The sequence below is a fragment of the Pseudoclavibacter sp. RFBJ3 genome, assembly GCF_002931375.1.
Lineage (GTDB): Bacteria > Actinomycetota > Actinomycetes > Actinomycetales > Microbacteriaceae > Pseudoclavibacter.
The window spans coordinates 225,043-282,713 of sequence record NZ_PSXZ01000009.1 but is presented as its reverse complement, the minus strand read 5'-3'; the positions used below and the strand labels follow the sequence as shown (position 1 = coordinate 282,713).

Genomic DNA, 57,671 nt, shown 5'->3' with positions numbered 1-57,671 from the left:
AGGTCATCGAGCGGCCGCCCTTGGTGACGGATGCGCTCGCCGACAGTGCGTCGAAAGTCCAGCCCGCTCGAACCGACGTCGATGAACCCCAGCCGAACTCGGTGGCGCTCGCCTTCGAGGGCGTGACGTTCGCGTACCCGGTCACGGGCGGCTCGACCTCCGCTGCACCGAGGACGGTGCTCGATCGGGTCTCCTTCGAGCTGCGCGCGGGCGAGCACCTCACCGTGGTGGGGCCGTCCGGCAGCGGCAAGTCCACGATCGCGTCGCTCGCCCTCCGCTTCTGGGACCCGGATCTCGGGTCGGTGTCGCTGGCCGGCAGTCGTTACGGTGCTCCGCGACCCCTGCAGCGCATCCCGCTCGACGAGCTGCGCACCCGGATCGCACTCGTGCCACAGCGTCCGTACCTGAGCGACGGCACGGTAGGGGAGAACGTGGCGCTCGCCCGACCTGACGCGAGTGACGACGAGATACTCAAGGCTCTGCGCGTCGCGGCCCTCGACGAGTGGGTGCGCGAGCAGCCGAAGGGGCTCGACACCCCGGTGCGGGAGCGCGGCGGCGGACTGTCTGGCGGGCAGCGGCAGCGCGTCGCGATCGCACGCGCCGTGCTGGCGAACCCGGAAGTGCTTGTGCTCGACGAGGCGACGAGCGCGCTCGACGGTGCCACCGAGCGCACCGTCCGCGCGCGCCTCGCTGAGTGGGCAGGGCAGCGCAGCATCCTCGAGATCAGCCACCGGCTCGACACGCTCGACGACACCGACCGGGTCATCGTGCTCGACGCAGGTCGGGTCGTGGAGGAGGGGGCGCCCGACGGTCTCCGTGCCGCGGGAGGCCCGTTCCAGCAGCTCCTCGAGCGCTGACCTCCGCGCCGCCGAAGCGCGCGGCAGGAAGCACCTGATTGCTGTCAGCGCGAGGATGCGGGCCGTCTGATCTCGGAGGTCAGTCGGACCGGCCCGTGTCCGTTCGACCCGTGTCGTTGTCGCCGTGCTGCCGCAGCTCGAGCTCGATGAACGCCCCGATCATGGCGCGATAGCTCGCTTCGACGACCGCAGGGGAGCTCCCACCCTGTTCCGCCAGCGCCCGCACCTTCGCGATGACCTGCTCGACGCGCGCTGGAGCGCGCACCGCGCCAGTGTCCTGACCGCGCTTGGCGACCGCCGCGCGCTCCACCCAGCGCTGCCGCTCGCCGATGAGCTCCACGATTCGGGCATCGAGCGCATCGATGGCGCTTCGGATGTCCGTCATCTCGTGCGGGCCTGTTGATTCAGTCATTCCGGCAGGTTAGCGGCTATCGTCGGGGTGCTATGCCTCGCCCGATCACGTACCTGTACTCGGCCGTCGACGCGCTCGTCGCGGCTGCGGTCGGCCTCGGCGTCCCGCTGATCGCGGTCGTCGCGGTGCAGCTGGCGACGACGGGCTTCGGCAGCGACTTCGCCGCTGGCTTCGAGTATGCGGCGGCCATCTGGGCTCTCTCGCTCGGGGGTTCCGTGGGGGCGGTGCTCGACCCGAGCTCGGGTCTCCTGCCTGCCGGGAGCGAGGCGGTGAGCTTCACGCTGCGGGTCATGCCGCTGGGCCTCACGCTCATCACGGTGTGGCTGGCACACGTGACCGGGGTCCGCGTGCGTGCGGCCTCCGATCTCATCTGGCCCGGCCTCCTCCTCACCGCAGCGGTGTTCGCCGCCGCCGCCGCCGGGGTCTCGCTCGCGGCGAGCGCCCGTGGCCTGGACGTCGGCGTCTGGCAGACCGCCATCGTGGGTGCGGTCGTCTTCCTTGGCGCCGCGTTCGTCGGGGCGCGCGGATGGCAGGTCGCACCGTTCGGCTCGATCCTCTCGAACCTCGAGGAGCGCACACGGGCGTCCGTGTCTCAGGGACTGCGGGCGGCCGGGCTCATGGTCACCGGCATCCTCGGTGCTGGGGCGGTGCTGCTGCTCATCGCGGTCCTTCTGGGGCTCGCGAGCATCCTGGCGCTCTTCCAGTCGCTCCCGCTCGATGTGACGAGCGCGATCGTGGTGGGTCTCAGCCAGCTCGTGATCGCCGTGAACGGCATCGCCTGGTCTGCGGCGTGGATGCTCGGCTCGGGATTCGCGATCGGCACCGGTTCGCAGGTCACGCCCGTGGAGACGCTGGTCGGTCCCATGCCGGTTCTCCCGCTTCTCGGCGCCATCCCGGCCTCGCCGCCGGTGCTCGCGGTCTCGATCATCGCCGTTCCTGTCCTGGTCGGGCTTGCCGCGATGGTGGGGGTGCGGATGCACGCCCCGGCTGGTGCAGCCCGTGGCGTGTGGGCTCGCGTCTCCGTCGCGGTGATGGCGGCGGCGCTCGCAGCCATCGCGATCGGGATCCTCGCCCTTGCAGCTGGCGGCTCGGCCGGCCCTGGTCGCCTCGCGGAGATCGGCCCCTTCCCCCTGCTCACCGGCGCGAGCGCGTTCGGCACGCTTGCCCTCGGCGCCCTTGTCGGGGCGCTGGTGCCGCTCTCTGCCGAGCAGCTCGAGAACGACGACGAGGTCGACGAAGACGACGCCGAGGAAGTCGGCAGGGGCGACCGTGACGGACGAAAGAAGCACAGCCGCGCATCCGCCGGCACGCCGACTTCGACGCCGACGGGACGTGACCAGGCGAGCAGACCGCAGCCACGCGAGAAGGAGAGCACGTCACCGGCACGCGCAAGTGCTGCTTCCTCCAAGCGACGCTCACGACGGGATGGCACCGACGAACGCACCTGGGTCGCCGACGCCGTCTCGAAGCGCTTCGAGGACCCGGGTGAGGTCGAGAAGAAGCCCGGCACCGCACTCGAGGTGCGCACCGACGATCAGCCGGCCGAGCGGCAGACGTCCGAGATCCGCCGGGCGAAGCGGCTCAAGGTCGAGAACCCGCGCTACGACGACGAGCCGGACATCTACGCCGACATCGACCTCGACGACTGAGCGGGTCTGACCCGGGAGCCCCGACCGTGCGCAGCGATTAGACTGACCCGGTGCTCAAGGTAGTCGTCCTCATCTCCGGCGCGGGTTCGAACCTGCAGGCGCTGCTCGAGACACTCCGGACCTCCGCCGACTCCGCGTCGCCCATGGGCGCCGAGATCGTGGCGATCGGCGCCGATCGGCCTGCCGCAGGCCTCGCCCTCGCGCAGGAATTCGGCATCCCGTCGTTCGTGGTGCGGCCGAAGGACTTCGCCGACCGTGAGGCCTGGGGAGCGGAGCTGCTCGCGCAGATCCAGAGCTTCGAGCCAGACCTCACGCTGCTCTCCGGATTCATGCGGCTCGTGCCACCCGCCATGGTGGATGCGCTGGCCCCGCGTCTCCTGAACACCCACCCCGCGTACCTGCCCGAGTTCCCAGGCGCCCACGCCGTGCGCGACGCGCTCGAAGCCGGCGTGGCAGAGACGGGCGCCTCCATCATCATCGTCGACAACGGCGTCGACACCGGTCCGATCGTCGATCGCGTCCGCATCCCCGTACTCCCCGGTGACACCGAGGAGCTGCTCCACGGCCGCATCAAGGTCGCGGAGCGCCGTCTGCTGGAAGACACCGTCAGAGGCGTGGCCTCCGGCGAAATCGCACTCGAGGAAAGAGCCAACGCATGAGCAGCCCCGCTTCACACGAATCGCTGACCACCCTCGAGCGGATCGAGCCCAAGCGCGCGCTCGTGTCCGTGAGCGACAAGAGCGGCCTGCTCGAGCTGGCCTCAGGACTGCAGGCAGCCGGGGTCGAGATCGTCTCCACCGGCTCGACCGCGAAGACCATCCGCGAGGCGGGCTTCGACGTCACCGACGTGCAGCAGGTGACCGGGTTCCCCGAGTCGCTTGACGGTCGCGTCAAGACGCTGCACCCCGGCGTGCACGCCGGCATCCTCGCCGACCGGCGGATCGCCGACCACCTCCGCCAGCTCGAGGAGCTCGGCATCGAGCCGTTCGAGCTCATCGTCGTGAACCTCTACCCCTTCGTCGAGACGGTCGCCTCCGGGGCGGATGCTCCGGCGATCATCGAGCAGATCGACATCGGCGGCCCCGCCCTCGTGCGCGCCTCCGCAAAGAACTTCGCGAACGCCACGATCGTCACGTCGCCGAGCGACTACACCAGGGTTCTCGACGAGATCTCTGGCGGAGGTGTGACGCTGTCGACGCGTCGCGCGCTCGCCGCGGCCGCGTTCCAGCACACGTCGAGCTACGACCAGGCCGTCGGCGCGTGGTTCGCGTCGCACATCCTGGAGGTCGAGGCCGCTGGAGCCGCGGAGCCCGCCGCCGGCCCGGCGTCCGACGCGCTCCCGAGCTCCTTCACGATCGAGGGCGACCAGCTCGCCGTCCTCCGCTACGGCGAGAACTCGCACCAGGTCGCGGCCGTGTACGGGCGCGCCGACGGCCGGGGCATCGCCCAGGCCGAGCAGCTCCACGGCAAGGAGATGTCGTACAACAACTACGTCGACGCCGACGCGGCCCTCCGCGCGGCGTTCGACCACACCTCGCCGGCTGTCGCCATCATCAAGCACGCCAACCCGTGCGGCATCGCGATCGCGCCTGAAGGCCTCGCGCCGGCCGAGGCCATCGCCGAGGCCCACCGTCGTGCGCACGCCTGCGACCCGGTCAGCGCCTACGGCGGCGTCGTCGCTGCCAACCGCGAGGTCTCGCTCGAGATGGCGCAGACGCTCGCCAAGATCTTCACCGAGGTCGTCATCGCGCCGAGCTTTGCGCCAGAGGCGCTCGAGGCGCTGCGCGCGAAGAAGAACATCCGCCTCCTCCAGCTTCCCGCAGACCCGGCTCCAGAGGAGCGAGAGGTGCGTCAGATCTCCGGCGGCTTCCTCGTCCAGAGCGCAGACCGCTTCGAGCCGAGCGTGTCGCTCATCGAGAGCTGGACGCTCGTAGCCGGGGCCCCCGCCGCTGGGCAGACCGTCGAGGACCTCGAGTTCGCGTGGCGAGCCTGCCGCGCCGTGAAGTCCAACGCGATCCTCCTCGCCGCAGGCGGAGCCTCCGTCGGAGTCGGCATGGGGCAGGTCAACCGCGTCGACTCCTGCCACCTCGCCGTCTCGCGGGCGGGGGAGCGGGCCGCAGGGTCCGTCGCCGCGTCCGACGCGTTCTTCCCGTTCGCGGACGGCCTCGAAGTGCTGCTCGAGGCCGGCGTGAGCGCCGTCGTGCAGCCGGGCGGATCCATCCGCGACGAGGAGGTCATCGCGGCCGCCGAGAAGGCGGGCGTGACGATGTACTTCACGGGCGAGCGCCACTTCTTCCACTGATCCGCGCTGATCCGCGCGACTCGCGCGATCTGAGCGTGCCCGCAATCGAGACCCACGAGAGCAGCAATTGAGCACCAAGAACTCCCAACCCGTCACCCGCGTCAGCGAGCTCGACGGCGGAACGCGCTTCAACGCGGCACTCGTCGCGGCGATGGGCGTCGCGTTGGCGACACTCCTCACCTCGCTCGTCGTCATGAACGAGCGAGACCTCACCGGGGTCATCTCGCCGCTCACGACGCTCACCGACACGTTCGACTTCTACTCGCTGCCGGTGCTCCTCCTGCTGATCCTCGTCACGCTCGTCGGCTGGCTCGGGTGGCTCCGCAACTGGTGGATCGCCGCGATCGCCGGACTCGTGCTCGCGCTCATCGCGGGCACGGTCGGCTACGTCGTCCGGCTCGCGACGGGTGGCGCTGAGTTCACCAGCGAGACGTGGTCGGCGATCTTCACGGAGTTCTTCGGGCTCAACTTCGTGTTCCTCGTCTCCGGCACCGTGTTCACGGCGCTCATCGGGCCGACGCTGTTCCGCCGGCAGGTCGCCGAGATGCTCCGGGAGGTGTCCTCTCGCGTCGCGCACGCGGGGGAGCTCCGCCGGTTCGCGGAGTCCAACAGCAAACTGGCGCTCGTGCGCATCCCCGCCGCGAACCCGCAGGATGCCCAGGTCACCTTCCAGGAGCGCGCGGCGGTCGACCGCGATCGCGCCAACGAGCAGTGGGAGTCCTACGTCGCGCTGCTGGACGAGCACGGGTGGGAGACCCGCGAGGTGCCAGCGGCTGAGACCATGCCGGACTCGGTCTTCACCGAGGACCAGGTCATCGTGCTCGGCCAGGTCGCGATCCTGGCTCGCAGCGGGGCGGCGTCCCGTCGCGCCGAGCTGCCTGGCGTTCGGGCGGCGCTCGCCGAGACCGAGTTCGTCACGATGGAGATCGAGGCCCCGGCGACCCTCGACGGGGGCGACGTGCTCCTCGCGGGCGACACCGTCTACGTCGGCGCGTCCACCCGCACGAACGCCGAGGGCATCCGCGCGCTGCGCGAGATCGCGCTCGATCTCGGCTACCGCGTCGTCGCGGTGCCCATCACCGGGGCGCTGCACCTAAAGACGGTCGCGACCGCCCTGCCCGATGGGACCGTCCTCGCCTGGACTCCCGCGCTTGAGCAGCCCTCCCTGTTCGGTGGCTACATCGAGGCACCCGAGCTGCTCGGTGCGAGCATCCTGCCGCTGGATGCGGACACCGTGCTCGTCTCCGCTGCCGCGCCGGCGACCGCGAAGCTCGTGAAGCGCCTCGGCTACAACGTCGTCACCCTCGACATCTCGGAGTTCGAGAAGCTCGAGGGCGGGGTCACCTGCCTGTCGGCTCGCGCCTACTAGACGCGACCGCATCCCCGATCACACCACGATCGCTGCCCGGCGTTTCACCCTCTCGCAGTCCCGCAAGAGGGTGAGACGCCGGGCAGCGATTTCGGTCGAACTGCTTTACAGCGAGCCGGTTCCGTGCTGGCTGAGCTCCCGCTCGCCGATCGTCTCCCCGTACTGGGTCTCGCCGGTGACGACGAACCCGAGGCTTCGGAAGAAGTCGCCCGGCCCGAGGTCGCCCTCTTCCCAGATGGTGGTCACCTTGTCGAAACCGCGGCGTGCAGCCTCATCGAGGATCGCCGTCACTGCGAACGACCCGACACCACGGCGCTGGTAGTCGGCATCGACGTTCATGCGCATGATCGTGGCCCGGAACAGCTCGTCGGGAGCGTCCTCGTCGAAGTTGGCCATGATGAAGCCCACGACTCGACCGTCGAGCACGACGACCCTCGGCCACGACGTCGACTGGCTGACGTAGGCCTCCGAGATGGAGTGCGAGACAGGCGCGACGAACGCCTCCTGGCCTGGTTTCAGTGTGAGCGTGTTGGCGGCGACGATGTTGTCGGCGGACAGCTCTTCGATATACAGCTCGCTCATGGATGCAGAGTAGCGCTCCGTCTGAGTAATCCTCCGAATGCGGCCCCGGTAAGCTGGAGGCAAACCGCGCTCAGAAGGAGAACTCTATGGCGAAGATCAAGGTCGAAGGAACGGTTGTCGAGCTCGACGGCGACGAGATGACCCGCATCATCTGGCAGAAGATCAAGGACACGCTCATCCACCCGTACCTCGACGTGAACCTCGAGTACTACGACCTGGGCATCGAGAAGCGCGACGAGACGGACGACCAGATCACGGTCGACGCGGCGCACGCGATCCAGAAGCACGGCGTCGGCATCAAGTGCGCGACGATCACCCCTGACGAGGCACGCGTCGAGGAGTTCGGCCTCAAGCAGATGTGGCGCTCCCCGAACGGCACCATCCGCAACATCCTGGGCGGCGTCATCTTCCGCGAGCCCATCATCATCTCGAACATCCCGCGCCTCGTGCCGGGCTGGAACAAGCCGATCATCGTCGGCCGCCACGCGTTCGGCGACCAGTACCGTGCCACCGACTTCCGCTTCGCGGGAGAGGGCAAGCTCACGGTCGAGTTCACGCCGGACGACGGCTCGGAGCCGCAGAAGTTCGAGGTCTTCCACTCCCCGGGAGATGGAATCGCGCAGGTGCAGTACAACCTCGACGCATCCATCACCGACTTCGCCCGCGCCTCGCTCAACTACGGCCTCACGCGCGGCTACCCCGTGTACCTGTCGACGAAGAACACCATCCTCAAGAAGTACGACGGTCGCTTCAAGGACATCTTCCAGGAGATCTTCGAGGCCGAGTTCAAGGAGAAGTTCGACGCAGCAGGCATCACCTACGAGCACCGCCTCATCGACGACATGGTCGCGGCGTCGCTCAAGTGGGAGGGCGGCTACGTCTGGGCCTGCAAGAACTACGACGGCGACGTCCAGTCCGACACCGTCGCGCAGGGCTTCGGCTCGCTCGGCCTCATGACGAGCGTCCTCACGACTCCCGACGGCAAGGTCGTCGAGGCCGAGGCGGCGCACGGCACGGTCACGCGCCACTACCGCCAGCACCAGCAGGGCAAGCCCACGTCGACGAACCCGATCGCCTCGATCTACGCCTGGACGCGCGGCCTCGCGCACCGCGGCAAGCTCGACGGCAACCAGGAGCTCATCGACTTCACGCAGGCCCTCGAAGAGGTTGTCATCGAGACCGTCGAGTCGGGCAAGATGACGAAGGACCTCGCCGCGCTCGTCGGCGAGGGCACGCCCTTCCAGACGACCGACGACTTCATGAACTCGATCGCCGAGAACCTCGCAGCACGAGTGTCCGCGTAAGCGACACCCGACCGCACACGAGGCTCTGGCCTCGGAAGCCCCGCATCCCGCCTCGGCAGCATGCGGGGCTTCTGCGTTGGCCGAATAGGGTGGAGGCATGAGCACCACGCCAGTCCGCATCACCGTCACGGGAGCAGCCGGGAACATCGGCTACTCGCTCCTCTTCCGCATCGCATCGGGCGCCATGCTCGGCGATACTCCGGTCGAGCTCCGGCTCCTGGAGATCCCGCAGGCGGTCGAGGCGGCGGAGGGAACGGCTCTTGAGCTCGCCGACGGCGCCTTCCCGCTGCTCCGATCAGTGGATGTCTTCGACGATGCGGACGCGGCCTTCGAAGGGACGAACATCGCCCTCCTCGTCGGGTCGATGCCGAGGCGCGAGGGCATGGACCGCGCCGACCTGCTCGAAGCGAACGGCGGCATCTTCGCGCCCCAGGGCCGCGCGATCGGGAAGCACGCCGCCGATGACGTCCGCGTGCTCGTCGTCGGCAACCCCGCGAACACGAACGCCGCGATTGCGCGAGCCGCAGCGCCGGACGTCCCGGGCGAGCGCTTCACGGCCATGATGCGTCTCGACCACAACCGCGCGATCGCTCAGCTCGCCGCGAAGGCCGGCGTCGGCGCCGGCGAGGTCTCTCGGATCCACGTCTGGGGAAACCACTCGAACACGCAGGTCCCCGACGTCGATCACGGCACGATCGCAGGTGTCCCGATCCGTGAGCGCATCGCCGACGACGCCTGGGTCGATGGCGAGTTCGTCACGACGGTTGCCACGAGGGGAGCCGCGATCATCGCGGCGCGAGGTGCTTCCTCTGCCGCCTCGGCGGCATCCGCCGCGGTCGACCACGTCCGTGACTGGGTGCTCGGGACCCCCGAAGGCGACTGGACGACGGCCGCGCTCCCCTCGAAGGGCGACTACGGCATTCCCGAAGGGCTCGTCGCGGGTGTCCCGGTCACGTCCAGCGGCGGCGACTGGCAGGTCGTCCAGGGGCTCGAGCTCGGCGAGCTGACGCGAACGCGCCTCGCGGCGACGGTCGAAGACCTCGAAGCCGAACGCGATACCGTTGTCAGTCTCGGATTCGTTCCGTCGACGTCCTGAAGTGAGAAGAGCTGCAATGACCAATGCCGAACCGGACATCCTCGCGCTCGAGGTGCTGATCCGCCGCGACGGCGTCGGCGAGATTCGGGAAGGCGACTCGGTCGAGCGCATCATCGCGGCCGACGCGGACGAGCTCCGCTCGGCGATCATGACGCGCGTCGTCGACCGTGCGACGCGCGACGAGATCGTGATCGACTTGCGCACGATCGACATCGACGGTGTCTTCCCGCTCCGCGTCTCCCCAGACGGGGGGCTCGTCGAAACGGGGGACGTCGCAGAGCTGGCGCCCGGCGAGGACGAGCTCACCGACCGACTCGCCCCTGGCGCGACAGCGCCCGAGCCTTCGGGCGACCCCGCCACCCAGGACCGCCACGACGAGACGTCCGCAGCGAACAGCGACGGGTTCCTTCCGCAGGGCAACGTGCACGAGACCGTGCGCATCCCGAGGGTCGAGATGATGCACCACGCCCTCGACCAGGAAGCGGAGGTCGCGCAGCCAGCGCCAGTGCTCGAAGCGGGGCTTCCCGAGACCGGACGCGCGCCCGAGAGCCCCGACCAACATGAGGACGAGGCAGGCTCCCCGACCAACGCGGAGACACCCCCAGTCTGGTTCGAGGACCGGATCGACGAGGACGGCCTCGAGGACACGCAGCCGTGGCAGCCGAGATTCCCGCGGGACGCGCGTCAGATGCGCGAACTCGAGGAGCTCGAACGCGCCGAGTCGGCAGCGCGTGAGCTGGCTCGTCCGAGCACGGCGCCAGAGCCGGCGAACCCGGCCCCGGTCGCAGCATCCGCCACCGCAGGAGCGGTCGCCAGGGCAGCATCCGCGACCGCGCCGGAACGCCGGAAGAGCGACACCTCCGCCCCGACGCTCGCCGACCTGCTCGCCGACAAGCAGGCGGCACCGGAGGCACCGGCGCAGCAGGGATGGCGCAGCGCCCTGCGCCTCGGAACGGGCGGACTCATCAAGCTCGGCCCAGGCGAGGCAGAGCGAGTCAAACGCGACGAGATCCGACGAGTGCAGCGGCAGTTCGACGGCTCGCGCACCGTGGTCGTCATGAACCCGAAGGGCGGCGCGCACAAGACCACCGCGACCCTCATGATCGCCGCCACGTTCGGTGAGATCCGCGGCGGCTACACGCTCGCCTGGGACAACAACGAGACCCGCGGCACCCTCGGGTGGCGCTCGCACGCCGGCAGCCACCGCAACACGGCGGTCGACTTCCTGCGGCAACTGCCGAGGTTCGAGGTGTCGGGAGGCGCGACCATCGCCGATGTCGACCGATTCGTGCGACCGCAGGGTGACGCGCAGTTCGACGTGCTCGCATCCGATGACGACGCGGCCTCCGCGGCGATCATCGACGCAGAGGCCTTCTCGCGCATGCACCGCACCCTGAGCCGCTTCTACCGCGTCCTCGTCGTCGACACCGGCAACAACATGCGCGCCAGCAACTGGGAGGCGGCCCTCGACGTCGCCGACCAGCTCGTCATCGTCTCCACGGCCAGAGAGGACACCGCCGCGTCCGCAGCCTGGCTCGCGGACGGGCTCCGCGAGCGAGGTTTCGGGGAGAAGCTCGAGAACGCCGTCACGATCCTCTCCAGCCCCTCCGCGAAGGAAGACCAGGCGCTCAAGGAGCGCCTGCACCACCACTTCGAGCGCCTCACGCGGGCCGTCGTTGAGGTACCGTACGACCACGCCTTCGTCGGCGGCGGTGAGCTCAGCGTCTCGAGCCTCAAGCCAGCCACGCGAGATGCGTGGCGCACCGCGACCGCCGCCATCGCGGAACGCCTCTGACCGAACTCCAGACCTAGGAACCCAGTGCTCACGATCTCCCACACCTCCCGTGCTGCCAGCCCGGAAGAGATGGATGACATCCAGACCGGTCTCAATGACCGCTACGGCGTCGTCCTCTCGTCCGGCGTCGAGTACCCGGGCAGGTACACGCGATGGGACATCGGCTTCATCGATCCGCCGCTCATGATCGAGGGGCGCGGGTTCGCGCTGCGCATGCGCACGCTGAACGAGCGCGGGAACATCCCGCTGCGCGCATTCACCGACGCCTTCGAGCGCCTCGACGGCGTCAGCGTGCGAGTGCTCGCCGACGGCGACGTCGAGATCGACGTCACCTCGCAGCGTGACGAGATCATCCCTGAGGAGCAGCGCACCCGCAGGCGGTCGAGCTTCAGCGTGCTGCGCGCCATCATCGAGACCATGCCGGACGACATCCCGCACCTCGGGCTCTACGGCTCGTTCGGCTACGACCTCGTCCGGCAGATCGAGGCCCTCGAGGCGCCGAACGGCGGAGACCAGCGCGACCTCGTCGTCTTCCTGCCCGACTCCGTGCTCGCCGTCGACCGACAGCGCGGCGACGCCACCAGGCACGACTTCGAGTTCTCCGACGACACGACCTCGACCGAAGGGATGCCCCGCACCGAGGTGCTCAGTCCCTTCGTCTCGCCCGCAGCATCCGCCCAATCGTCCCGCGATCACGAGCCGGGGGAGTACGCGGCCCTCGTCGAATCTGCCAAGGCCTCGTTCGCACGCGGCGACCTCTTCGAGGTCGTGCCAGGCCAGGCCTTCCGCCGTCCCGTGCGCACAAGCCCCGCCGATGTCTTCGCCTACCTGAAGCGCAACAACCCGGCCCCCTACGGAGCCCTCATGAACCTCGGCGGCCAGGAGTTCCTCGTGAGCGCCAGCCCAGAGATGTTCGTCCGGGTCGCCGGCAGCCGCGTCGAGACCGTGCCGATCTCGGGCACCATCGCCCGCGGGGCCGACGCGATCGAAGACGCCGACCGCATCCTCGAACTGCTCAACAGCGACAAGGACCGCTCCGAGCTCACGATGTGCACCGACGTCGACCGCAACGACAAGTCGCGCGTCTGCGAGCCAGGATCGATCAAGATCATCGGCAGGCGGCAGGTCGAGCTGTACTCGAAGGTCATCCACACGGTCGACCACGTCGAGGGCAGGCTGCGGCCCGAGTTCGACGGACTGGACGCGTTCGCCACGCACATGTGGGCGGTCACCGTCACCGGGGCCCCGAAGATCTGGGCCATGCGCTTCATCGACGAGCACGAACGCAGCCCCCGCACCTGGTACGGCGGCGCCATCGGCGTGCTCCTCGCCAACGGCGACGTCAACACGGGCCTCACGATCCGCACCGCGATGATCCGCGACGGCATCGCCGAGGTTCGCGCGGGAGGCACCCTCCTCATGGACTCCACCCCGGCAGCCGAAGAGCTCGAGACGGAGATGAAGGCGTCCGCGCTCCTCGAGGCGCTCGACGCCTCCGCCGAGAGCGCCGCCCCCGAGCCCGTCGCAGAGGTCGAGCCAGTGCGCTCCGGAGTCGGGCACCGCATCCTCTTCCTCGACCACGAGGACTCGTTCGTGCAGATGCTCGCCGGGTACATGCGCGAGACGGGCGCGGAGGTGCGCACGGTCCGCATCCCGAAGGGGGGCATCGAGCGCGCGGAGATGGCGCGCATCCTCGACGAGCAGCAGCCGTCGCTGGTCGTCATGTCGCCAGGGCCCGGCGCTCCGAGCGACTTCAGGTCCGCGGAGCTGCTCGACGAGATCGTCGACCGCTCGCTGCCGGTCTTCGGCGTGTGCCTCGGGCAGCAGGCCATCGGGGAGTACTTCGGCGCGTCCCTCGGGCAGCTCGGGTACCCGCTGCACGGCCAGGAACGCGAGGTCGTCGTCACCAACCCGGGCTTCCTGGACGCACTCCCCGAACGGTTCGTCACGGGCCGGTACCACTCGCTGCACATCGACCCCGCGACGATGCCCGAGAGCCTCGTGCTCGTCGCCTCCGACGACGACGGCATCCCGATGGCCATCCAGCACCGTGAGCTGCCGATCTTCGCCGTGCAGTTCCACCCGGAATCGCTCATGACCCTGCGCGATTCTGCCGGGAAGCGCATCATCGAAGCCGTCATGGAGCGCATCCCGGCCCGAGTCCCCGCCGCCTGAGGCGGATTCGGGGGCGGTGGCGACCTCCCGTCTCGCCGCCGCCGCCGTCTCGCCGCCGCCGTCTCGCGCTCGCCCCTGCCGCCGACGTGTTTTCTGGGACCCAGAGGCTCCGGTCTGTCCAACATCAGTGCAGATCTCGGTGTTCTCGGTGTCTCACGCGCTCTGGCACCGGATATCGCACTCAAGATGGTCACGCGCGACGCCGCCGGGAACCGGAAGCCAGGTGCGCACCACTCGCGAGGAGCGCGAGCAGTGCTCCCTCGACCTCTGGCCATCGGTGCATGATCTGCTCGTAGGTGAGTCGCAGCACCCGATAGCCGAGGGCCTTCAGGACCAGGTCGCGTTCCCGGTCTGCCCGATACCGGTCTTCATCGGCGTGGAACGCGCGGGAATCGCACTCGATGACCAGGCGCTCCCCGACGACGAGGTCGACGAACCCGACCCCAGAGATCCACATCTGCGGTCTCGGTGTGAAGCCCCGGAGCTGACACCAGAGACGCACGATGCTCTCGGTGCCGGACTGGCTGCTCCCGTCCACGAAATCGAGCTTCTTCCTGGCGTGCGCTGGCTGGCCATCCGCGAGGGCCATCAGTGAACTGTGGTCGACCTTGCCGAGTTGGATCGCCGAGTCCGCGACGATGACGAGGTCTCGGGTCGGCAGGCACGTGAGCGCGCAGCTCAGGGAGACGCTGACGTCGTCGACAGCACGCAGGGCGAGGGCTTCGCCGCGCCCGCGGACGCTTCGGTGCCAGAGGACCGTCGGTTCGCCATCTCCGTTGCGTGAGCTCGTCACACCGCGGGCTCCCGTGGCGATTCTGGCGTGGAGGTTCTCATCTGGCGGTGTCCAGACTCCGGAGACGCTGAGTGCACTCAGGCAGGTGAGGCGAGCGCGGAGTCGCACAGCTTGGATCGCCCGCTGAGAGGCTCCGGTGATCGCGTACCAGCCGGGTGCCGGGCGCTGCACGGAGCCGTCTCGGACAAGTGACTCGAGGGAACGACGCGTATTGCCGCTCTCATGCCACTCCCGCCTCGAGAAGACGCCTCCGGGTGGCGGAGTGAACGGCTGGGGTGGCAGCTTCTTCGGCATGGCCCCACTGAACGACACCGGGCGCATCGTTGTGGTGAGGGATGCAGTGCTTGTGAAGAGCGCCCTCTCCACAGACCAGCAGTGCAGAAGTCGATTGACCAACATCAGTGCGATTTCGACGCCATCTGGCACTCAGGGCAGCGAATGCGGCCACAGTGCACTGATGTTGGACAGCGGCAGCGGCAGCGGCAGTGTCGGCGGCAGTGGCGGAGGTGGAGGCGCGGGCTGCCCGCCGCGCGCGATTCGGCGTGACCGGAGCGTTCCGCTCCGATCAGTGGAAGATGATCGTGCGCTGCCCGTCGAGGAGAACGCGGTGCTCCGAGAACCACTTCACGGCCTGCGTGAGGGTGCGAGATTCCTCGTCCTGGCCGATGGCCATGAGCTCCTGGGGCGCCCGCGTGTGGTCGACGCGCACGACGTTCTGCTCGATGATCGGGCCCTCGTCGAGGTCGCTGGTCACGAAGTGGGCGGTGGCTCCGATGAGCTTCACGCCGCGCGCGTGCGCCTGCCGGTAGGGGTTCGCGCCCTTGAAGCCGGGGAGGAACGAGTGGTGGATGTTGATGGCTCGGCCGGCGAGCTCCGCGCACAGCTCGGGGGAGAGGATCTGCATGTAGCGAGCGAGCACGACCAGCTCGATCTGCTGCTCCTCCACGACCTGCAGGATGCGCGCTTCGAATGCCGCCTTCTCGTCGGGTCCGGTGACGGGCAGGTACTCGAACGGCACCTCGTAGAACTCGGCGAGGCCCTTGAGGGCTTCGTTGTTGGCGAGCACAAGCGGCACGTCGATCTGCAGGTGGCCGGAGCGCTGGCGGAAGAGGAGGTCGTTGACGCAGTGTCCGGCCTTGGTCGCGAGGACCAGGGTGCGGACGGGGCGGCCGGCGTTGTCGAGGGAGACCTCCGCGCTGAACCGCTCGGCGACGGGCTCGAGTCGCGCGAGGAGCTCTTCGCGGCTGGCGTCGGTGCGCACGTCCACGCGCATGAAGAAGCGACCAGTGTCGATCGACGAGAACTGCTGGAGCTCCTCGATGTTGCCGGCGGAGTCGACGATGGCTCCCGTGACGGCGTGGACGATGCCTGGCTGGTCTGGGCAGTTGAGGGTGAGCACCCATCGAGTCGCTTCTGGAATCACGAGTTCAGGGTAGCCGTCTTGACGCCACCGTATAGAATCGGACGTGGTCGGGCGGATCGCTCGGCCCCCGGCGTGCCGGTATGCACGCAGTCGACTCCCTGACGAGGTTTCCCGCTCGTCCGGAGTGCGCCGTTCGGATCCTGCGAATGACTTCTCTCACTTCTTCTCCGCTGACGTCTGCCCCCAAGCTGCCGCTCGTCCCTCTCATCGCGCTCGCGTTCTCGACGTTCATCAGCGTCACGATCGAGATGCTCCCGACCGGGCTGCTCGAGCAAATGACGGTCGATCTGGGCGCGACTCGCGCGGAGATCGGCTGGCTGATGACGATCTTCGCGTTCACGGTCGTGTTGACGAGCACGCCGCTGACGGCACTCACGAAGCGTGTTCCGCGTCATGCCCTGCTGGTCGTCGTGCTCGCGGTGTTCGCGATCGGCTCGATCGCGTCGGCGTTCGCGCCCACCTATGCGTGGCTCGTCGTGACGCGTGTCATCACGGGCCTCGCGCACGGCGTTTTCTGGGCGGTCGTCGCCTCGTACATCTCGCTCATCGCCCCGAGGGAGCTGCTCACGCGCGCCGTCTCGATCACGCTGGGTGGCGGGGCGATCGCCTACGTCCTCGGCGTTCCGATCGGCACGGCGCTCGGTCAGGCGTTCGGCTGGCGCTTCGCGTTCGGCTCGCTTGCGGTCATCACGCTGCTCGTCGCGGTGCTCCTCTGGTTCCTGCTGCCTCGGGTGAATCACCTCGACGAGTCGTTCTCCACGCGGCCCATCGCGCTTCCGGATGACTCCGACGGGCCTGCGGTGCCGGTGAAGCGCATCCGCTTCGCGCAGCGTTCCCTGCTGACGGTGATCCTGCTGTGCGTCATCACGCTGATCACGATGACCGCCCAGTACGCGTTCTACTCGTACATCTCGCCGTACTCGCTCGACGTGATCGGCTTCCCGGTTGCGACGCTGAGCCTCGTGCTCTTCGCGTACGGCATCGCGTCGGCGGGTGGCACTGCGCTGGCCGGTGTGGTGTTCACGGCGCGGCCGCGGGTGGGGCTGGCGACGGGCTACCTCTTGATGCTCGTCGCGGTGACCCTGCTGCTCTTCGCGCACGACACGACGGTCGCGCTCATCGCGCTGGTCATCTGGGGTCTCGGGATGGGCGTGCTGCCGCCGCTGCTGCAGTCCCGCATCCTGAACGCAGCCCCGTCTCGCCACCGCGACCTGTCGAGCGCCCTGTACACGTCTGGCTTCAACTTCGGCATCGGCTCGGGCGCGCTGGTCGGCGGTCTGCTGCTGGATGCCGCGGGGCTCGTGGCGCTGCCCGTGTTCTTCATCGCGATGGTCGGCTTGGGGCTCGTGAGTGCCCTGGTGCTCGACGCGGTGCTGGCTCGGCGCCCGCTCCAGCAGTCGAGCTGAGCCCGCTCGAACTGAGGTCGTCGGCGACCCGCTGCAGTCCGTCGCGGACGGCGGCGATCGTCGGCGATGCGGCGCTCGCGGTGCGGATGGACGTGAAGATCTCGCGTCGTGGGACGCCCGTCAGCGGCAGGAAGCGCACGTTGGGGGCGGCGTGCGCCCAGGTGAGGTCGTTGAGGATGCCGACTGCGTGCCCGGTCTCGATGAAGCGCATCTGCGCCTGCAGGTCGGCGGTCTCGTAGCGGACGTCCGGCTCGAAGCCGGCGACGCGGCACTGCTGCTCGCCCCAGTGGCGCGACGCGGAGCCCTGCGGTTCCATGACCCAGGCGAGGTCTCTGGTGTCCGCGAGCGTGGTCACGGGGGAGTCGACGGGCACGGCGAGACGGAGGGCGTCGTCGGTGAGGAGGCGCTTGTCGAGGCCGGGGTGGTGCGGGGCGGCGTGGCCCGGGTACTGCTCCGCGACGACGACGTCGAAGTCGCCGGCGAAGGTGTCGAACAGCGCCGACTCCGGTTCGTGCTGCACCATCTCGATGCGGAGTCCTGGGTGCTCTTCGGCGAGCACGTGAAGCAGCGGCGGGATGAGGGTGAGTGCCGCGGATTGGAACACGGCGAGGCGGACGGTGCCGACGGCGCTGGTGAAGGAGGCGAGCACTTCCTGCTCGGCGATCTCGAGGCGTTCGAGGATCTCCGCGGTGTGTCCGGCGAGGATCTCGGCCTGCTGGGTGAGCTGCACACGCCGTCCGTGCTTGCGGAGGAGTTCGACGCCGAGCTCCGCTTCGAGGGCTGAGAGCTGCTGCGAGACGGCCGACGGCGAGAAGTTGAGGGCCTTGGCGACTTCGGCCAGGGTGCCGCGAAGCTGCACTTCGCGGAGGAGTCGGAGCTTGCGTACGTCGAGCATGATCAATCATCACACGTGCTGATGGAAACGCGTCAATTTCCTTCACTTTACCTAACGGAAGTCCGGTGCTGATACTGGGTCACATGACCGCCACCGTGACGCCTGTCTTCCCCGCAGATTCCCTCACCGACCTCGCGCCGGAGGCAGTCGCACTCGTGCGTCGCTGGCTCACGGAGGCCGCCGAGATCCCGGTGGATGCATCCGCCGCTCAGCTCGCCGGCGTGCTCAAGGACCCGCGGGGGCTCGACTTCACGGTCGGCTTCGTCGACGGCGTCGTGCGCCCCGAGGATCTCAAGGTCGCCGCGCGCAAGCTCGGCTCGATCGCCGACGAGGTGCCCGGCTTCCTGCCCTGGTACATGAAGAGCGCCGTGCGCGTCGGAGGCACCGTAGCCCCGATCCTCCCCGGGGTCGTCGTGCCGGTGGCCCGCAAGGTGCTCCGCGACATGGTCGGCCACCTCATCATCGACGCGACGGACGCGAAGCTGGGGCCGGCCATCGAGCAGATCCGGGGCAAGGGCGTGCGGCTCAACCTGAACCTGCTCGGCGAGGCCGTGCTGGGCAAGAAGGAGGCGGCCCGCCGCCTCGAGGGCACCACGAAGCTCCTCGCGCGCGACGACGTCGACTACGTCTCGATCAAGGTCTCCTCGACGACGGCACCGCACCAGCCGTGGGCGTTCGAGGAAGCCGTCACCGACGTCGTCGAGGAGCTCACGCCCCTGTACCGCCTCGCGGTCGAGAGCCCGAACCGCAAGTTCATCAACCTCGACATGGAGGAGTACAAGGATCTCGAGATGACCATGGCGGTCTTCACACGCATCCTGGACGCCCCCGAGTTCCTGAGCCTCGAGGCCGGCATCGTGCTGCAGGCCTACCTGCCAGACGCGCTGTCGGCGATGATGCGCCTGCAGGAATGGTCGGCGGAGCGCGTCGCCCGCGGCGGCGCCCCCATCAAGGTGCGCCTCGTGAAGGGCGCGAACCTGCCGATGGAGCGTGTCGAGGCGTCCCTGCATGGCTGGCCCCTCGCGACCTGGGGGACGAAGCAGGACTCCGACACGAGCTACAAGCGCGTGATCGACTACGCCCTCACCCCGGAGCGGGTGAAGAACGTGCGCGTCGGCGTCGCGGGCCACAACCTCTTCGACGTCGCCTTCTCCTGGTTGCTCGCGAAGCGCCGGGGAGCGACGGACGGCATCGAGTACGAGATGCTCCTCGGCATGGCGCAGAGCCAGGCTGAGGTCGTCAAGCGCGAGGTCGGCGGGCTCCTCCTCTACGTGCCGGTCGTGCACCCGCAGGAGTTCGACGTGGCCATCGCGTATCTCATCCGTCGTCTCGAGGAGGGGGCGAGCCAGGACAACTTCATGTCGGCGGTATTCGAGCTGGCCGACAACGAGGAGCTGTTCGAGCGCGAGTCGCAGCGGTTCGTCGCCTCCCTCGATGCGCTCGACCGCGTCGTCCCTCCCAGCAACCGAGTGCAGGACCGCACTGCCGAGCCCGTGGCGCTGCCGGCCGACCGCTTCGAGGAGACGCCGGACACGGATCCGTCGCTCCCCGTGAACCAGGCCTGGGCGCGCGGCATCCGCGAGCGTGCGCAGGCTTCGACCCTTGGCGCGGAGACGATCGACGCCAACACGGTCGGCACGCTCGGCGAGCTGGATGCACGGGTCACGCGTGCCGTCGCGGGCAGCCAGTCGTGGGGTGCGCTGTCCGGCGCGGAACGCGCGGAGGTGCTGCACCGGGCTGGTGACGCGCTGGAGCGTCGACGCGCGGACCTCATGGAGGTGGCTGCGTCGGAGGCCGGGAAGACGCTCGACCAGTCGGACCCCGAGATCTCGGAGGCGATCGACTTCGCCCATTACTACGCGGAACTCGCGCGCGGTCTCGACGCCGTCGACGGTGCGTCGTTCGTGCCGTCGAAGGTCATCGTCGTGACGCCGCCCTGGAACTTCCCCATCGCGATTCCCGCGGGGTCGACGCTCGCCGCGCTCGCGGCCGGCGCGTCCGTCATCATCAAGCCCGCGCGGCCAGCTGCGCGCTGCGGCGCCGTCATGGTCGAGGCGCTCTGGGAGGCGGGGGTGCCGCGTGAGGTGCTGCAGTACGTGCAGTTCTCGGACCGTGAGCTCGGAAGTGAGCTCATCAAGAACCCCTCGGTCGATCGCGTCATCCTGACGGGCGGCATCGAGACCGCTGAGCTGTTCCGCTCGTTCCGCCCCGAGCTGCCGCTGCTCGCGGAGACGAGCGGCAAGAACGCCATCATCGTCACGCCGAGCGCCGATTACGACCTGGCTGCGAAGGACGTCGTCGCCTCGGCCTTCGGTCACGCCGGCCAGAAGTGCTCCGCATCGTCGCTCGTGGTGCTCGTCGGGCAGGCGCAGCGTTCGCGCCGCTTCCGCGAGCAGCTCCTCGACGCGGTGCGCTCCCTCACGGTCGGCTATCCGTGGGATGCCGCATCGCAGATGGGGCCGATCATCACCCCAGCCTCCGGGAAGCTGCTCGACGGACTCACGAATCTCGGGGCGGGGGAGCGGTGGGCGGTGGAGCCGAAGCAGCTCGACGACAGCGGCAAGCTCTGGAGTCCTGGAGTGCGGGTGGGCGTGGAGCGCGGTTCCGAGTTCCACCTCGTCGAGTACTTCGGCCCGATCCTCGGCATCATGACGGCCGACACGCTCGAGGAGGCCATCGAGATCGTCAACGAGGTCGACTACGGACTGACCTCGGGCATCCACTCGCTCGACCGCGGCGAGGTCTCGCAGTGGCTCGACACCATCCAGGCGGGCAACCTCTACGTCAACCGCGGCATCACGGGCGCCATCGTGCAGCGTCAGCCGTTCGGCGGCTGGAAGAAGTCGGTCGTGGGATGCACGACCAAGGCGGGCGGGCCGAACTACCTCGTCGGTCTCGGCACGTGGCAGCGGTCGGCCTCCGCCCTCTCGGCTCCCATCGTCGACGCCGGCGCGCAGTCGCTGCTCGACGCGGCGAAGGCGGTCGCGAAGGCGAACCCTTCTGCGCTCTCCGACGCCGACACGGTGAAGCTCGAGCGTGCGCTCGGCAGCGACGCCCGCGCCTGGGCTGAGGAGTTCGGACGTGACCGCGACGTGCAGGCGCTGTATGCGGAGCGAAACGTGTTCCGCTACCTGACGTTCCCCGGCGAGATCGTCGTCCGGCTCTCCGAGGATGCCCGGGTCGCGGATCTCCTTCGGGTGATCTCGGCGGGTCTCGTCGCGAGTGCTCGTCTGCGCGTGTCGACGGGTGTTGCCCTGCCGTCCTCGGCGAAGGCTGCCCTTGCCGGCGCCGGCGTGCCGATGCGAACCGAGAGCGATGCAGAGTTCCTCGGCTCGGCTGGCTCGCTGCATGCCGGGCGCATGCGCATGATCGGCGGCGATCCCGTGGCGCTTGCGCGAGCCGTGGATGGCCGTGTCGACCTCGCCATCTATTCGGGAGAGGTGACCGAGGCCGGCCGCGTGGAGCTGCTGCCGTTCCTGCGAGAGCAGGCTGTCTCGATTACCGCGCACCGTTTCGGAACGCCGAATGGGCTCACGGAGGGGCTTCTCTCGCGCTGAACTGACGTCGCTGAATTCGCCTCCAGTTCGACCGTCGGGTAATTCTCGGTATCCTGGCGTGAAGTTCGGGCGGTTGTTTTCGGGGGTATTCGGTGCTTGAGAGTTCGAGGCAGGATCTCAGTGCTTGGATCGCGAGGATCGCGCACACGGGGGAGCCGTTCGCGCATTTTTCGACGGAAGATCTCGTTTCCGGCGCATTCCGTGAATTCCACGGGGAATCCGGGATTGCCGAATTCTTCGGCCTCTCCAAGCCGGTGAATTCGTCCGCTGCCGCGGCGTTCCACGCATACACTCTCGAAGCCTTCGTCGGTTCGGTGCATCTCTACGGAACGCTGCGCACGAGCTCCGGCGTCGAGCGCGGCGGGGAGGACTTCACTCGGGATGCGCACGAGAAGCTCATCGCGATCGGCATGCTGCGGGGTTCGCTGAAATACCGGAATGGGAAGCACACGGGCGTGCTGGGGCCGGGGGACGTGCTTGTCGTGAACTCGACGCATCCGCTCGTCACCGCGAGCATCGGCGTGGTCGAGACGCTCGGCATGGCAGTCCCCATCGACGACATCTCGAAGGACTCGCGGGTCACGGGCGGCCAGTGGCCGGTGCGTCTGCCCGAGAGCGCGCTCACGTCCGCCTTCGTGGCGTTCGTCGGTCGCTACCTCGTCGAGGACGCCACCGCGGAGGGCGGCGGGCAGGTGTCGTCGGGGCTCGCCGAGCCGGTGCTCTACGACCTGCTCCGTTCCGCCCTCTTGCAGGTCGTGCCGGCGACGATGACTCCGGCCCAGCAGTCGCTGCGCCTGCAGGTCGCCGTGCACGACCTCATCGAGAAGTACCACGTGCTGCAGGGCTTCGATGCGGACAGCATCGCACGAGCGCTACACATCAGCCGCCGCAAGCTGTACCGCGACCTCGCGGAGCACGGCGAGGGTGTCGCCGGGCTCATCGCCGCGCGCAGAGTGAGATCTGCCGCCGCGATCCTCCTCGAGCAGCCGGCCATGCCGCTCAGCGAGGTGTCGGCTGCGGCGGGATTCGGGGACGCGACAACCATGCGGCGGCATTTTCTCTCCAAACTCGGCGTGACACCCGCCGACTACCGCAGAGAGAACGTCTGACCGCGTAGCCTCATCCCTGCGACTCCCGCACGCACGGCGGCTCTCCGTCGAATGCGGAGAACCGCGATCAAGGATTCCCCGCCGCCGATCAAAGGACGCCTCGTGGCTTCGTCGATTCACCGCCCCGCGCTGGTCACCGCCAAGATCGGGCTCGGTCTGCTCGCCTTCTCCTCCATCGTGTCGGAGATAGCGACGATCGTGGAACGCGGAACCTGGGTGCCGGATCAGTTCTTCGCGTACTTCACGATCGAGACGAACATCCTCGTTGTCCTCTCGCTGCTGATCAGCGGAGTCGCGACCGCCGCGAATGCGCAGGGCGCGCGGATCAACGCCTTCCGTGCGGCAGTGGCGGTCTACATCCTCATCGTCGGCATCGGGTTCTCCCTGCTGCTCTCCGGCCTGAGCGACGTCGACTTCACGGCCGTGCCGTGGAACAACACCGTGCTGCATTACGTCATGCCCGTCGTCATGCTGATCGATCTCCTCATCGACCGGCCGACCAAGCGCATCCGCTTCGCGCCCGCGCTCATCTGGCTCATCTTCCCCGCCGGATACGCGGCGTTCTCCCTCATCCGCGGCAACCTCACCGGCTGGTACCCCTACCCGTTCCTGAACCCGACGAACCAGGGCTACGCGCCCGTCGTGCTGACCATCATCGGCCTCGTCGCACTCGGCCTGGCGTTGACCTGGCTCGTGACACTGCTCTCGCGGAGGCCAGCCAAGTCGCGGTAGACTTATCACGGCCGCGACTGGCGTTCAGGTGGGTCACCACCAGGGAGCGGCTCTTCGGGTTCTCGAGCCGTTCGCCTGGGCTCGCCGGTTCACGACCACATGTTCGCCGTGCCATCCGGTTTCCTGAAGGAGTCTTCGTGACCGATACGTTCAACGCCCCTCTTGATGCATTCAACGCGCCGCTGAGTGAAGTAGACCCTGAGATCGCTGCGGTTCTCGAGCAGGAGCTCGACCGCCAGCGCTCCACGCTCGAGATGATCGCCAGCGAGAACTTCGTTCCGCGCGCCGTCCTCGAGTCAACGGGCAGCGTTCTCACCAACAAGTACGCCGAGGGCTACCCCGGACGTCGCTACTACGGCGGCTGCGAAGTCGTCGACGTGGCTGAGAACCTCGCCATCGAGCGCGCGAAGTCGCTGTTCGGCGCGGCTTTCGCGAACGTGCAGCCGCACTCCGGCGCGACGGCCAACGCCGCCGTCATGCACGCCCTCGCCCGTCCCGGCGACACGCTGCTCGGCCTGTCGCTCGACCACGGCGGACACCTCACGCACGGCATGAAGATCAACTTCTCCGGCCGCCTCTACAACATCGTCGCGTACGGCGTCGACGCCGAGACCTCGCAGATCGACATGGAGCAGGTGCGCGAGCTCGCACTCGAGCACAAGCCCAAGGTCATCGTCGCCGGCTGGTCGGCGTACCCCCGTCAGCTCGACTTCGCGAAGTTCCGCGCGATCGCCGACGAGGTCGGCGCCTACCTGTGGGTCGACATGGCGCACTTCGCCGGACTCGTCGCCGCTGGCCTGCACCCGAACCCGGTGCCCCACGCGCACGTCACGTCCAGCACGGTGCACAAGACCATCGGCGGGCCGCGCTCCGGCTTCATCCTGACGAACGACGCCGACCTGGCCAAGAAGATCAACACCGCCGTCTTCCCCGGCCAGCAGGGTGGCCCGCTCATGCACGTCATCGCCGGCAAGGCGACCGCGTTCAAGCTCGCCGCGAGCGACGACTTCAAGGACCGCCAGGAGCGCACGCTGCGCGGCGCGAAGATCGTCGCCGACCGCCTCCAGCAGGCAGACGTGGCCGAGGCCGGCATCTCGGTCCGCTCGGGTGGAACCGACGTGCACCTCATCCTCGTCGACCTCCGCAACGCTGAGATCGATGGCAAGCAGGCCGAGGACCTCCTGCACGAGGTCGGCGTCACCGTCAACCGCAACGCGGTCCCCAACGACCCGCGCCCGCCGCTGGTCACCTCGGGTCTGCGGATCGGCACGCCCGCTCTCGCGACGCGCGGCTTCGGCGACGCCGAGTTCACCGAGGTTGCCGACGTCATCGCCCTGGCGCTCCTCCCCGACGCCGACGTGCCGGCTCTCCGCGCCCGCACCAAGGCGCTCGCCGACGCGTTCCCGCTCTACCCGGGCCTCGGCGAAGCATGACGGCTGCCTCCCTCGACGGCAAGAAGGCCGCGGCCGAGATCAAGGCCGAGCTCCGGGAGCGCGTAGCCGCGCTCGCGGGGCGAGGCGTCGTCCCCGGACTCGGCACGATCCTCGTCGGAGAAGACCCCGGGTCGAAGTGGTACGTCGCGGGCAAGCACCGCGACTGCGCTGAGGTCGGCATCGAGTCGATTCGCGTCGACCTCCCGACCGAGACCACGCAGGAGGAGCTCGAAGCGGAGATCGACCGCCTCAACGCCGATCCCGCGTGCACGGGCTACATCGTGCAGCTGCCGCTGCCGAAGCACATCGACCAGGACCGCGTCATCGAGCGCATCGACCCGTCGAAGGACGCGGACGGGCTGCATCCCACCAACCTGGGACGTCTGGTGCTGAACGCCAACGACCCGATCACGACGCCGCTGCCCTGCACGCCTCGCGGCGTGATCGAGCTGCTCCGCCGCAACGACATCTCGCTCAACGGCAAGCACGTGCTCGTCATCGGCCGTGGCGTGACGGTCGGCCGCTCGATCGGTCCGCTCCTCACACGACGCGAGAACAACGCGACGGTCACGCTCACCCACACGGGCACGCCCGACATCGGCGTGCTGGCACGTGAGGCTGACGTCATCGTGTCGGCTGCCGGTGTCGCCGGCATCGTGCGCCCCGAGTGGGTCAAGCCGGGCGCCGCTGTCCTCGACGTCGGCGTCAGCCGCATCGAAGACCCGGAGACGGGCAAGTCCAGAGTCGCGGGCGACGTCGACCCGGGAGTCTGGGACGTGGCCGCCTGGGTATCGCCGAACCCCGGCGGTGTCGGCCCCATGACGCGGGCGCTGCTCCTCGAGAATGTCGTCGAGCAGGCCGAGCGCCTGAACCCGGCGGTCTAACAACCGGGTTCGTGCCAAGGGTGCGGGCAGTTCATCGAACTGCCCGCACCCTTTTGCGTATCAGCTTCTCCGCAACCCGCAGTCCGCCGCCACGAGCCACCAGCAGGCGAGCGTGTGCGCCAACTGGACCAAGTCAGTCGCGACCTGAGGCTCAGCCGTGCGGCTGAGACTGGCGCTGCGCAGCGAACGAGGCGACCAGCTGCTCGACGCGATCCGCAATGATGTCGCCACCGAACTCGGGGGGCGATGCGATGGTGCCGTCGGCCGCGAGCAGGATCGCCGCGGGGGTCGCGTGAGCTTCGAAGAACTCCGTGGCGGCCTTCGCGCCGAAGTAGGTGTGGGGCAGCGCGCTCGGGTAGCTCTTCTTGACGGATGCGCGGCTCGACGAGGTGGCGACGATGATCTGCGCGTCGTCGCCCAGCCGCCGCGACCAGTCGCCGACTTGGCTGAGCACGGGTCCGCAGGAACCGCAGCCGACGCGGGCGAAGATGAGGATCGTCGTCTTCTGGGGAACGACGACGAGGTTGTAGAGCAGTTCCGGCGCCCCGTCCCCGGAGACGAGTTCAAGGGTGTGGGGGATGGCATCCCGAGCGGCTGGGTCGGAGATGAGGTCGGGACCCTCGACGAGTTCGAAGTCCTGACCAGCCGTCGCGTCGCGAGTCGTCGTCGGCGCGGAGACGGGAGGCTTCACGATGCCGGCGACGATGCCGACGAGTGCGACGGTCGTGGTCGCGGCGAGCCACAGCCAGTCGTCGACCGAGAAGAGCGCAAGCTGGGTCGGGACTCCGAGCGCCATGCCCGGGAGGAATATCGCGAGGAGCGCTGCGAGCGTGAGGCCCGCGTTCCGCCAGATCGTGATCTGGCTGACCGGCTCGGTGCTGAGCGCCCCGAAGCAGTTGCAGTCGACGGCCTGTCGCTTGGAGACGCTGCGTGCCACCACGACCAGGTAGGTCGCCATGAGGGCGGCGGCGAGGGTGGCCGCGATCAGGTAGGCCGGTCCGCTCAGGAGCAGCAGCGCGGCTCCCAGGATGATCTCGCCCACCGGCAGTGCGACTGCGGCCCACGGCTTCCGGAGCGGGGCGGGGACGCCGAACGCGGCCAACGACTGCAGGGTGCGGGAGCGCTGGGGGAGCTTCAGCGCGCCGCTGGCGATGAGGACGCAGGCGATCAGCGCGGGAAAGATCACGAAGGTGGGAAGCACTCGTTCATTATCGCCCTTGGGCGGCGCGTCGTCTCGCTGAGCTTGACCGGTGGCGCGGGGCCGTCGAAGATCGACGCATGCGCCTGAATTCCCTCGATGTGGTGCGCGGCTTCGCGATCTTCGCCATGATCATCGCCCACGCGGTCGTGTTCCTGGACGACCGCGAACCGCGCGCGCTGCAGGTGCTCTTCCAGTTCCTGAACGACGCCGCGTCACCCCTGTTCGCGCTGGTCATCGGCGTGACGGCCGGCTATCAGCTGCGGGATTCGGCGCGGTGGGATTCCCGACGGAAGAGCTTCTTCGCGCTCTCGTGGGTCATCAAGGCGATCGTGCTCATCTTCGTGGGGCTGCTGCTGAGCATCAACTTCTCTGGCGTGCTCATCGTCTTGGATTTCCTGGGCATCATGATGCTCGTGGCCACGCCGTTCCTCTTCCTGCCGACGGCCTGGTCGGCCGGGGCGGCGCTGCTCTTCCTCGCGCTGGCGCCCATCGTGAACGAGGCAGCCCGGGCCTGGGCGCTGACGTCCGTGTTCTCGCCGTCGTCGATGTTCGACCCGACCGCCCTCCTGCTCGACTGGACGGTCCTCGGATCCGCGTACCGCCTGACGAACCTGCTGCCGATGCTGCTGATCGGGTTCCTCCTGGCCCGCTGGCAGCTCGGCAACCGGAGCCGAACGGCGTGGGCGTTCGGCGGGGGAGCGGTGCTCCTCGGGGTGTCGCTGTTCGCGCGGCGGTGGGAGGAGATGGCGAGCGGTGTCACCCAGTCGGGGTCCTACGGCGACGAGGCGCGGGATCTCGGGCTCGCGCTGCTCGCGTACGCGGGCATCCAGCTGCTCGGGGACTTCTCGGGCGAGCGGATGCGCACCTGGTCCGCCCGCCTGACGAGGCCGCTGGCCGACATGGGCACCATGGCGTTCACCGTCTACTGCCTGCACGTGCTCATCCTCACGGCGATCTGGTCGCAGCTGCTCCTTGGGGAAGAGAACTGGCTCGCGGGCCCCGGTCTCGTCTACCGGCAGCCGGAGGGCCTGCTCACGATGGTCACCATCATGGTCGTGTGCCTGCTGTTCGCGACCCTCTGGCGCCGGTACCTCGGGGTCGGCCCGCTCGAGCGGGCCATCGGGGTGCTCTCGCTCAGGCATCCCCCGGGAACATTGCTTGCAGGTCCTCCCGCCGCGACCAGGCGAGTCGAACCAGCTCTTCGAGCACCTCGAGATTGAGCGACGAGAACCGCCCCACCCAGATGCAGTCCTTGCCGAGCTTCGCCTTGCCGAGCTGCTCGAGGAGTCCCTGTGGGGCCCACATCTGGAGTCCGTAGATCGACATCGACGCTTTGCGCGGAGCGAATCCGAGGATCATCGCCTCGCCGGAATGGCCGCTCTCGTACGTGTAGCGATAGCGGCCGTAGCCGATCATCGTGGGACCCCACACGACGGCTTCCTCGCCCGTGACCCGATCCATGATCTCCTTCAGGATGCGGGCATCCTCGCGTCGCCCCGCGGGCTCTGCCTGATCGATGAGGAGATCGGGTGAGACCTCTGACGGCTTCGTCTTCGTATCTGCCATGACGAGAGTATGACCCCGGCCGCCGACAAATGGGTGCCGCCTGAGCAGAGGCGAGGTCTGGATTCGCGATAGGATTTCCCACGGTCGCCGCACGCCAGGCGACTGTGGGGCCTGTAGCTCAGTTGGCAGAGCATCGGACTTTTAATCCGCGGGTCGTGGGTTCGAGCCCCACCGGGCCCACCCTTCTCCCTGCTCGACAGCACGCAACGGCGCGTCGGAAGCTCCACCCGCATCGGGTGCGGACTTCCCAGCGAGTGACGCACCTCGCGTGGAGTTCGCCCCGACCGAGCACGATGAAGCCAGACCTTGGCCTGCCGTGCAGTTCTATCCGACGCTCGAAGCTGCGCTGCGGGACTCTCTGCCTGCGGAGGATCGAGAGAAGACCACGGGGTCGGTCGCCTCATGAGTCGTGGCAGTGTCCTGCGTCGATCCACGTCGGGCGGTTACGATCGGCGCATGAAGGTCGATCAACGGGTACACGTCAGGGACTTCCGCCCTTTCGCGGTCGTCGATGACCTGTGCGAGCTCCGCGGGCCAGCATCAGGCGTGGTGACGCTCTCGCACGCGATCTACTGGGGACCGAACCGCGACTTCGACATTGGTGACAACAACCGGGCCGCGGACGCCTACACGGCGATCTTGAACGAGGGCACGCGCACGGACGTAATCGAACTGATGAACGCGCACCGGCTCGAGCGGGTGTGGTCCGTGCTGACATTGCCGTGGCGAGTGCTCGATGAGTGGCAGACTCGTCACCCGGTTCTGCACCAGGATGACGCCGAGCTCCTCGTTCGACTGGCCGCCTTCGCAGCAGTGCCGAGCGCATGAGCTCCCACAAACCGAACGACCTGCCACCGGAACCCTTCCCGTGGATGAGCACGAATCGACCCTCCGGGCCTTATCGGATGACCCTGAGGACTCCGCTCAGTGAGGCGCTGCTGGGGTCGTTCCTGCTGGTGATGGCTCTCCTCTTCTTTGTGACCGCGATAGATGGTGACTCCACCGGCGTCGTGGTGGTGGGCCTCGGCATCGTCGTCATTGCGGGCGGCGCCGGAGTATTCATGCTCATTGTCGCGATAGCGCGTGCGCGCTGGTTCCGGGCCTTTGAACGAGCCCACGGCCGTCGACCGTTCTGACCGCCGGTCACCGAACGGGAGTCGCTGAGTGAAGGATCGACCGCACCAGGTCCCCGTCCGCGGCGAACGCTTGCCGCCTCGCACGCAAAGGCTCCAAGTAGTCATTCACGGCTTCTGCACCGGGACTGGGCGTGAACGAGCAAGTCGCACGCCAGCGACGCATCACGACAGCGCTCCTCGACGCGCTCGGACCGCACGGGTTCGCCTTGAGCGGGGCCGGAGCGCTGCGCGAACATGGCATCCTCGAGCGCCCGACCGAGGACGTCGACCTCTTCTGCGAGCAGAAGAGCGACGCCGACTTCGCGGCCGCAACCTCACGCGTCAACCACCCGCTCAGAGACACCCAGTTCTCAGCGCAACGCGTGACCGACGTCCTGGGATCTCCTCGCTTGCGCGTGACCAGCGCTGACGACAGGCCGGACCGATGAAGCCCAGGTACAGCAGCCCGCACCCGTCTAGCTGGCCCATCTGAGGCGAGGGAAAGGCTGGAGCTGCGCCTGGCATGCACTGGGTAGTGATCCGGGGCGGACGCGGAGCTCGATGGCTGCCGCGATAGCCCACGCAAGACGGGATCATCATTGCGCAGATGTGGTCGGCCTCTCGACACGTGCGTCGGTCGAGGATGGACCGCGTGCATCGGGGCACACATCCGACATTCATGGACTGGATGCAGGAATCCCAACCGAACGGTTTGGACCGGGACGGAGCCTACTCCGGACGCGGGTCGCTAGGCAAGAACACGCCGAGGGGTGCAGGAAGGCCTGAGCACATTTAGGAGAAACTTGATAAACTTCTCGAGGGTCGCTATCTTTCTCGAAGCGAGCACAAGTTCGCAGTAAGAAAGGGGAAACAAGTGAAGACACGCATGGATGATTCCATCAAGGAACTCGACGAGCTTCAGCCCGTCGTCTTCGGTCAGATCCTCGCCGCATGGGCGCACGGGGGCAAGGTCATCTAGTCAAGTCGGGACGGGGGTCTGTGGTTTTCCACGGACTCCCGTCTCCTCATTCGAGAACGAACAGCTGGGAGATGCTTTGCATTTTGAACAAGCTGCTGGTCACCTGCTTGAGGTGTTGCCAACAGTTCAGCCCGCCATGCGCGAACGCGCTGAAATTGTGCTTAGGCTTCACGAAAGAACTCTAGTGGCATTGCCGCCACGGACACTTTCCGCGCCGTACTATCTGACCGGCCTCGGCGTTCGTCTCTTCGAAGACCCTGCAATGTATTTCCGTGCATATCTCTCCAGGTCAAGACTGGTTGAAGAGTATTCCATTCAAGAAAGCCACAGCCACCTTCGCGCCGTGGATACCCAGGAGCTGGCAGAGCACCTGGACGCCTTTATTCTTCTCACGGGAGATTACGACACCGTCGCTGATGTCGTGCGTCTCAGGTACGCCCAAATTCTCGCCTCATCCGACTACCACTTGCAGATGTACGCCGCCACGGCCCTAGCGGCTGCAGGTGACTCAGGGTGTTTGCGGCTATACGACGAAGCGGAGCTCAGTTCGAGCTCCAGCGTCAACAAGATCGCTTGTCGGCACCGTAAGGCAGTCGCTTTGGTCAAGCGATTTGGCGATCCAGGGCGTGCTCGCGGGATTCTTGAGCAAGTACTTTCGGACCTGGACGAAGGAAACGAGAGTCTTCTGCTCACGACCAATGAGCGTCGGGGGCTTCGCTCCTTGGCGCTGAATGCGCTCGGCTTGGTGAGTGTGAGAGAGCGCAGCTTCCAGCGCGCACATACAGAGGTGCTGTCCGCGCTCCAAGAGGCGAAGCTGATCGCGGACGTGGCCGGCGAGACCGATGGCGAGCTGGCCAGGTACGTTGCGCAGGAGCACATCAACCTCGCCCAGCTCCTCGCTGGTGCGGGTGACCATCGAGGTGCGGTCGAGACTCTGGAGCAGAACGTCGAGTTCTGTGCCGACCTCGCGCCGAGCTACCTCGGAGAAGCCCGTGGGACGCTCGTCGGCGCGCTCTACAAGTCAGGATCACTCAAGCAAGCGCAACTTGCGCACGACCGCATGGAGGCTGATGTTCTGGGTGAAGACCTCGTGCCGGTCTAGAAGTTTCTATCGGGGGTTCTCGTGATCAAAATCGACCGTGTCTCACGCTCATTCGGCGCAGATCAGGCGCTCAAAGCCGTGACACTTGAGATCGCAGGCGGTGAGCTGCACAGTCTCTTGGGGCCAAACGGTGCTGGTAAGACCACGCTGTCCAAGATCGTCTCTGGTCTCTTGCTGCCCGACTCGGGTTCGGTGGCGATCGGGGGTCACGACATGGCTACTGATGCGCGATTGGCAAGAGCCAGCGTGGGCCTGGTCCTAGGTGGGGACGGGGGCTTTTACGGGCGCGCGACTGCGCGCGACAACTTGCTCTTCTTCGCCGACGTGGCCGGCCTCAGCTCGCAAAGAAGGCGTCCACGGGTTGAGGCTGTCCTTGAATCCGTGGCGTTAGCCGACCAGGGGCACAAGCGTGTGCGTGAGTACTCCAGAGGCATGAAGCAACGCCTGCATCTCGCTCGGGCGTTGCTTGCCGAACCGCCCGCGCTCGTGCTCGATGAAGTGACCAGCGGCCTCGACCCTGAGGTTGCCGTCGAGATCCGGTCGCTCATTCGGTCGCTGAGGACAAACGGCACAGCCATTCTTCACACCACCCACCTCCTGGGCGAGGTCGAGAGTCTGGCGAGCAAGGTGAGCCTCCTGAGGGCGGGTGAGGTGGCGTTCTCTGGCACGGTTGACGATCTCGTTGCGATCTCGGGCGTGGGATACGTGACGACTTTTTCGTCTCCCGATCGGTTTGAAGCTGTTCAGGCGCAGTTGGCCCCCTTGCCTCGAACAAACCTTGCGTCAGAGGTGAGAGAGTCCATGCGCTTCTTCACGTTGTCATGGACCGACAAGCCGGATGAGGAGGGCGTCGTCAAGCTTCTTGGGCATCGCCCCGCCGATCTCGTTTCAAGAGCAGCGACGCTTGAAGAGGCTTATCTGGTTCTCGTGCAAGCGAGAGAAGATTCGGTGTCTGATGCGTGATGTTCGGATGCTGTTCTTCCAGCTAAGACAGTTCGCCGCGAACTCGTACTTTCTCCAGCTAATGCTCACCGCCACTATTGTCTCTGTCGTCATGCAGTACCTGGTTCTGGCCGGTTCTGCCCAAAGCCCAGGGGGCGAAGAGTTGGTTTGGCTGCGGGCGGGGCTCGTGGGTGCTTGGACCGTTGCCACCAGTGCAGCCGGAATCCTCGGCTTCCAACGCTTTCAGGGCGTGCTTGTCCCTTTGTTTCAGTCGCCTCTTGGTGAATCTCGTGCGCTGTTTCCAGTGATCGCTGCGACTGCTTCGTTCGGTGTCTCCGCTGTCCCTGTTGCTGTGGTTGTCTCACTGATTTTCGGCCTCCCAGTGGTGGTCTCGGACGTGGGTGTCTTCCTCTTGGGTATGGTGTTGTTTGCGCTGGGGGCGGTTTCGATGTCGCTTGTGGTTGCACTCCTCTTTGTGCTCACTCCGAATGCGATCACCTATGAGGGTTTGTTGGCTATTCCCATTATCTTGCTCTCGGGAATTTTCGGGTATCCGGCCTCGGTTGCACCGGCGCTCGAAGGTGTCTCGACCTTGATCCCTATAGCCCCGGCCATTCGGGTGCTCGAGAGTTCACTTGCAGTCCGTGAGTTCGGCGCGCTGGACGCGATAGCGTCCGCTGTTTGCTCGATAGTTTGGTTGATGGCTTCAGGCTTCGCGATGCGGAGCGTTGCACGACGGGTGCGGCGCGATGCGAGCGTGGAGGTCTCCTGATGGCTCGCCTCATGCATGCGCTCCGTATGGCGCGGATCAACTCAGTTTCACTCGCTACCCCCGGTACTGCAGTCACCTCGCTTCTCCTCGTCCCCGCCTTCGAGGTGGTGCTTCTTGTGGTCGTGGCGCTTGGGCTGTCTGGTCGAATCGAGGTAGATACGGCCTACGCCTCAGTCGTGGTCGTGTGCGGAGGAACGATCATCGCGGGTGTCGTCGGCGAAATCACGAGAGACCGGAACATCGGCGTCCTGAGCGCGGTCATCAACCAGGGACTGAAGCAACCGCTCTACTTCCTATCGAAGGTGCTCGTGCCCGCCGTGAGCGGAATCGCAGTCGCTACGCCCGCCATTCTCCTTGTCTTTGTGGTTTCAGGGGGCGACGACTGGAACAAGCTGCTGTCGGTTCTCGTCATCCTTCTCGCGCTCATGGTGAGCGCTTCGTTCGTGGGCGTCGGTGCCGCGCTGCTCACCCTCGGGGGAAACGATCCCTACGCTGTGGGCAATGTTCTTCAGGCGGTGCTCGCAGTGGGTACCGGGGTGCTCCTACCGATCGGCCAGTACCCCATGGCACTCCGTATTCTCAGTGAAATCTTGCCGTTCACCGCGCTGGTACAGGGCATCCGCGACGGCCAGGTGCTCAGCGCCGTAACTCGCGAGGCGTTGACCGTCGGGGCATGGTCGGTTGTCGCGGCTTGTCTCGCGGGTTGGGTGCTTCATCGCTGGCGCTCCGGAAAGGTGAGGGAACTCTTGTGGTGAAGCTTGAAGCGCTGGGTTGGGATGCGCGCTGGCAGTTCCAGCTCGATACCTGGAGCGAGGCTCCGGGGGTCAGGGCTGGTCGAGTGTCTCGTGTTGATCGGGATGCTGTGTCGGTCCTGTCTGCCCGCGGAGTCGAACGCATGCAGGTGAGTGGTGCCGTGGTTGGGGATTGGGTTGCGATCGCTTCCGACGCAATCGAGATCCTGCCAGCGAGGACCGAGCTGCGACGAGGTGGCGACGCGCGTCGTGTCTCAGACTTGGCCATTGCCGCGAACATCGACACCGTGGTCGTCGTGGAGCCACTTGCACCGGATGCGAACAGGAACCGCATCGAGAGATTCGCGGTCCTCGCGACAAACTCTGGCGCGAAGACGCTGGTACTCCTCACCAAGCGTGATCTTGTCTCAGATCAGGCTGCCCAGGACGCCGTCCAACTCATCGCAAGCCTGGGACTGGAAGCTGTGGCTCTGAACGCCACTGATGTTGACGAGGTGCGCGCGTTCTCAGCCCGCATGTCCCCAGCAGAGACGTACGTATTCGTCGGCAGCTCGGGCGCCGGCAAGAGCACGTTGCTGGGCAGCGTTGTAGCTGGGCAGGAGTTGGCGACCAGTGAAGTCAGGGGGGACGGCCGCGGGAAGCACACGACGACGTGGCGGGAGCTTTTCCTGACCGACGCGGGAGCTCTCGTTATCGACACTCCCGGTGTTCGTAGCGTTGGAATGACGGGGGACATCGAGGGAATCGAGGCGTCGTTCGAGGACATCCAGGAACTCGCAGGGTTGTGTCGCTTCTCCGACTGCACTCACGAAGTCGAACCGGAGTGTGCGGTCCAGAGAGCCATCGAGCAGGGGGACCTGGACGAGGACCGACTTCGCAGATATCTGAAGCTGCGGAAGGAAGCCGAGTCGCACGCTGCCCGCGCAGCGGAGCAGGGGCGCGGCGGCGAGCGCGCGGCTACCAAGGGGCGCAAGCATGCCATGGGCGTTCTCATGCGCGCCAAGGGGCGGTAGGGCGGTACCCGGGGCTGCGCGAGCGCCTCGACGCCTGCCGGTACCGTCACGGCCGCCAACCGTCGATGCGCGGAGACGCGTGACCCTCTCGTTGCGCTCGCAAGACACGGAATCGAACGGGTGTCGAAGCGACCTTATCGAAGCTGCGGCTACTGCCTAAGCTGCCTTCTGCCGGTTTGATCCGACTGAGTTCATGCTTTCAGCCACGCGTTCCCGTCCCCAGGGCCGTAGGTGATCGGGCCGTCGCTGCGTCCGTTTCCCGTGCCCGCGACGGTAAAATTCTGACCTGCGTTGTTGATCGTCAGTGTCCCCATGTCGTTGCCGGAAATCCATTCGAACTCGATGTAGAACTCTACGAGCCCACTGTCGAGATCCATGAACGTGCGGAGCAGTAGCGGTTTCCCGGCTTCGACTGACCAAGCTGGGTCAACGCTCGGGGGTGTTTCGGCCGTGCCATATCTCGATCACCCTGCGGTCGTGGATCTCGCGAAGGGGCATCCCACTCCATCCGATCTCGCAAGGCTCGGCCCGACGCTTCTCGCCAACTGGCTCGTCGACGTGCCCCCTCCTCGCCGGTACTGACGAGCATGCCGAAAGTCGGCGTTAGAGCAACTAAACGATGAAAAGTTTCCTTTTAACGACAGCAGTGTGACATCGAGGCAACGGGTCGCTATGACTGTTGATGTCTGAACAGGTGAGCATCACGAATAAGGGGACTACTCAATGAACGACAACGACAGATCGGTACCGCGGCGAACTCTTGTGCACGGGGCAGCATGGTCAGTGCCTATCGTTGCCATGACAGCCGCAGCGCCGGCCTATGCGGCTTCACCACGTTGTGCCGTCCCGATTCGGTCAGTCAGTGCGACTGCGACGGTAGCTAATCTGAACTCGGCTCTGGCCGCCGTCCCAGCTTCTGTTCCAACTGGGGCCAGACGGATGCACTTCGTCGTCGTGGGCGGGCAAGGCGGTGGTCCTTTGGGGCGGGGCGCGCGCGTCGAAGGCGACATTCAGGTGGCTCCCGGCCAATCCGTCAGCCTCATTGCTGGAGCGGGAGGTGCGACTGGCTCATCCGGACGCGGAGGCAAATCTGCGTACGGAAACGGTGGCGACGGAGGGACTGGGTCCGAAGGGCTCAGGGGGTCCGGCGGAGGTGGAGCAAGCGCGCTCCTCCTCGGCGGAGGGCCGATCGTCGTCGCGGGTGGTGGGGGAGGAGCCTTCTACAACCGAGGACCTTCGAACGGCACTCCACAAGCCGGTCTGTATTCCGGCACTCTCTTCCAGAACTTCACCGCCACGTCCGGCGGATCATCGGCAACATCAAATGGCGGCTCTTCTCATGCCGGGATCACAGCTACAGGACTTTCCGGAAGTACCGGAGCGCTGGGGTGGATGGGTCAACGGCCCTCGACGAGCACTCCCCCTACCTCGAATCAGGTAGTCCTGATGACTGGTGGAGGAGGTGGGGGCAGCGCAACGGCACCGGGTGGTGCTGGAGGTCCGAACTGGGTCAGTGGGCCAAACTTCAGCGTGTCCTCATCTGTGTCCGGATTTTCAGGAAGCGGCAGCAACGGTGGCAATGGTGCTACGGACAGCGCATCGAACGGGGGCAGTGCTGGCGGTGGTGGCGGTGGTTACCGCGGTGGCGGTGGCGGCGGTTCAGCTGCGGCGACGTGGAACCAACCCCCAGCTCCTTACAATGGTCCGTATGGAATTGCCTCTGCTGGTGGAGGTGGCAGTAGCTACAGAAATGGCTCCTTCACCAACCTCACAATAGTGAGTGACACCCGGAGTGCGCCGTCGACAGGAACCGGAAACATGGGCTTCGTAGAGGTCACTTTCTACCCCTGCTAGTGGACCGTGCTCACACCCGCCGGCGGCCGTAATACTGGGCATGACACCAAGCTCTCCGCGAACCCTCACGTCAGTGATCGCCTCGAGTGGCGAACGACTATCGGCGACGATGACGTTCTGAATCCGGTTGGCGACTTCATCTTCAACCTCACCGAGGCAGGCTGGGCGGGGAAGCGGTGGAGATTGGTGTGTTGGTGCGGAACCGATCGTTCTTCACTTGGATGCCGTTTGAGGTGACGAGCCCCTGGAAACGTGACCCTGGACCGTACCGCCCGGGGGTCACGTCTTCGTCCGCGCTGCGTGTGAACACCGGGCGCGAGGTCCTGGAGCGGTTCCGGATGCCCCCAGATCAGACCTCTTCCACCAGGTAGCCCGCGGCGAGGAGTCCAGAGCGCAGCTCCTCTCTGCTGGAAACCACGAGCCCGTCGGCACCGAGGCGGTGGCGTGCTCGCTTGAGATGGGTTCGAACGGTGCCCGTCCCCAAGGCGAGGAGCTCAGAGATCTGTTGTGTTGTTGGTGCTGCCCGGCTTGCGAAGAGCGCGGCGATCTGCAGCTCGCGATCTGTGAGCCCTGGGCGAGGGAAGTCGTTGGATGAACTCGGCGGGCTTGCAAGTGCGGCCCGGAGCGTCCCCAGGAATTGCTCCCAAGTCGTGGTCGTTCGGCGAGCCACGAAGGACGCGCCCTCGAGACGCAACCGCGACTCGACAGTGGTGTCTTCGGAGTTCACCAACACTCCTACTCGAGTTCCCAGGCGGGTAATCGCTCGAACTTTCAGAACGGCAGGAACGTGATCGACTAACTCGGCGGAGAGCACGACCAGATCCGCGACCTCGGCGCGAGCCGCCGAGAAATTCACCCATGTCTTTGTTCGGCCACCCACCTCCCAGCTGCTGTCGGATGCCTCAGGCGAGTGGCGCAACGCATCCCAAATAAAAAAACTCTCATCAATGACCTCAATCAGGGTCATTCGCAATACACTTCAGCATCGGTTCATTTGTCCATTGAGATACCCGGGGGTTTGCGAAGATGCTGCGAGAGGGTCGAGCAAAAGTCGAGGTCACCCCGCGCTGGCTTGTCTGCACTGACCAGCGACTCGAAGGCGAGTCCCTGGGGCATGTGCTGACACGGCGCATGCCTTTCTTGCGTGATCCACTGGTCGCAACCATGCCAGCTGTTGCCCTTGAAGGGCCTCCTGTCCACTTTGCAGTTGTGAGTTCGAGTTTCACGACCCAGAATTCTCTCCCTCGATTCATCCGTGAACTCTCGTCCCGCGGGACCAGGGTTCTTCTCTCTACGAAAAACAGCACTTCAAGTGCCGCAGATGCCGCGGCTCTCGCAGGTGCCGCCGCCATCTATGACACCAACGGGGGAGTAAGTGAGTTCCTTGATGCAGTCAGATCCACGTTGGCGAATCCCAGCCCGAGTCCGGAGTCGATTGGCTCCACGTGGGGCGGTTCAGTCCGGGCGCGGAGCCTTGCACTCACCGTCGCTGAGCAGCGCGTCGTCGACACACTCTTCACCCCGGGCGCAACCACCGCGTCTACTGCGCTCACGCTGGGTCTCAGTGTGCAAACCGTGCGGAATCACTTGACGAACATACGAGGGAAGCTCACTGGCACCCCAACAAGCAACCTCACATCGCTTCGTTTCGCGCTTATCGAGGCTGGCTTGATTGACCATTACCCTAGGTCTACTAGTAAGAGTGGGGTAATGCGCGATCTGACGTAGGCTCAGGTGCTTTTCTTCAGGTGAGAAGGTTCACTTAGCGAAGGAAGCCCATGTCTGAGAATCAGGTTCCAACATCACCATCCAGGCGAAAGGTGATTCAAGGAGTGGCGTGGTCGGCACCAATCATCGCGACTGCCGTGGCCGCACCATTGGCGGCCGCGTCTGAGCGCTGGAATGTGGCGGTCGGTCAAGGGTGCCTCATTGGAGTTGTCGGCCTCGATCTGCTTCCTGGATTCCGCATTACGGAGACCACCAATACACTGCCGCCCGCAACCCTGACGTTCACGCAGTCAATTGTCTACTCCGGTTCTTACAACTTCGTCTTTTCGGCCGGCGAGGGTGTCCAGCGCACTGCAGCGCAAGCGATCGGGACGACAAACCTCGGCCTGTACTTCGTCGCCGGAATCGTGAGTTCTCTCAGCAGCAATGCAACCGCGACCGCTTTCAGCGGAAGCTTGGCGAGCTCCACCTACCAGGAGACCAGTCGAGGGCCGAACGGTCTCGGCGGAACCCGAGTGGACTTCACGATGACCCGGAGCCGCACCATCACCGTCACGAATCTGGGTGCAGGTGGATCTGCCGGTATCGGCTACCTGATCAGCGCCGGCGTCACGCTTCCAGGAGCGTCTGTCCGGAACGTACTCACCGCCAACCCTGGTTCTGGGGGTCTCATCACCACGGACAACTCCGCGACACTCGACTGGGATCTCCTCAGCCTCGGCTGCTGACCAGGTCTTCGGTCTCCGACGCCGCGACTGACGAACGCAGGCCGCCCTCGGGCGGACGCGGGCGAGTCCAACTCGGGTCGGCCCGGCTTGCCGCGTGCCGTCTCGAGCGAGGGGACGCGTGGGTCGGAGGCCTGCCTGATGAAACATATGCACTGGTTTCCGCCGGGTTCTGGGGGAGAGTTGCTGCGCATTTTCGACCGGCACCACGACGGTAGGCATCAGGCTGTCGAAACGCACTCCGGACGGAATGTTCTGGCGCACATCGGGCTGATTTGACCAGCCCAGGATCAGTCGAGCGACTCGGTGCCCGTTGTGGCCCAGCTCTTGCCGAGGACGGCGACCGCGTGAGTCCGGGCATAGCATGATCATCTCCGCGCCGGGGCTTCACGGCACGACAGTCAACCCACGCGGGGAGCAGGGGAGCACCTGAGGCATGGATACCTATGATCAGCGCGGCGCCCGAGGTGTCAGCCTGGCTGGCGATGCAGCTCTGGCCTGGTTCGCTCGCGGGCAGTGCGACGCCTTCCCACAAACTCTGCCGCTGCGCCTGCACGCCGACTACTCGCATGTGCACGGGTTCCTGATCACTCGTATCTGGCACACACCGGTCCGTCTCGACCTGGTCGCGGACCCGGTGCCCGATGACCGATTGACCGTGATCGTCCCGGTAAGCGGAGTGCGAGTGCTGACGACGCAGAAGGGCCGCTTCGAGATCGCGCCCGGCCAAGTCGTGCTCAGTCGGCGGAGGCAGATGCTCTCGTTGGAGACCAGCGCGCCCTCCTCGATGATCACGCTGGCCACGGATGCTGCGCGTCTGCCGGGGCTCAGGGGCATCGACGCGCTCATGGACACCACGCTGACGGCGGATTCTGGCCTCGTGTCCGTCCTGGTCTCTGCCGTGAACGCCACGCTCAAAGCGCCCCAGGAGACAGAAAGCAACGCATTCGCACCCTGGCGACGCAGCCTCGAGTACATGCTCACCGCTGTCATCGACTCCACGCTCGATGAGCGCAGCAACCCCCTCGATCAACCCACCACGAGCATCCTCGAGCGCGCCTTGCGAGCCATCGACGACCGAGCGCACGATCCTGCCTTCGGCGTTGCCGCCCTCTGCGAGGACCTGCACGTCTCGTCCACCAGTCTGCACCGGGCCTTCAAGAACGTTGAGATGAGCCCAGGTGTGTATCTCCGAAACGTTCGGACAGGGCTCGCTGTCGATGTGCTCACCAGACAGGGCTCCCCGATTACCGAGTCGATGCTGCGCATGGTCGCACCGGGTGTGGGCTTCGGAACGAGCCGATCACTGAGAAGAGCGCTGCAGGCCAACGAAGAGGGGCGACGGCTCATCAGCGGCACCGGCCAGCACCGCGAGGATGGGAAAGAAGCTCTCGAAGTGCATCCTGGTTCGAGCTGACGCGGTCGATCGCCGTGCAGCGTCGCCGACCGGCCATGCGACCTGCGATGTGAAGTGCATGCATACGCATTCAACGCGGTTGTAGCTTCAACAGGTCATAGACCCCCACCCTGCGCAGCGCGGGTGAGTGCGGATTCTGTCTCTGCCACGTCGTAGAGCACCCACTCCAGAACCCTGCTGCAGCGCCCTGTGGCCGTCACCGCAGCCTGAATCCGGAGCACCCATGTCATCCCGCACCCCCGAGCCCACGTCTTCCGCTTCGACCAGCCGCCGCACCGTCCTCAGTGCCGCCGCGTGGAGCGTTCCCGTCATCGCCCTCGCAGTCGCCGCCCCAGCTCGTGCAGCGTCGACGCTCGCTCCCGTCCCGGGCATCAACGGATGGATCCAGTTCGGCTACCCCACCTCGAGCAGGGGGACCGCGCGGGTCACGCTGGACGCCCGCGGTCGGTACCCGGAGCGCGGCCTCTGGATCAACGACACCACCGCGGCGACGAAGGTCACGGACATGCACCTTGCCTTCCACTTCCCAAGCGCCGCCGGCGACCTGTCGTTCGCGGAGGAAGGAACCTCGGCCTGGTCGCCGCTCGTGAAGGTCGGGACGATCGCCATCGACGGTGCCCGATACAACAGCTACCGCTCCGACTACACCGCGAAGCTCCCGCTCTCGCCCGGCCGGACGCTCATCCCCAACGACTTCTCCTTCCGATCCACCAGGAGCGTGGCCTGGAGTGGAGCCCGTCCCTACATCGACCGGTTCGTCACCATCGATGGCACTGCGCAGTCCTTCCGGCGCCAGGTTGGCGGCAACGGTGACGTGCTCGCCACGGCGCCCTACTCCGGGACGCGACAGACGCGTCTCTCACAGGCCGAGGTGGCTCCTGCATCGGTTGATGGTGCCCTCGAGGATGCGGAGATCGCCAGCGTCGTCGCGTGATCTGAAGACGCCGGGGTTCGGTTCGGCGCAGGTGCGCGGGGCGGCTGGTTCGTCCCCGCGAACGGACGGGAACGAACCAGCGTCGAGCATCATCTCGCCCCAACGTGATGCTGCTCGAACTCGGGCCTACTCCCCAAAGCGCCCGAGAGGTCACCGCAACGCTGTCGCGTGTCGCAGGTGCGTGGCCATTGTGGCGTGGAGGCGACTGCAGCGCGGGGCCGGATCACATCCGATGTCGCATCGGCGATACGTCGCCGTTGGAAGCGGGTCTGGCTGTCACGCACCACAATGGGTGAAGGTCGACGAAGCGCAGGCGTCGGAGCAAGAGGCATGACGCACCTGCAGAACCGTTGGACAAGTCGGAAGGACTCGGCAGGACGAGTCGATCGACACCGATGCACTGGGCACCTCACCTATCGACTGGACCTTCTTGAAGCAGAGAACTGTTGCCGCCACCTTCGGAGTGGTGATGCTGCTCAGCAGCGCCCTCACTGCCACGATCGACCCGGAACCTCCGCTCTCCTTCGTCTCAGCAGTAGCCGTCGGCATCCTAGGCCTCGGTTTCCTGATCGCAGCTTTCCTGGAACGATCCGCGAAGCTCTTCAGGCCTTACCCCCGATCTGTGGCTTGGGTGGCCGTCGGCTTTGGGACGCTCGGGTTGATCCTCGGCCTCACGAACATGGCCCTCAATCTCGGGCAGGTGAGCTCTTGGTTGCCCCTGGTGCCGCTCACCGGCGCCCTGCTGGCCATGGGCGTCTGGAGTCTGCGGATGCGAACGAAGCCGTAGCGACCCACGCGATGCAGACCGCGTCGCGCGTCGGCGGCTCCGCAGACTGGGTTTCGCGTGGTTGTCAAGGGGCTGGGTGGATATATATAGCTAGCTAAACTAGCTATATGACTTCGGAGACAATCGATCGCACGTCAGCGGTGGCACCGACCCCTCCTGCTTCTGAGGACTACTGGGCGTCGTACGAGCGCCGCGTGATGCCGCGTGAGCTCTTGGCTCTCGGTGCAGTAGGCATCACCATGAGCATTGGTATCGCCGTTGCTATCGCTGCATTCTTCTGACATCCAGCAGCAGCTCGAAACAAGAGTGCTCAGGAAGCACCCACAAACGCGAGGCGGCGCTCGCCCGAGACCGTGACGACACAGCCGTTCTTCGCGATGACACACCGGCCACATTCGGGGTGAGTACGGACGTCGAGCTGTTTCCATGCCGCGGAAATATATGGTTTGGCCCAGCAAGTCCCGACTACCGGCGCGGGATCTTCACGGCGTCGTGGGCACGGAGGCTTCTCAGAATGAATGCGGAACTCGACATTGCTCTGTCTGGCGATCATGCGGGCGAGTGGCTGGAAGCTCATGGCGTGCAGCCGATAGCACTCGGCGAGGACTTCCGGCTCTACGCGGATCTCATCTCCAGTCCCAGCATCAGCGTCACCCGGATCTGGCACACGCCCATGGAAGTCCGGGTCCGCCCGACGCACGAGACCGGCCTTGATCGCGTCTATCTGAGCTTCATGATGCGCGGAACCCTCAGCGTCATCGAAGAAGAAGCAGCAGAGTCGCCGCAGACTGGAACACCTCCGATCTTCGTCCACGACACGGCGCTTCCCGCCGGGATCCGCACCGAGGAGGAATCGAGCAGGTTCGTCTTCGGTATCCGGCGATCAAAGATCGAGGCTGTTCTGGGGGCGGATATCTCCGACAGCCGCCCGCGTATCCCGGACGCGAGCCTGCGACGCGTTGCTCTCGCCGCCGCTGCAGCTTCCTTCGATGGCCAGCTCGAGGAAGACACACTTCCCTTCCTGGCCTGGCGAAACGCGATCGAGACGCTGGTTGTCGCCGCTCTTCGGTCGACGATGCAAGCTGCCGGCCCATCGGGGGCGCTCCTGCAGCGTGCACAGCAGCTCATTCTGGACCACGCGAGCGAACCCGATTTCTCGGTCGCCGAGCTCGCCAGCCGGGTGGGAATCTCCACTTCGCACCTGCACCGCGTCTTTCGCACCATCGACACGACTCCGGCGACGGCCCTCCGCGAAAGGCGCCTCAGCCTTGCTCGCGACCTCATGACTGCTCAAGCAACCCCTCAGGATCTGAAGGCGATCGCACTTCAGGCTGGCTTCAGAAGCCTGCGCATGCTCCAGTACGCGAGGCGGATGTACGCACACGAGAATGCCGTTGCTGGCCGGTAGCAGTGCTCTTGCTCCCCGTTCGCGCCGTTCGGGTCCGGTCCACTGCTCGGTCAGAGGAGCGCGGAGAGGCGCTTCTTGCGGCGGTTCTGACTGACGATCCAAGCGATATCTCGATCCGCGGGGTCGAGTGCGAGGAACGCCGTCAATCCCGTGGTGGGGCTCGCTGCGACGGCGATGCTCCAGCAGTATCCGAGTGCCTGACGCAAGGTTCGCGCGTCTGCGTTCCTCCTCCGAGCCCCTGACAACGCCGCGTACTGCTCGGTGCCGTGTTCGCAGGCCGTGAGCGCCGCATCGGCGACCTGCGGATTCTTGAGGAGGCGGGGCTCGCAGATAGCGGCGATGGCGGCTCGCTGCCTGAGTGGGTGGGGGTCGTCGGCCCAGTCCTGCACGATGCGCACGAGGGTTTCCGGATGCTCGTCTCCAAGCAGTTGGAGTCCGATCGCCACGCCTTCTCTCACCCTCCACCGTTCGTCCGTCGCCAGTGTCCGGGCGCGAGCTTCGAATTCCGGTTCGCTGGAGCCGTAGGAGAGGGCGGCCGCCGCACACATCGCCGTGTATTCACTCCTATCCCTCAACAGGAGCTCGATGGTGAGGGCGTCAGCCGTGCTGGCGACCGCAGAGGCGAGTGAGAGGTTGGCCCGAGGCCCCGGAAGCCCCGAGTTCTCCTCAAGGAACGCAGGCCAGTCTTCCCGCGCGAGTGGGCGAAGCTGGGAGGTCCATGTCGGTGCGGCCATGGTCTGACCCTACGAGGCGAGAGAGCCATTGCCCCACGCGAGCAGGGGTTAGAAATCTGACCGATGAGATGGGGAACCCCCATCTCATCGGCCAGGGGGCGGGGAAGCTCGATTCGACCCTTCTCGGGGTCGGTCGGGTGCAGCCGCCAGGGAACGGATCAGGCGTCGACGACGATGGCCGTGACGATCGGCTCTCGGCGATGGCGGCGCAGGAGCCACTGGGAGACCGCCCGCGTGATCAGCTTCTCGAGCCCTTCCGGGGTCAAGCGAGCGCCGTTGGAGCGGGCCTTCGTGATCGCCGCGGAGATGGTGTTCCGGGCGTTGCTCTGCCAGCCGGGCTCTTCCACGAAGCCCTTGGCGAAGAACTCGAGCTCTTCGACGAGTTCCTGCGTGCGCTCGTCGTAGATCGCGAGAATCGTGAGCGCGCCTTCTTCCGCGAGTACCCGTCGATCATCGAGAGCGGCGTCGGTCGCGACGCCCATAGTGGTGCCGTCGACGAAGATGTGGGGTGCCGGGATCCGGCCGCTGACGCTCGTCACGCCGCGTCGGAGATCGACGGAAACCCCATCCTCGATGATGTGGACGCGGTCCCGCGGGATCCCGGTCCGAACGGCGATCTCAGCGTTGGCCGTGAGGTGACGCCACTCGCCGTGCACGGGCAGGACCGCGGTTGGCGAGAGGATGTTGTAGCAGTAGGCGAGCTCGCCGGCGCTGGCGTGTCCGGAGACGTGCACCTTCGCATTGCCTTTGTGCACGACCGTCGCGCCCCACCGGATGAGCGCGTTGATGACGCCGTAGATGGCGTTCTCGTTGCCCGGGATCAGCGAGCTCGCGAGCAGGATCGTGTCGCCTTCACCGACCGTGATGATGTGCTCGCGGCGCGCCATGCGCGAGAGCGCCGCCATGGGCTCACCCTGCGAACCAGTGCACACGAGGACGGCTTGCTGGGCGGGCAGCTTCTCCAGGCGCTTGAGGTCCACGATGATGCCCGCCGGCACCTTGAGGTACCCGAGACGCCCCGCGATCTCCATGTTGCGCACCATGGAACGCCCAACGAACGCGACCTTGCGGCCGTGCCGTTCCGCGGCATCCAGAATCTGCTGAATGCGATGGATGTGGCTCGCGAAACTCGAGACGACGATGCGCTTCGGTGCGTTCCGGAACACCTCGTCGATGGCGGGCGCGAGGTCCCTCTCGGACGTCGTGAAGCCCGGAACGTCAGCGTTCGTGGAGTCGACGAGGAACAGGTCGACCCCCTCATCAGCGAGGCGGGCGAATCCACCGAGGTCAGTGAGTCGGTTGTCGAGCGGGAACTGGTCCATCTTGAAGTCACCAGTGTGGAGGACGAGGCCCGCTTCCGTGCGGACCGCGACGGCGAGACCATCCGGAATGGAGTGGTTCACGGCGAAGAACTCCAGATCGAATGGCCCCATCTTGACCCGGTCGTTGGCCTCGACCTGGGACGTCGGGGGCTTGATGCCGTGCTCGGCCAGCTTCGCGGTGATGAGCGCCAACGTGAGCTGCGATCCCACGATCGGGATATCCGCGCGTTCCTTCAGCAGATACGGGACACCGCCGATGTGGTCCTCGTGGCCGTGCGTGAGCACGATCGCCACGACATCGCTCAGGCGGTCTCGGATCGCGGCGAAGTCCGGGAGGATCACGTCGATGCCCGGCTGATTCTCCTCGGGGAACAGCACACCGCAGTCGATGATGAGGAGCTTGCCGCGGTATTCGAAGACCGTCATGTTCCGGCCGATCTCCCCGAGGCCTCCGAGTGGAGTGATACGCATCGCATCACCGGGGAGGCGCTTCGGCGCTGAGAGTTCGAGGTTGTGCTTCGAAGTGTTCTTCATGGGTACTTTCTACAGAGTCTGGGCGGGCGGTGACCCGGTGTGGGGCCGCACGCAAGGTGTGGGTCGAGCGAAGTCGGTTGCCGGCGAGCCGCGAGCTACGACCAACACCAGGCACGTTCGACCAGGAGGAGGACATTGGCACTCCGGCCGCTTCGTTGCTGGCGAAGATAGCTCTGCGGCTGGCTTGAACGCCGTTCGATTTCCGTGCTCACCGCGGGGAATCGCCGTGGCACAGCTGGGCGGCTGAACCGTTGCTCGCCCCTACAGCCTAGGCGCGCCTGCTGAGTCCGCGGGTCATGAGCGCTGCGCCTGGACGCAGCGACCTGCGCCCCGAAAGCCGTGCGCCTGTCTGGCGGCGGCAGTACAGGTGAAGCGACTGAGCGCGCCTGGCAGCGGGGAGAGGTGGAGTCAGAGTTCGCCACATCGCTTTCCCCGAGAATCTCCAGTCGCGCGGATCGACGTCGAACACCAACCTCAGGCCGCCAGTTCGTGCTTGCTCGACTCGGTAATCTCGGATCGCTTCTTGCGTCTTCGGACCATTTGCGCACGTTTCGGTCACGCAGGTCGAATACGGGATCTCAGTTGGCCACGATCGCTGGCACCGCCGTTAGGTTCGCTCGAGAAGACAGCGGGTTTCCCGAGACACGGGGGTAGAGATTTCGCTGGAGGGGTTAGGAAGAACACACATGCAGAACTCGTCTCAAAAAACCGGTGACAGGCTCATCGGCCGTCGAAACGTCGTGCAGGGGGCGGCGTGGGCGGCGCCAGTCGTGGCCTTCGCGGTCACTGCCCCACAGGCGGTGGCTTCACCCTGCGATCCGATCGATGCAACGCTCACCGCGACGTGGGCGCAGCTGCAGCCCGAGGTGCCATTCTTCACGGAAACGCTCTCAGGAGCACCGTGGGGCACGCGGACCAACGATTCCCAGACGTACGGCTCCGTGTATACATCGGTTAACTTCTCGAATACTGGCGTCGATGCCGTTCCAGCGGGTGGACTTGTCGTCTTCGTGGGGCTTACCTCAAACCCGGGGACTCGGAATGCGGATGCTACGCCCTTCTCAGGATTCGAGAGTTCCCCCTTCGTGAGCGACGACTGGGAGTACATGGACACCACGATCAGTGACGGCCCATCGGAGATGGGGGGATACCTCAGTCGATTCGACGTCAAGCAGTACCGATACAAGAAGCCCCTGGCCCCCGGCGCTACGACCTCGGGCATCCAAACCTGGGCGATCCCGTCTTCGCCGCGGCCCAAGCGCGAGGATTACGGCTCCAACTGGACGGATTCGCCCCCAGCGATCGGCGCAAACTACGGTCAGGTCTTCGGCGCGGGCGGGAGCTACTTCACCTGCCGAGATGGGTCGTCGAGCCCTGTGAACGTCTCCAGCGAGGAAGTGCTCTCGGACAAGTGGGGGGTCTTCTACCCGAATGCCTGAGCACCGCGGAGTGCCGTGGAGTCCGTTGCCGTCGGCTCGAGGGCATCGTGTGATCTTGTCCTCGTGTTGAGACCAGTCTGACCACGACATCCGAAGGCGAGCGAGCCTCGAGGAGCATTGCTGATGCTCCTCGAGGCTCGCTCGCCTTTGTCTCGTGCTCCTGCCTCGCACACCCCCACCGCGACGTGAACGAAGCAGGCTGTGGCCAAAAAGTCGCAACCCTGAGTCCGAGCCGACCGCCGTCAGTACGTTTGTGAGCTGTCAGTAACTTCCCCGGGAAGTGCAACGTGAATCAAAGGAACATGAAACCGATGTCGCCAGTCGAACGCAGGACTTTGCTGACGGGAGCCGCGAGGACGTCGCCCGTCTTTGCCAGACCCATCGCCGAACCGCTCTCAGCCGCGTCAATGAGAGTCGTCGACGGTGCTTCTGCGTCCAGCAACCGGCCACTCGGAGCGCCTGATGAGACCAATTCGGCTGAGTCGGGACGAACATGTGCCCTCGCGGACGACCACGCGAGTACCGCGAGCGGCATCGCAACGGGACTCACCTTCGACATCCCGGGCGCCGCATAGGAAGACTGGAGAAGCTGGCGGACCGACGCGATGATCGCCTCTGTCCCAGCGGGCGACGAGGGGTGTGCGGCTCGAGACTTCTTGGCTGAGGCCCGCACCTCGCCAGGCCACTCACCGCGACCAGCGTGGTGTCGAGCTCTCGCTCGTGTGCCCCACGGTTGTTCGGAGCGGCCCGCGCGGAACGCTCACGCACGTGACTGGTCCCCAGCGATCTGAGCAGGCTCATCGTCATGCTCACGTGGCCGCACAACTCGGTCGGATAACCACACGACAAGGGCTCGACTCTCGCACGTCGATGAGCGGGGCGGGCCATTTCACGTCGTGCCGCAGTCGGAGTACCGAACCCGCCAGCTGGTTCTGTCCTCCCACAGACATGACCGCAGTTCTCGTTGCTGAACGTGATCTGCAGGAGAAGCGATAGAGGTGACACTGATATGGGTGACCGCTCATATTTTTCAGAGATACACGGCTGGCAAGCATTGCCAGGGCTACGTGGGTACGAGAATACGTTCGTAGGAACACTGCCCGAAGATGCATTTGAATCTTCCGGAGTTTTTGTCCGCGAATATTACGAACCGGCCCACTCGGAGGTGCAGCTTCTCCGGTTCAACAATTTCCTCGTGACGAGGCTCCGAACGCGTCCCGTCGTTCTGGAATGGCCTCGCACACGTCTGCCCGCAAGACGGCGATTCGCATTCGTCCTCGTCAACCAAGGCGAAGTCGCGTTCGCTGGTGACAGCTTGAAGGGCACCCCAAGCGCCACAGGTGTTGGCATGGCGCTCCCGGGGCACGAGCCACTCACCATTGAGGTGGTCGGCGTCACGGAGATGATCCTCTTCACGTTCGACCAGGACGAGATCTCGCCGTTGCAGGCGAATCGGGTTCCCAATGTGACGGACGTTTCCAGTTCACCACTCTTCACGGCGACCTATCACTTCCTGAGCAGGCTCCTCAGCCAGTCTCCTGACGCCGACCAGATGACAGCGAACTCCATTCGCGAGCTGCTTCGCTCCTTCGCCCGCGCACTTGTTGTGGAGTCGACCCGAGAGAACATCGAGGAACCGGATGATCTCTTCGAGCGCGTCAAGGAGCTGGTCAGCTCTCGGTTCTCCAACCTCGACTTCGGACCCCCGGAAATCGCGAGGGAGCTTGGCGTCTCGACGAGGTCGCTTCAGCGAGCCGCGGAAAGGCAGGGAGCGAGCGTCGCCAAGATGCTGAGGTCAGCGCGAGCAGACCGGGCTCGGCATCTGCTTCTCACTCGACCGCAACTCAACCTCGATGTGGTCAGCAAGATGAGCGGGTTCAACTCCGTCGGATCGATGCGTCGTGCCCTGCTCAGCACCCACGGGATGACTCCGAAGGATGTGCGAGCGCCTGATGTCAGCGCACCTTCAGCTGATCCGCCTTCGGACCCGCCTGCTGACTTCGTGCTCTGACCGCGGGGCGGCGTGAGGCCGCCGGCTCCCTGCTCCGCGTGGTGACGGAGTAGGGAGCCGGCGGAAGAGGCTACTCCCAGCTGATCGTGACGACACCCGGGAGGCCGTAACCGCCGCTTGCGGTTGCCGATCCGGAACTGTTGGTCGAGGTGAGCACGGCCGCGCCAGTGGTGCCGCCAACGTAGTTTGATCCTGCGCCGCCGCCGCCGGTTCCGGCCGGCCCCTGCGGGGAACTGGAGCCGTAATAGATGGCTCCGCCGCCGCCGCCGAAGTAGCCGCCACCACCCCCTCCGCCGGAGGCCCCGTCTCCGGTGCCGTAGGCGTCGCCGCCAGCGGAGCCGTTGCCGGGGTTCCCTGTGCCGAATCGGGTGGGGCTTCCGCCAGAGGGTGTCCCTCCCGCGCCACCGGCGGTGGCAGTGCCCGCACCGCCGCCTTCCGCTGCGGCCCCGCCTCCACGCGTTCCGCGTGTGCCGGCTGCAGGTGGATTTCCGCCACTGCCGCCAGCGCCAGCAACTGCCGTCTGCGCACCCGAGGCTATTTCGGAGCCGGCTCCACAACCACCGCCGGCGACGACCACGGGGCGCCCACTCAGCACGATCGCCGAGCTCCCGCCACCGTTTCCGCCATCGTTGTTCGGGTCTCCTGTGCGGGCTCCGCCGTAGGATCCGACGCTCCAGCCGTCAGTCCGGTTGCCCCTGAGGGTGCCCCGCCCTGCGCCCCCGCCTCCGGCGACAAGGGTGAGCGTTGTAGCGACACCACCGAGGTTCAGCGTCCCGGTGATGACTGCCCCTCCACCGCCGGACTTCGAGGTAGGCCCGCCAGCGCCGCCTCGAATGGTGTAGGTGACGTTGCGGGCACCCGCAGGAATGTTGACCGTGAGGCGGCCTGCAGAAGCTGCCGTTGCGTTGACGGTCGCCGTTCCAGGGTTTCCGGACGCTGCGCTGATTGGGGCAGCGACTGCGCCCAGGATCACGGGTGCCGACCATGCGGCCCCTGCCAGGAGCCCGCGGCGATCAAGCCCCGCTTTCTCCGCATCCTTCTCGTTGTTCGTTTCTTCAATCCTCCAGGGGGTGCGCTGATGATCGCTCGATTCCGTGACGCGTCACTCGAGGGCGATCACAATGTCGTGACCAGAAACTTCTGGCTTTTCGGGGGTCATCTGGTTTGTCGGGGTCAAGGAGCGCGAGTTCACGTCGCGCGGTTCCGGAACGCGTGGTTTCGGCGTCATGCGTTGTCTGCTGAAAAGGGGTCACCAGTCGTCGCATGTCGACATCAAGCTAGGTCCTGCCCAGTAGTCACGCCCTGGCTGTCGCCACATGGAACAGCATTGTCACGATATGGCTCAAGGTCGGACATCGGTCATTTTCTCGGAGCAGCAGAGCGTGTTCCGAGATCGAAGAGCATCTCGACTGAGTCGACCGAGGGATGGAGCGCGAGGGACGTCGGTAGCAATGAGAGCCCGCTTCGGAAATGTGCGGCGCGGTGACCCCAGATCACCGCGCCGCACGGCGGGGTGCCGTGCACGCCATCCCCCGATAGCTCAGTCATCAGCACCCACATCGCTCACTGTAAGAGCACAATTCGCCGACCGAAGGCCCTGACGGAATCTAGAGCGAAACTGTCGCATTTCGAGACGTGAAGGTACTGGGTTGCCGGAGACTCCACGGATCCTCGTCGGGCCGCGTGGTCGAGTCGGTCATGATGATCACCGCCAAGATCAACTCGTCATCCGGCGCGGAGTGTGGGTACACTTGCCCGTCTTCAGCCCTATTGAGCCCCCGGGGATATCTGCCACCGAGGTGCGCGCGTCAAACCCGCGGTCGAGATGACTGCGCGTCACGAGTAGTTTTCGTGACGCTCCGTATCCCGGCCACGCGCCCATGTCTTCGGAAGTGCGGCAGCCTGCGGTGCTCACTGGCGTCTGAGTCTCTTAGCGGATTCGGCCGATTGGCCCGACTCGAACGATCGGAGCAGCATTGGATTCCGCACATTTTGTGGGTCTCGAGAACGATGAGGCACTGCAGTGGCTGCAAGAGCAGGGGTGGGAAGTTCGAGTTGTCGGCACGAAGGTCCGTGTCCACGCGGACATCATCGGGACCCCAGCCTTCACGCTGGGACGCATCTGGCAAACCGCGACGGGAGTTGACCCGGGATCTGGCTCCTACAATCCGGATCTTGTCTATGTGAATTTCGTCCTGACGGGTCATCTCATGGTTCAGAGCGCTGGCGGGCCGATGAGGAAGGTCGCTGCACCGCACTTCTACACGCATTCAGCACGTCGGCCGGCGAGCGTCTCGTCGACGGAGCCTCATTCGTGCCTGTTCATCGCGATTCCCAGGGAGCGCCTCGCAGAACTTCCATGGGTCGAGAGTCAGGCGCCAGGCCCGTTCGTGACGGAAAGTGCTTTCCGGAGAGTCTTCATCGCGGCGGCAAACGCTTCGCTGGACGCGAAGATTCAAGAGCAGCAGCATGGCTTCAGCTACTGGAGGCGTGGAGTCGAAGAGCTGCTGCTCGCTGCGCTCACGGAGACCAGAGTTCATGAGGATGTGAAAGTTAGTTCACCGCGAGACCAGCATCTCGCGCGTGCTCACCTGCTGATTGAGGAAAACTACCGGGATGCGGGCTTCTCGACCCAAGAGCTCGCGCGCGCTCTGAATATCTCCATTTCGCAGTTGCACCGCATATTCGCGGCCGAGGGGAAAACGGCAGGGGCAACTCTTCGAGCCAGGCGGGTGCATCGGGCCCGCACTCTTCTCGGTATGAGTGCGAACTCGAAATCCGAACTTCTCGGAATCGCACAGGAAAGTGGATTCCGATCCGTGCGAACCATGCGTCGACTCCTGAGAGAGGAAGGTGCGGAGCGCTCGTCTGGTGAGGCGTGATTCCGGAAAGGCAGCCGACGGCCCAAAGGTCCGAGGTCGGTTGCTCAGACCAGCTTCCTGATCTCGGTGACCGTCCGCAGCAGATGCGGCACGATGTCCTGGATCTTCTCCGGCGTCATCTCGTGCTCGAGGCCCGAGGTGCTGACGCCTCCGATGACGGAGCCATCCGCGGATCGGAGGGCTGCGCCGACGCATCGGATCCCGAGCTCGTTCTCCTGGTCGTCGATCGCCCATCCGCGCTCGGAGACGACGCGAAGCTGCGCCTGGAGCTCCCGCTTCGACACGATGGAGTGGGCCGTCCGTCTCGTGAGCTCAGCTGACATCAGCAGTTCGGAACTCAGCTCGGGGGAGAGGGCGGCGAGGATCGATTTGCCGATGGCTGTGGACCACAGCGGGATGGTGTCTCCGACGCGTGAGCGCATCTGGTACGCAGCCGGTCCGTCGATCTTGGCGACGTACATGAGCGTCGTCTGCCGGAACCGCGCCATGTGCACCGTGCAGCCCACCTCGTCGCGCAGTCGCTGGAGCAGCGGGAGGGCCTTCTGCGTCGCGCGTTCGTCGCGCTGCACGCTCGCAGCGAAGAGGTGCGTGCGGGCTCCCGGGCGGTAGGTGCGGTCTGCGCCGTGCTCGATCCAGTCATGCTCGACGAGGTCGCTGAGCACTCGGTGCACGGTGCTGACGGAGAGACCTGTCGCGGTCGCGAGGTCGGAGATGCGATGGTGCTCGGAGACGGCCTCCATGAGCGTGAGGCCCTTCATCAGGGCAGAGAGCGGGGGCTCCGAGTTCTCGGGCGATGGTGTCATGTCCTCATCCAATCGCGGCCGCTTGAGATTCCGCACTCCATCGAGTGGGCGACGGCGGCCGGGACGCGCTGTCGATTCGACTCTTCCTTGAGTCAGGTCAGTAGTTCGCACCCTAGCCTAGTTTCCGCTCTACAGAAAGTGCTTTCCATAGAGCCGAAAACTTGTAGTATCGCCACCATCGACGCAGAGAGGCGTCGGCTCCCCGGGTCGGGGGATTGACATCAAGGAGGATGTAATGACTACGAGAAGGCACAACGCAAAGGTGGCGCTCGCGCTGGCCGTCGGCGTCACCGTTGGCCTCACGGGGTGCGCCCCCGGAGAGGTCGTCAGCGGCGACGGCGGTGCAAGCGGGCCGTTGGAAGTCCAGGAGATCAACCCGGCAGACTTCGCCGGCGAGTCGCTGAGCTACGTCTACTTCACCGACGGTCCCGACGAGGCGGCAACACGCGACCTCATCGCATCGTTCGAGGAAGAGTACGACGTCACCGTGAACCTCGAGATCCTCCCGTACGCGGACCTCGTCACGTCCGTGCAGGCGCGGCTCTCGGGAGGCAACGCGCCCGACGTCGTGCGCCTCACGGGCCTCGGCGACTTCCAGAACGACCTCCTCGATCTGCGCACGTACCTCGGCGAGGACTACGCGTCCGAGTTCGTCGACGGCCCGGTCTCCGGTGCCACGACCGACGACGGGCAGCTCATCGCGGTCCCATCCGACCTCACCCTCAACGGTCCGTTCATCAACACCGACCTCTTCGAGCAGGCCGGCGTCCCGCTCCCCGATTCGAACGATCCATGGACCTGGGACGAGATGATCGACGCGGCCACGAAGGTCCAGACGGCGACGGGCACCGAGTACGCGTTCGCCATGGACAAGTCCGGGCACCGACTCTCCACTGTGCTCAGCCAGTACGGCACCGCACTCGTCGGCGACGGCGAGGTCGTCCTCGACGAGGCGAAGGCCGAAGCCGCCTTGCAGCCGCTCGTCGACATGATGGCCGACGGCCGCATGCCCCGCGACTTCTGGCTCGGCTCAGGCACTCGATACGAGGGTGCGAACGAGATCTTCCTCGCGCAGGACACCCCCGTCTACCTGTCCGGCAACTGGCAGGTCGGCCAGTTCGCCGCCAACGCGGACTTCAACTGGGCAGCAGCCCCCAATCCCTGCGCTGAAGAGTGCGGCGGATTCCCCGGCGGCAAGTACATGGCTGCGCTGAAGGAAGGCCCCAACCCGGCGCTCGCCGCGTTCTTCGTCCAGTACATGAACACCGCGGAGTCGCAGGAGAAGTTCGTCGCAGCAGGCGGGTTCCTCCCCACCCGCGCGGACCTCACGGAGCAGGGCGTCACCTACCCGGACCGTCAGGCCGACATGGACACGTTCCAGGCTGACCTCGCCCGCACTCCGGACCTCGGCTACGCCGCGAACGGCGACGTCGCCTTCAACGGCAGCGCCCTCGAGCTCGTCGACCAGCTTTCCCGAGTCGTCGCCGGCGAGAAGGATCTCAAGACCGCGGTCGCAGACGTCAAGTCGAACGCGCAGTCGCTCGTGGAGGAGCTGCACAAATGACGTCAGAGCGCACGGTCGCTCGGCGGAAGGTGATCGGGGGCAAGTCTCGGAAGCCCTTCAGCCTCCGCTCGGCGCCGTACCTGTTCCTCCTGCCCAACATGGCGATCTTCGGGCTGTTCACGATCTGGCCCGCCATCAACGGCTTCAACATCTCGATGTACTCGTCGTCGAACGGACGCACCTTCGCGTGGGAGGGGCTCGGCAACTACCAGACGATCCTCTCCGACACGGAGTTCTGGGGCATCGTCTGGCAGACCGTGGTCTACGCGGTGGCCTTCGTGCTCCTCTCCGTGGTCCTCGGCACGCTGCTCGCCGTCCTCGTCGAGCAGCAGCGGAGGGGGCGCTCCTTCTTCCGGGCGGTCTTCTTCATCCCGGTCCTCATCTCACCCGTGGTCGCGGGCCTCGTGTGGAACTGGATGCTGGAGCGTCAGGGGGGAATCGTCAACGCGTTCCTCGGCCTCTTCGGCGTCGCCCCGGTCCCGTGGCTCGTCGAGGGCCCCCTGGCCATGCTCTCGGTGATCGTCGTCGGGACCTGGATGCAGGTGGGCTTCTACATGCTCATCCTGCTCGCAGGCCTCCAGAGCATCGACCCGTCGCTGTACGAGGCGGCGCAGCTCGATGGCGCCTCCAGATGGAAGCAGTTCACGAACGTCACGCTGCCCCTGCTGCAGCCGAGCATCCTGGTCGTCGTCGTGCTCGCCACGATCCACGGCTTCCAGGCGTTCGACTTCATCTACACCCTCACGGGCGGTGGACCGGTCGGCGCGACCACCCTCATCGTCCAGTACATCTACGAGAACGGCTTCGTGTCGCCGATCCGCTACGGGCTCGCCTCTGCGGGGAGCGTGCTGCTCTTCATCGTCATCTTCACGATCACCATCGTGAATTACCTGATCGGACGAAAGCGGGACGCGGTATGACCACCGAGACGGCAAGCAATTTCATCGCCACGCAGGAACCGCGCCGGAGCTGGACCTCCACTGGGTCGAAGAAAGTCACCTCGACGGACGCACTGCGCGTCGTCATCCTGGTCACGGCGACGCTCGTGGCGCTCATCCCGATCGTCTGGCTCGTCCTCGGCTCGTTCAAGTCGCCCGCCGAACTGGCGATGCGGCCACCCGCGCTGCTGCCAGAGACCTGGGGGTTCGGCAACTACACGGAAGCCCTCTCGCGGTTCAACTTCGCCGGGTACTTCCTGAACAGCGTCGTGGTCACGATCGGGGCGACCGTGCTCACGCTTTCCGTCAACTCGATGGCGGCGTACGCACTCGCGAAGTACAACTTCCGGGGGAAGAACTTCCTGTTCATCCTCACCCTGGCGACCATCATGATCCCGCTGCAGGTGATCCTGATCCCCGTCTACCAGGTCGTCGCATCCATGGGGCTCGTGAACACGCTCTGGGGCCTCATCATCCCGGCAGCAGCGACGCCGACGGGGGTGTTCATCCTCCGCCAGTACATGCTGTCGATCCCCGACGAGCTCATCGAGGCGGCGCGGATGGACGGCGCGGGCGAGTTCCGCATCTTCGCCACCATCGTGCTGCCGATGTGCCGGCCCGCGCTCGCGGTCGTCGCGATCCTGTCGGTCATGTGGCGGTGGAACGACTTCCTGTGGCCGCTCGTCGTGGCGCAGAGCGAATCGGTCTACACGCTGCCGGTGGCACTCGCCCGATTCACGGCGGAGGAGACGGTCCCGTTCAACCTCATCATCGCCATGAGCGTGGTCAGCATCGTCCCCGTCATCATCCTCTTCCTGTTCTTCCAGAAGCAGGTCACGACGGGTATCGCGAACACGGGCCTCAAGTAGCCCGTCACTCACCATCGATCTTGGACAAGGAAACACACGGAGCATGAGTTCTTCACTCACAGTCACCAACCGGACCGTTCACCTCGCCGACGCAGACGGCACGATCAGGGATTGGCTGGTTTCACCGGCCTGGGCAAGCAGCTGCGACGACCTCGACGCGTTTCTCTCCGAAGACGGGGAACCGTGGGGAGACGGCAGATGGTTGCTGACGAACGGACCAGACGTCGGCGAGCTGAAGCAGCGGCTGTACGCCGCGCACCAGCTCGACGATGCACAGGACCTCCCGGAGGTCATCGAGGGCGGTCCGGTCAGCTGGGCCGCCAACGGGCAGAGCTCGAGCGCCGAGTGGGCGCGCGTGCACACCCCGGCCGACGGCTTCGTCGACTGGTCGGCGTTCTGCTTCACCCCGGAGTACCGGGCGTCCCTCGCGGCCACGGCGGTGGAGGTCGACCAGAGCGAGTGGCGGACGATCGAGGTGCACACGACGGGCCCGTTCGTCCTCTGGGT

The 57,671-nt window shown here is 66.1% G+C and carries 50 protein-coding genes, 1 tRNA gene and 1 riboswitch (2 of these 52 only partly in view); of the genes, 38 read left to right on the top strand and 13 right to left on the bottom strand.

Annotated elements, in window-relative coordinates; genetic code table 11:
* A protein-coding gene (locus C5E07_RS10650; protein ID WP_104299410.1) for an ABC transporter ATP-binding protein crosses the window boundary here: on the top strand, nt 1-857 show its 3' end. 964 nt of this gene lie to the left of the window's left edge; 857 of the gene's 1,821 nt are visible here — the last part of the coding sequence; the start codon falls outside the window, past its left edge; it ends in the stop codon at nt 855-857.
* 79 nt (nt 858-936) lie between these two features.
* Here the strand turns inward: C5E07_RS10650 and C5E07_RS10645 are convergent, their stop codons facing one another.
* Nucleotides 937-1,269, bottom strand: coding sequence for a chorismate mutase (locus C5E07_RS10645; protein WP_104299409.1), 333 nt, complete (start codon nt 1,267-1,269; stop codon nt 937-939).
* Nucleotides 1,270-1,301: 32 nt separating this feature from the next.
* Between C5E07_RS10645 and C5E07_RS10640 the strand changes: the two genes are divergently transcribed.
* From C5E07_RS10640 to C5E07_RS19780, 4 genes are all read left to right on the top strand, one after another.
* The gene (locus C5E07_RS10640) at nt 1,302-2,918 is read left to right on the top strand and encodes a DUF6350 family protein (RefSeq protein WP_104299408.1); all 1,617 of its coding nucleotides are present in this window, start codon (nt 1,302-1,304) and stop codon (nt 2,916-2,918) included.
* A 50-nt stretch (nt 2,919-2,968) separates the two neighbouring features.
* Nucleotides 2,969-3,577 carry a phosphoribosylglycinamide formyltransferase gene (purN, locus tag C5E07_RS10635; protein WP_104299407.1) on the top strand — a complete coding sequence of 203 codons (609 nt, stop codon included), beginning with the start codon at nt 2,969-2,971 and terminating at the stop codon, nt 3,575-3,577.
* Nucleotides 3,574-5,220, top strand: coding sequence for a bifunctional phosphoribosylaminoimidazolecarboxamide formyltransferase/IMP cyclohydrolase (gene purH, locus C5E07_RS10630; RefSeq protein ID WP_104299406.1), 1,647 nt, complete (start codon nt 3,574-3,576; stop codon nt 5,218-5,220). Before purN ends, purH begins: the two co-directional genes overlap by 4 nt.
* A gap of 67 nt (nt 5,221-5,287) precedes the next feature.
* Nucleotides 5,288-6,589, top strand: a complete 1,302-nt coding sequence (locus tag C5E07_RS19780; RefSeq protein WP_258063881.1) for a dimethylarginine dimethylaminohydrolase family protein — start codon at nt 5,288-5,290, stop codon at nt 6,587-6,589.
* Between the two features lie 105 nt (nt 6,590-6,694).
* Here C5E07_RS19780 and C5E07_RS10620 read toward each other — a convergent pair whose 3' ends face one another.
* A complete protein-coding gene (locus C5E07_RS10620) occupies nt 6,695-7,171 on the bottom strand; it encodes a GNAT family N-acetyltransferase (RefSeq protein WP_104242574.1) in 477 nt (158 codons plus the stop codon).
* An 86-nt stretch (nt 7,172-7,257) separates the two neighbouring features.
* Here C5E07_RS10620 and C5E07_RS10615 point away from each other — a divergent pair, with 86 nt between their 5' ends.
* From C5E07_RS10615 to C5E07_RS10600, 4 genes are all read left to right on the top strand, one after another.
* Entirely contained in the window at nt 7,258-8,475 is a 1,218-nt protein-coding gene (locus C5E07_RS10615) for an NADP-dependent isocitrate dehydrogenase (RefSeq protein ID WP_104242572.1), read from the top strand.
* Between the two features lie 97 nt (nt 8,476-8,572).
* The gene (locus C5E07_RS10610; protein WP_104299405.1) at nt 8,573-9,571 is read left to right on the top strand and encodes a malate dehydrogenase; all 999 of its coding nucleotides are present in this window, start codon (nt 8,573-8,575) and stop codon (nt 9,569-9,571) included.
* A 16-nt stretch (nt 9,572-9,587) separates the two neighbouring features.
* Nucleotides 9,588-11,366, top strand: coding sequence for a chromosome partitioning protein (locus C5E07_RS10605; protein WP_104299404.1), 1,779 nt, complete (start codon nt 9,588-9,590; stop codon nt 11,364-11,366).
* A 24-nt stretch (nt 11,367-11,390) separates the two neighbouring features.
* A complete protein-coding gene (locus C5E07_RS10600) occupies nt 11,391-13,541 on the top strand; it encodes an anthranilate synthase component I (RefSeq protein WP_258063879.1) in 2,151 nt (716 codons plus the stop codon).
* A gap of 190 nt (nt 13,542-13,731) precedes the next feature.
* Here C5E07_RS10600 and C5E07_RS10595 read toward each other — a convergent pair whose 3' ends face one another.
* The gene (locus C5E07_RS10595; protein ID WP_181057933.1) at nt 13,732-14,628 is read right to left on the bottom strand and encodes a DUF559 domain-containing protein; all 897 of its coding nucleotides are present in this window, start codon (nt 14,626-14,628) and stop codon (nt 13,732-13,734) included.
* A 271-nt stretch (nt 14,629-14,899) separates the two neighbouring features.
* Nucleotides 14,900-15,757 (bottom strand): formyltetrahydrofolate deformylase, encoded by an 858-nt coding sequence (gene purU, locus C5E07_RS10590; RefSeq protein WP_374953203.1) that lies wholly within the window; start codon nt 15,755-15,757, stop codon nt 14,900-14,902.
* Between the two features lie 146 nt (nt 15,758-15,903).
* Here purU and C5E07_RS10585 point away from each other — a divergent pair, with 146 nt between their 5' ends.
* Nucleotides 15,904-17,163, top strand: a complete 1,260-nt coding sequence (locus tag C5E07_RS10585; RefSeq protein ID WP_181057931.1) for an MFS transporter — start codon at nt 15,904-15,906, stop codon at nt 17,161-17,163.
* On the opposite strand, the gene C5E07_RS10580 is transcribed toward C5E07_RS10585, so the two are convergent.
* Nucleotides 17,078-18,058 (bottom strand): LysR family transcriptional regulator, encoded by a 981-nt coding sequence (locus tag C5E07_RS10580; protein ID WP_104299484.1) that lies wholly within the window; start codon nt 18,056-18,058, stop codon nt 17,078-17,080. The genes C5E07_RS10585 and C5E07_RS10580 overlap by 86 nt on opposite strands.
* Nucleotides 18,059-18,141: 83 nt before the next feature.
* Between C5E07_RS10580 and C5E07_RS10575 the strand changes: the two genes are divergently transcribed.
* The 5 genes from C5E07_RS10575 (at nt 18,142) to C5E07_RS10555 (ending at nt 25,773) form a co-directional block, all read left to right on the top strand.
* Entirely contained in the window at nt 18,142-21,615 is a 3,474-nt protein-coding gene (locus C5E07_RS10575) for a proline dehydrogenase family protein (protein WP_104299401.1), read from the top strand.
* Nucleotides 21,616-21,929: 314 nt separating this feature from the next.
* Nucleotides 21,930-22,724, top strand: a complete 795-nt coding sequence (locus tag C5E07_RS10570; protein WP_146080573.1) for an AraC family transcriptional regulator — start codon at nt 21,930-21,932, stop codon at nt 22,722-22,724.
* A gap of 102 nt (nt 22,725-22,826) precedes the next feature.
* A complete protein-coding gene (locus C5E07_RS10565) occupies nt 22,827-23,456 on the top strand; it encodes a Pr6Pr family membrane protein (protein ID WP_104242558.1) in 630 nt (209 codons plus the stop codon).
* Nucleotides 23,457-23,459: 3 nt separating this feature from the next.
* Nucleotides 23,460-23,544: riboswitch (ZMP/ZTP riboswitch) on the top strand.
* Nucleotides 23,545-23,593: 49 nt separating this feature from the next.
* A complete protein-coding gene (glyA, locus tag C5E07_RS10560) occupies nt 23,594-24,889 on the top strand; it encodes a serine hydroxymethyltransferase (protein WP_104299399.1) in 1,296 nt (431 codons plus the stop codon).
* Complete coding sequence (locus C5E07_RS10555) at nt 24,886-25,773, top strand: bifunctional methylenetetrahydrofolate dehydrogenase/methenyltetrahydrofolate cyclohydrolase (RefSeq protein WP_104242554.1); 888 nt, start codon at nt 24,886-24,888, stop codon at nt 25,771-25,773. Before glyA ends, C5E07_RS10555 begins: the two co-directional genes overlap by 4 nt.
* Nucleotides 25,774-25,924: 151 nt before the next feature.
* Here C5E07_RS10555 and C5E07_RS10550 read toward each other — a convergent pair whose 3' ends face one another.
* Nucleotides 25,925-26,974, bottom strand: coding sequence for a MauE/DoxX family redox-associated membrane protein (locus tag C5E07_RS10550; protein WP_104299398.1), 1,050 nt, complete (start codon nt 26,972-26,974; stop codon nt 25,925-25,927).
* Between the two features lie 77 nt (nt 26,975-27,051).
* Here C5E07_RS10550 and C5E07_RS10545 point away from each other — a divergent pair, with 77 nt between their 5' ends.
* Nucleotides 27,052-28,194, top strand: a complete 1,143-nt coding sequence (locus tag C5E07_RS10545; protein ID WP_104299397.1) for an acyltransferase family protein — start codon at nt 27,052-27,054, stop codon at nt 28,192-28,194.
* Here C5E07_RS10545 and C5E07_RS10540 read toward each other — a convergent pair.
* Nucleotides 28,109-28,540 (bottom strand): DUF1801 domain-containing protein, encoded by a 432-nt coding sequence (locus C5E07_RS10540; protein ID WP_104299396.1) that lies wholly within the window; start codon nt 28,538-28,540, stop codon nt 28,109-28,111. The genes C5E07_RS10545 and C5E07_RS10540 overlap by 86 nt on opposite strands.
* Nucleotides 28,541-28,647: 107 nt before the next feature.
* On the opposite strand from C5E07_RS10540, the gene C5E07_RS10535 reads away from it, so the two are divergent.
* The 9 genes from C5E07_RS10535 (at nt 28,648) to rsgA (ending at nt 35,215) form a co-directional block, all read left to right on the top strand.
* Nucleotides 28,648-28,720, top strand: a tRNA-Lys gene (locus tag C5E07_RS10535).
* Between the two features lie 276 nt (nt 28,721-28,996).
* On the top strand, nt 28,997-29,368 hold the full coding sequence (locus tag C5E07_RS10530; RefSeq protein WP_104242447.1) for a hypothetical protein: 372 nt from the start codon (nt 28,997-28,999) through the stop codon (nt 29,366-29,368).
* Nucleotides 29,369-29,412: 44 nt separating this feature from the next.
* Nucleotides 29,413-29,676, top strand: a complete 264-nt coding sequence (locus C5E07_RS10525; RefSeq protein WP_146080572.1) for a hypothetical protein — start codon at nt 29,413-29,415, stop codon at nt 29,674-29,676.
* A gap of 131 nt (nt 29,677-29,807) precedes the next feature.
* Nucleotides 29,808-30,104 carry a hypothetical protein gene (locus C5E07_RS10520; RefSeq protein WP_104242443.1) on the top strand — a complete coding sequence of 99 codons (297 nt, stop codon included), beginning with the start codon at nt 29,808-29,810 and terminating at the stop codon, nt 30,102-30,104.
* A 606-nt stretch (nt 30,105-30,710) separates the two neighbouring features.
* The gene (locus tag C5E07_RS10515; RefSeq protein ID WP_146080571.1) at nt 30,711-31,736 is read left to right on the top strand and encodes a hypothetical protein; all 1,026 of its coding nucleotides are present in this window, start codon (nt 30,711-30,713) and stop codon (nt 31,734-31,736) included.
* Nucleotides 31,737-31,757: 21 nt separating this feature from the next.
* Nucleotides 31,758-32,699, top strand: a complete 942-nt coding sequence (locus C5E07_RS10510; RefSeq protein ID WP_104242439.1) for an ABC transporter ATP-binding protein — start codon at nt 31,758-31,760, stop codon at nt 32,697-32,699.
* Nucleotides 32,692-33,450 (top strand): ABC transporter permease, encoded by a 759-nt coding sequence (locus C5E07_RS10505; protein ID WP_181057928.1) that lies wholly within the window; start codon nt 32,692-32,694, stop codon nt 33,448-33,450. The genes C5E07_RS10510 and C5E07_RS10505 overlap by 8 nt, the downstream gene beginning before the upstream one ends.
* Nucleotides 33,450-34,205, top strand: a complete 756-nt coding sequence (locus C5E07_RS10500) for an ABC transporter permease (protein ID WP_104242436.1) — start codon at nt 33,450-33,452, stop codon at nt 34,203-34,205. The genes C5E07_RS10505 and C5E07_RS10500 overlap by 1 nt, the downstream gene beginning before the upstream one ends.
* A complete protein-coding gene (gene rsgA / locus C5E07_RS10495; RefSeq protein WP_181057926.1) occupies nt 34,199-35,215 on the top strand; it encodes a ribosome small subunit-dependent GTPase A in 1,017 nt (338 codons plus the stop codon). Before C5E07_RS10500 ends, rsgA begins: the two co-directional genes overlap by 7 nt.
* 191 nt (nt 35,216-35,406) lie before the next feature.
* On the opposite strand, the gene C5E07_RS10490 is transcribed toward rsgA, so the two are convergent.
* Complete coding sequence (locus tag C5E07_RS10490; RefSeq protein ID WP_104299392.1) at nt 35,407-35,592, bottom strand: hypothetical protein; 186 nt, start codon at nt 35,590-35,592, stop codon at nt 35,407-35,409.
* Nucleotides 35,593-37,418: 1,826 nt separating this feature from the next.
* On the bottom strand, nt 37,419-38,036 hold the full coding sequence (locus C5E07_RS10485; protein WP_104299391.1) for a LuxR C-terminal-related transcriptional regulator: 618 nt from the start codon (nt 38,034-38,036) through the stop codon (nt 37,419-37,421).
* Between the two features lie 811 nt (nt 38,037-38,847).
* Between C5E07_RS10485 and C5E07_RS10480 the strand changes: the two genes are divergently transcribed.
* The 6 genes from C5E07_RS10480 to C5E07_RS10460 all read left to right on the top strand — a co-directional run bounded on the left by C5E07_RS10480 (nt 38,848) and on the right by C5E07_RS10460 (nt 44,068).
* Complete coding sequence (locus C5E07_RS10480; RefSeq protein WP_104299390.1) at nt 38,848-39,525, top strand: hypothetical protein; 678 nt, start codon at nt 38,848-38,850, stop codon at nt 39,523-39,525.
* 433 nt (nt 39,526-39,958) lie between these two features.
* Nucleotides 39,959-40,939 (top strand): AraC family transcriptional regulator, encoded by a 981-nt coding sequence (locus C5E07_RS10475; RefSeq protein ID WP_104299389.1) that lies wholly within the window; start codon nt 39,959-39,961, stop codon nt 40,937-40,939.
* Nucleotides 40,940-41,162: 223 nt separating this feature from the next.
* The gene (locus C5E07_RS10470; RefSeq protein WP_104299388.1) at nt 41,163-41,873 is read left to right on the top strand and encodes a hypothetical protein; all 711 of its coding nucleotides are present in this window, start codon (nt 41,163-41,165) and stop codon (nt 41,871-41,873) included.
* 430 nt (nt 41,874-42,303) lie between these two features.
* Nucleotides 42,304-42,660: a hypothetical protein gene (locus C5E07_RS10465; protein ID WP_146080570.1), complete on the top strand. Its 357-nt coding sequence runs from the start codon at nt 42,304-42,306 to the stop codon at nt 42,658-42,660.
* Between the two features lie 107 nt (nt 42,661-42,767).
* Nucleotides 42,768-42,941, top strand: coding sequence for a hypothetical protein (locus tag C5E07_RS19495; RefSeq protein ID WP_181057924.1), 174 nt, complete (start codon nt 42,768-42,770; stop codon nt 42,939-42,941).
* Nucleotides 42,942-43,174: 233 nt separating this feature from the next.
* On the top strand, nt 43,175-44,068 hold the full coding sequence (locus tag C5E07_RS10460; protein ID WP_104299386.1) for an AraC family transcriptional regulator: 894 nt from the start codon (nt 43,175-43,177) through the stop codon (nt 44,066-44,068).
* A 50-nt stretch (nt 44,069-44,118) separates the two neighbouring features.
* Here the strand turns inward: C5E07_RS10460 and C5E07_RS19990 are convergent, their stop codons facing one another.
* Nucleotides 44,119-44,802, bottom strand: a complete 684-nt coding sequence (locus tag C5E07_RS19990) for a HEAT repeat domain-containing protein (RefSeq protein ID WP_104299385.1) — start codon at nt 44,800-44,802, stop codon at nt 44,119-44,121.
* Between the two features lie 158 nt (nt 44,803-44,960).
* The gene (locus C5E07_RS10450) at nt 44,961-46,658 is read right to left on the bottom strand and encodes a ribonuclease J (RefSeq protein WP_104299384.1); all 1,698 of its coding nucleotides are present in this window, start codon (nt 46,656-46,658) and stop codon (nt 44,961-44,963) included.
* 1,085 nt (nt 46,659-47,743) lie between these two features.
* On the opposite strand from C5E07_RS10450, the gene C5E07_RS19650 reads away from it, so the two are divergent.
* Nucleotides 47,744-48,097, top strand: coding sequence for a hypothetical protein (locus C5E07_RS19650; protein ID WP_181062318.1), 354 nt, complete (start codon nt 47,744-47,746; stop codon nt 48,095-48,097).
* A 1,009-nt stretch (nt 48,098-49,106) separates the two neighbouring features.
* Nucleotides 49,107-50,108: a helix-turn-helix domain-containing protein gene (locus C5E07_RS10440; protein WP_104299382.1), complete on the top strand. Its 1,002-nt coding sequence runs from the start codon at nt 49,107-49,109 to the stop codon at nt 50,106-50,108.
* Between the two features lie 70 nt (nt 50,109-50,178).
* Here the strand turns inward: C5E07_RS10440 and C5E07_RS19195 are convergent, their stop codons facing one another.
* Nucleotides 50,179-51,081 carry a hypothetical protein gene (locus tag C5E07_RS19195; RefSeq protein WP_146080569.1) on the bottom strand — a complete coding sequence of 301 codons (903 nt, stop codon included), beginning with the start codon at nt 51,079-51,081 and terminating at the stop codon, nt 50,179-50,181.
* Between the two features lie 1,003 nt (nt 51,082-52,084).
* On the opposite strand from C5E07_RS19195, the gene C5E07_RS10435 reads away from it, so the two are divergent.
* Entirely contained in the window at nt 52,085-52,990 is a 906-nt protein-coding gene (locus C5E07_RS10435; RefSeq protein WP_146080568.1) for a helix-turn-helix domain-containing protein, read from the top strand.
* A 44-nt stretch (nt 52,991-53,034) separates the two neighbouring features.
* Here C5E07_RS10435 and C5E07_RS10430 read toward each other — a convergent pair whose 3' ends face one another.
* Nucleotides 53,035-53,793 carry an IclR family transcriptional regulator gene (locus tag C5E07_RS10430; protein ID WP_146080567.1) on the bottom strand — a complete coding sequence of 253 codons (759 nt, stop codon included), beginning with the start codon at nt 53,791-53,793 and terminating at the stop codon, nt 53,035-53,037.
* Between the two features lie 235 nt (nt 53,794-54,028).
* On the opposite strand from C5E07_RS10430, the gene C5E07_RS10425 reads away from it, so the two are divergent.
* The 4 genes in view from C5E07_RS10425 to C5E07_RS10410 are tightly spaced (at most 43 nt apart) and all read left to right on the top strand, a layout consistent with a single transcriptional unit that may run on beyond the window.
* Entirely contained in the window at nt 54,029-55,357 is a 1,329-nt protein-coding gene (locus tag C5E07_RS10425) for an ABC transporter substrate-binding protein (RefSeq protein ID WP_104242405.1), read from the top strand.
* Nucleotides 55,354-56,277: a carbohydrate ABC transporter permease gene (locus tag C5E07_RS10420; protein ID WP_104242403.1), complete on the top strand. Its 924-nt coding sequence runs from the start codon at nt 55,354-55,356 to the stop codon at nt 56,275-56,277. The genes C5E07_RS10425 and C5E07_RS10420 overlap by 4 nt, the downstream gene beginning before the upstream one ends.
* The gene (locus C5E07_RS10415) at nt 56,274-57,164 is read left to right on the top strand and encodes a carbohydrate ABC transporter permease (RefSeq protein WP_104242401.1); all 891 of its coding nucleotides are present in this window, start codon (nt 56,274-56,276) and stop codon (nt 57,162-57,164) included. Before C5E07_RS10420 ends, C5E07_RS10415 begins: the two co-directional genes overlap by 4 nt.
* A 43-nt stretch (nt 57,165-57,207) precedes the next feature.
* On the top strand, nt 57,208-57,671 hold the beginning of the coding sequence (locus tag C5E07_RS10410) for a hypothetical protein (protein ID WP_181057922.1). 2,278 nt of this gene lie beyond the right edge of the window; only the first 464 of its 2,742 coding nucleotides appear in the window; the start codon lies at nt 57,208-57,210; its stop codon lies beyond the right edge, outside the window.

What these genes read in the sequence shown, in the direction of transcription:
- C5E07_RS10645 (WP_104299409.1), bottom strand. Translation starts at nt 1,269, where the DNA reads ATGACTGAATCAACAGGCCCGCACGAGATGACGGACATCCGAAGCGCC.
- C5E07_RS10640 (WP_104299408.1), top strand. Translation starts at nt 1,302, where the DNA reads ATGCCTCGCCCGATCACGTACCTGTACTCGGCCGTCGACGCGCTCGTC.
- purH (WP_104299406.1), top strand. Translation starts at nt 3,574, where the DNA reads ATGAGCAGCCCCGCTTCACACGAATCGCTGACCACCCTCGAGCGGATC.
- C5E07_RS10620 (WP_104242574.1), bottom strand. Translation starts at nt 7,171, where the DNA reads ATGAGCGAGCTGTATATCGAAGAGCTGTCCGCCGACAACATCGTCGCC.
- C5E07_RS10615 (WP_104242572.1), top strand. Translation starts at nt 7,258, where the DNA reads ATGGCGAAGATCAAGGTCGAAGGAACGGTTGTCGAGCTCGACGGCGAC.
- C5E07_RS10610 (WP_104299405.1), top strand. Translation starts at nt 8,573, where the DNA reads ATGAGCACCACGCCAGTCCGCATCACCGTCACGGGAGCAGCCGGGAAC.
- C5E07_RS10605 (WP_104299404.1), top strand. Translation starts at nt 9,588, where the DNA reads ATGACCAATGCCGAACCGGACATCCTCGCGCTCGAGGTGCTGATCCGC.
- C5E07_RS10595 (WP_181057933.1), bottom strand. Translation starts at nt 14,628, where the DNA reads ATGCCGAAGAAGCTGCCACCCCAGCCGTTCACTCCGCCACCCGGAGGC.
- C5E07_RS10585 (WP_181057931.1), top strand. Translation starts at nt 15,904, where the DNA reads ATGACTTCTCTCACTTCTTCTCCGCTGACGTCTGCCCCCAAGCTGCCG.
- C5E07_RS10580 (WP_104299484.1), bottom strand. Translation starts at nt 18,058, where the DNA reads ATGCTCGACGTACGCAAGCTCCGACTCCTCCGCGAAGTGCAGCTTCGC.
- C5E07_RS10575 (WP_104299401.1), top strand. Translation starts at nt 18,142, where the DNA reads ATGACCGCCACCGTGACGCCTGTCTTCCCCGCAGATTCCCTCACCGAC.
- C5E07_RS10555 (WP_104242554.1), top strand. Translation starts at nt 24,886, where the DNA reads ATGACGGCTGCCTCCCTCGACGGCAAGAAGGCCGCGGCCGAGATCAAG.
- C5E07_RS10545 (WP_104299397.1), top strand. Translation starts at nt 27,052, where the DNA reads ATGCGCCTGAATTCCCTCGATGTGGTGCGCGGCTTCGCGATCTTCGCC.
- C5E07_RS10540 (WP_104299396.1), bottom strand. Translation starts at nt 28,540, where the DNA reads ATGGCAGATACGAAGACGAAGCCGTCAGAGGTCTCACCCGATCTCCTC.
- C5E07_RS10530 (WP_104242447.1), top strand. Translation starts at nt 28,997, where the DNA reads ATGAAGGTCGATCAACGGGTACACGTCAGGGACTTCCGCCCTTTCGCG.
- C5E07_RS10525 (WP_146080572.1), top strand. Translation starts at nt 29,413, where the DNA reads ATGAGCACGAATCGACCCTCCGGGCCTTATCGGATGACCCTGAGGACT.
- C5E07_RS10505 (WP_181057928.1), top strand. Translation starts at nt 32,692, where the DNA reads ATGCGTGATGTTCGGATGCTGTTCTTCCAGCTAAGACAGTTCGCCGCG.
- C5E07_RS10500 (WP_104242436.1), top strand. Translation starts at nt 33,450, where the DNA reads ATGGCTCGCCTCATGCATGCGCTCCGTATGGCGCGGATCAACTCAGTT.
- C5E07_RS10490 (WP_104299392.1), bottom strand. Translation starts at nt 35,592, where the DNA reads ATGGATCTCGACAGTGGGCTCGTAGAGTTCTACATCGAGTTCGAATGG.
- C5E07_RS10485 (WP_104299391.1), bottom strand. Translation starts at nt 38,036, where the DNA reads ATGACCCTGATTGAGGTCATTGATGAGAGTTTTTTTATTTGGGATGCG.
- C5E07_RS10480 (WP_104299390.1), top strand. Translation starts at nt 38,848, where the DNA reads ATGTCTGAGAATCAGGTTCCAACATCACCATCCAGGCGAAAGGTGATT.
- C5E07_RS10475 (WP_104299389.1), top strand. Translation starts at nt 39,959, where the DNA reads ATGGATACCTATGATCAGCGCGGCGCCCGAGGTGTCAGCCTGGCTGGC.
- C5E07_RS10470 (WP_104299388.1), top strand. Translation starts at nt 41,163, where the DNA reads ATGTCATCCCGCACCCCCGAGCCCACGTCTTCCGCTTCGACCAGCCGC.
- C5E07_RS19495 (WP_181057924.1), top strand. Translation starts at nt 42,768, where the DNA reads ATGACTTCGGAGACAATCGATCGCACGTCAGCGGTGGCACCGACCCCT.
- C5E07_RS10460 (WP_104299386.1), top strand. Translation starts at nt 43,175, where the DNA reads ATGAATGCGGAACTCGACATTGCTCTGTCTGGCGATCATGCGGGCGAG.
- C5E07_RS19990 (WP_104299385.1), bottom strand. Translation starts at nt 44,802, where the DNA reads ATGGCCGCACCGACATGGACCTCCCAGCTTCGCCCACTCGCGCGGGAA.
- C5E07_RS10450 (WP_104299384.1), bottom strand. Translation starts at nt 46,658, where the DNA reads ATGAAGAACACTTCGAAGCACAACCTCGAACTCTCAGCGCCGAAGCGC.
- C5E07_RS10440 (WP_104299382.1), top strand. Translation starts at nt 49,107, where the DNA reads ATGGGTGACCGCTCATATTTTTCAGAGATACACGGCTGGCAAGCATTG.
- C5E07_RS10430 (WP_146080567.1), bottom strand. Translation starts at nt 53,793, where the DNA reads ATGACACCATCGCCCGAGAACTCGGAGCCCCCGCTCTCTGCCCTGATG.
- C5E07_RS10425 (WP_104242405.1), top strand. Translation starts at nt 54,029, where the DNA reads ATGACTACGAGAAGGCACAACGCAAAGGTGGCGCTCGCGCTGGCCGTC.
- C5E07_RS10420 (WP_104242403.1), top strand. Translation starts at nt 55,354, where the DNA reads ATGACGTCAGAGCGCACGGTCGCTCGGCGGAAGGTGATCGGGGGCAAG.
- C5E07_RS10415 (WP_104242401.1), top strand. Translation starts at nt 56,274, where the DNA reads ATGACCACCGAGACGGCAAGCAATTTCATCGCCACGCAGGAACCGCGC.